52 protein-coding genes (2 of these 52 running past the window's edge) are annotated in these 56424 nt (G+C 66.6%); 31 read left to right on the top strand and 21 right to left on the bottom strand.

Annotation, left to right across the window (positions count from 1 at the left end):
• From KTC28_RS00835 to KTC28_RS00825, 3 genes are all read left to right on the top strand, one after another.
• On the top strand, positions 1-162 hold the final stretch of the coding sequence (locus KTC28_RS00835) for a TonB-dependent receptor domain-containing protein (RefSeq protein ID WP_216708902.1). It extends 3006 nt beyond the left edge of the window; only the last 162 of its 3168 coding nucleotides appear in the window; the start codon falls outside the window, past its left edge; its stop codon occupies positions 160-162.
• Between the two features lie 172 nt (positions 163-334).
• The gene (locus KTC28_RS00830) at positions 335-619 is read left to right on the top strand and encodes a hypothetical protein (protein ID WP_216708903.1); all 285 of its coding nucleotides are present in this window, start codon (positions 335-337) and stop codon (positions 617-619) included.
• Positions 620-623: 4 nt separating this feature from the next.
• Positions 624-947, top strand: a complete 324-nt coding sequence (locus KTC28_RS00825; RefSeq protein WP_216708904.1) for a hypothetical protein — start codon at positions 624-626, stop codon at positions 945-947.
• 3 nt (positions 948-950) lie between these two features.
• Here KTC28_RS00825 and clpB read toward each other — a convergent pair whose 3' ends face one another.
• Both clpB and KTC28_RS00815 read right to left on the bottom strand, forming a co-directional pair.
• Entirely contained in the window at positions 951-3527 is a 2577-nt protein-coding gene (clpB, locus tag KTC28_RS00820; RefSeq protein ID WP_216708905.1) for an ATP-dependent chaperone ClpB, read from the bottom strand.
• 255 nt (positions 3528-3782) lie between these two features.
• Positions 3783-5363 (bottom strand): cisplatin damage response ATP-dependent DNA ligase, encoded by a 1581-nt coding sequence (locus tag KTC28_RS00815; RefSeq protein WP_216708906.1) that lies wholly within the window; start codon positions 5361-5363, stop codon positions 3783-3785.
• Between the two features lie 54 nt (positions 5364-5417).
• Between KTC28_RS00815 and KTC28_RS00810 the strand changes: the two genes are divergently transcribed.
• Positions 5418-6131, top strand: coding sequence for a MerR family transcriptional regulator (locus KTC28_RS00810; RefSeq protein ID WP_216708907.1), 714 nt, complete (start codon positions 5418-5420; stop codon positions 6129-6131).
• On the opposite strand, the gene KTC28_RS00805 is transcribed toward KTC28_RS00810, so the two are convergent.
• Positions 6128-7231: a bacteriophage N4 adsorption protein A gene (locus KTC28_RS00805; RefSeq protein WP_216708908.1), complete on the bottom strand. Its 1104-nt coding sequence runs from the start codon at positions 7229-7231 to the stop codon at positions 6128-6130. The genes KTC28_RS00810 and KTC28_RS00805 overlap by 4 nt on opposite strands.
• Positions 7232-7278: 47 nt before the next feature.
• Complete coding sequence (locus KTC28_RS00800) at positions 7279-8667, bottom strand: glycosyl transferase family protein (protein ID WP_216708909.1); 1389 nt, start codon at positions 8665-8667, stop codon at positions 7279-7281.
• A 122-nt stretch (positions 8668-8789) separates the two neighbouring features.
• Here KTC28_RS00800 and thyA point away from each other — a divergent pair, with 122 nt between their 5' ends.
• The 5 genes from thyA to KTC28_RS00775 all read left to right on the top strand — a co-directional run bounded on the left by thyA (position 8790) and on the right by KTC28_RS00775 (position 14318).
• Positions 8790-9716: a thymidylate synthase gene (gene thyA / locus KTC28_RS00795; protein ID WP_216708910.1), complete on the top strand. Its 927-nt coding sequence runs from the start codon at positions 8790-8792 to the stop codon at positions 9714-9716.
• Positions 9717-9730: 14 nt separating this feature from the next.
• Complete coding sequence (locus tag KTC28_RS00790) at positions 9731-11449, top strand: DUF885 domain-containing protein (protein WP_216708911.1); 1719 nt, start codon at positions 9731-9733, stop codon at positions 11447-11449.
• On the top strand, positions 11449-11970 hold the full coding sequence (locus tag KTC28_RS00785) for a dihydrofolate reductase (protein WP_216709331.1): 522 nt from the start codon (positions 11449-11451) through the stop codon (positions 11968-11970). Before KTC28_RS00790 ends, KTC28_RS00785 begins: the two co-directional genes overlap by 1 nt.
• A gap of 41 nt (positions 11971-12011) precedes the next feature.
• On the top strand, positions 12012-13226 hold the full coding sequence (locus KTC28_RS00780; RefSeq protein WP_216708912.1) for a phospholipase A: 1215 nt from the start codon (positions 12012-12014) through the stop codon (positions 13224-13226).
• A 99-nt stretch (positions 13227-13325) separates the two neighbouring features.
• On the top strand, positions 13326-14318 hold the full coding sequence (locus KTC28_RS00775) for a bifunctional riboflavin kinase/FAD synthetase (protein WP_216708913.1): 993 nt from the start codon (positions 13326-13328) through the stop codon (positions 14316-14318).
• A 138-nt stretch (positions 14319-14456) separates the two neighbouring features.
• Here KTC28_RS00775 and KTC28_RS00770 read toward each other — a convergent pair whose 3' ends face one another.
• Complete coding sequence (locus KTC28_RS00770; protein WP_216708914.1) at positions 14457-15347, bottom strand: alpha/beta hydrolase; 891 nt, start codon at positions 15345-15347, stop codon at positions 14457-14459.
• Between the two features lie 337 nt (positions 15348-15684).
• On the opposite strand from KTC28_RS00770, the gene ileS reads away from it, so the two are divergent.
• Genes ileS through KTC28_RS00755 form a run of 3 tightly spaced genes read left to right on the top strand, consistent with a single transcriptional unit; the run spans position 15685 to position 19459 of the window.
• The gene (gene ileS, locus KTC28_RS00765; RefSeq protein ID WP_216708915.1) at positions 15685-18543 is read left to right on the top strand and encodes an isoleucine--tRNA ligase; all 2859 of its coding nucleotides are present in this window, start codon (positions 15685-15687) and stop codon (positions 18541-18543) included.
• Complete coding sequence (gene lspA / locus KTC28_RS00760) at positions 18540-19016, top strand: signal peptidase II (RefSeq protein ID WP_216708916.1); 477 nt, start codon at positions 18540-18542, stop codon at positions 19014-19016. The genes ileS and lspA overlap by 4 nt, the downstream gene beginning before the upstream one ends.
• An 11-nt stretch (positions 19017-19027) precedes the next feature.
• Positions 19028-19459 carry a DUF3035 domain-containing protein gene (locus KTC28_RS00755; protein WP_226896199.1) on the top strand — a complete coding sequence of 144 codons (432 nt, stop codon included), beginning with the start codon at positions 19028-19030 and terminating at the stop codon, positions 19457-19459.
• A gap of 23 nt (positions 19460-19482) precedes the next feature.
• Here KTC28_RS00755 and KTC28_RS00750 read toward each other — a convergent pair whose 3' ends face one another.
• The gene (locus KTC28_RS00750) at positions 19483-21036 is read right to left on the bottom strand and encodes a helicase HerA-like domain-containing protein (RefSeq protein WP_216708917.1); all 1554 of its coding nucleotides are present in this window, start codon (positions 21034-21036) and stop codon (positions 19483-19485) included.
• A gap of 94 nt (positions 21037-21130) precedes the next feature.
• Here KTC28_RS00750 and KTC28_RS00745 point away from each other — a divergent pair, with 94 nt between their 5' ends.
• Positions 21131-21541 (top strand): hypothetical protein, encoded by a 411-nt coding sequence (locus tag KTC28_RS00745; protein WP_216708918.1) that lies wholly within the window; start codon positions 21131-21133, stop codon positions 21539-21541.
• A 560-nt stretch (positions 21542-22101) separates the two neighbouring features.
• Here the strand turns inward: KTC28_RS00745 and KTC28_RS00740 are convergent.
• From KTC28_RS00740 to hflK, 3 genes are all read right to left on the bottom strand, one after another.
• The gene (locus KTC28_RS00740; protein ID WP_370647551.1) at positions 22102-23625 is read right to left on the bottom strand and encodes a Do family serine endopeptidase; all 1524 of its coding nucleotides are present in this window, start codon (positions 23623-23625) and stop codon (positions 22102-22104) included.
• A gap of 183 nt (positions 23626-23808) precedes the next feature.
• Positions 23809-24651 (bottom strand): protease modulator HflC, encoded by an 843-nt coding sequence (hflC, locus tag KTC28_RS00735; protein WP_216708920.1) that lies wholly within the window; start codon positions 24649-24651, stop codon positions 23809-23811.
• Position 24652: 1 nt separating this feature from the next.
• Positions 24653-25765: an FtsH protease activity modulator HflK gene (gene hflK / locus KTC28_RS00730; protein ID WP_216708921.1), complete on the bottom strand. Its 1113-nt coding sequence runs from the start codon at positions 25763-25765 to the stop codon at positions 24653-24655.
• A 119-nt stretch (positions 25766-25884) separates the two neighbouring features.
• Between hflK and KTC28_RS00725 the strand changes: the two genes are divergently transcribed.
• Complete coding sequence (locus tag KTC28_RS00725; protein ID WP_255602157.1) at positions 25885-26919, top strand: Mrp/NBP35 family ATP-binding protein; 1035 nt, start codon at positions 25885-25887, stop codon at positions 26917-26919.
• Positions 26920-26936: 17 nt separating this feature from the next.
• Entirely contained in the window at positions 26937-27362 is a 426-nt protein-coding gene (locus tag KTC28_RS00720) for a CoA-binding protein (RefSeq protein ID WP_216708923.1), read from the top strand.
• Positions 27363-27368: 6 nt separating this feature from the next.
• On the opposite strand, the gene KTC28_RS00715 is transcribed toward KTC28_RS00720, so the two are convergent.
• Positions 27369-27677 carry a hypothetical protein gene (locus KTC28_RS00715; RefSeq protein ID WP_216708924.1) on the bottom strand — a complete coding sequence of 103 codons (309 nt, stop codon included), beginning with the start codon at positions 27675-27677 and terminating at the stop codon, positions 27369-27371.
• A 109-nt stretch (positions 27678-27786) separates the two neighbouring features.
• Here KTC28_RS00715 and KTC28_RS00710 point away from each other — a divergent pair, with 109 nt between their 5' ends.
• The 5 genes from KTC28_RS00710 to KTC28_RS00690 all read left to right on the top strand — a co-directional run bounded on the left by KTC28_RS00710 (position 27787) and on the right by KTC28_RS00690 (position 32025).
• On the top strand, positions 27787-29250 hold the full coding sequence (locus tag KTC28_RS00710) for an aldehyde dehydrogenase family protein (RefSeq protein ID WP_216708925.1): 1464 nt from the start codon (positions 27787-27789) through the stop codon (positions 29248-29250).
• Positions 29247-30197, top strand: coding sequence for an NAD(P)-dependent oxidoreductase (locus tag KTC28_RS00705; protein ID WP_216708926.1), 951 nt, complete (start codon positions 29247-29249; stop codon positions 30195-30197). The genes KTC28_RS00710 and KTC28_RS00705 overlap by 4 nt, the downstream gene beginning before the upstream one ends.
• A gap of 255 nt (positions 30198-30452) precedes the next feature.
• Entirely contained in the window at positions 30453-30998 is a 546-nt protein-coding gene (locus KTC28_RS00700; RefSeq protein ID WP_216708927.1) for a peroxidase family protein, read from the top strand.
• A complete protein-coding gene (locus tag KTC28_RS00695; protein ID WP_216709333.1) occupies positions 30904-31614 on the top strand; it encodes a peroxidase family protein in 711 nt (236 codons plus the stop codon). The genes KTC28_RS00700 and KTC28_RS00695 overlap by 95 nt, the downstream gene beginning before the upstream one ends.
• A gap of 3 nt (positions 31615-31617) precedes the next feature.
• Positions 31618-32025, top strand: coding sequence for a peroxidase family protein (locus tag KTC28_RS00690; protein ID WP_216708928.1), 408 nt, complete (start codon positions 31618-31620; stop codon positions 32023-32025).
• Positions 32026-32042: 17 nt separating this feature from the next.
• Here the strand turns inward: KTC28_RS00690 and KTC28_RS00685 are convergent, their stop codons facing one another.
• The 3 genes from KTC28_RS00685 to KTC28_RS00675 form a co-directional block, all read right to left on the bottom strand.
• Positions 32043-33878: a DUF885 domain-containing protein gene (locus KTC28_RS00685; protein ID WP_216708929.1), complete on the bottom strand. Its 1836-nt coding sequence runs from the start codon at positions 33876-33878 to the stop codon at positions 32043-32045.
• Between the two features lie 463 nt (positions 33879-34341).
• Positions 34342-35175 carry a DUF2971 domain-containing protein gene (locus KTC28_RS00680; protein WP_216708930.1) on the bottom strand — a complete coding sequence of 278 codons (834 nt, stop codon included), beginning with the start codon at positions 35173-35175 and terminating at the stop codon, positions 34342-34344.
• Between the two features lie 229 nt (positions 35176-35404).
• Positions 35405-37669 carry an FdhF/YdeP family oxidoreductase gene (locus KTC28_RS00675; RefSeq protein WP_216708931.1) on the bottom strand — a complete coding sequence of 755 codons (2265 nt, stop codon included), beginning with the start codon at positions 37667-37669 and terminating at the stop codon, positions 35405-35407.
• Between the two features lie 72 nt (positions 37670-37741).
• On the opposite strand from KTC28_RS00675, the gene fdhD reads away from it, so the two are divergent.
• Positions 37742-38533, top strand: a complete 792-nt coding sequence (fdhD, locus tag KTC28_RS00670) for a formate dehydrogenase accessory sulfurtransferase FdhD (RefSeq protein WP_216708932.1) — start codon at positions 37742-37744, stop codon at positions 38531-38533.
• On the opposite strand, the gene KTC28_RS00665 is transcribed toward fdhD, so the two are convergent.
• Positions 38530-39720, bottom strand: a complete 1191-nt coding sequence (locus KTC28_RS00665) for a glycosyltransferase family 2 protein (protein WP_255602156.1) — start codon at positions 39718-39720, stop codon at positions 38530-38532. The two genes, fdhD and KTC28_RS00665, sit on opposite strands and share 4 nt — an antisense overlap.
• Before the next feature lie 117 nt (positions 39721-39837).
• Between KTC28_RS00665 and KTC28_RS00660 the strand changes: the two genes are divergently transcribed.
• Positions 39838-41151 carry a hypothetical protein gene (locus tag KTC28_RS00660; RefSeq protein ID WP_216708933.1) on the top strand — a complete coding sequence of 438 codons (1314 nt, stop codon included), beginning with the start codon at positions 39838-39840 and terminating at the stop codon, positions 41149-41151.
• Positions 41152-41162: 11 nt separating this feature from the next.
• Positions 41163-42464 carry a glycosyltransferase family protein gene (locus KTC28_RS00655; protein WP_216708934.1) on the top strand — a complete coding sequence of 434 codons (1302 nt, stop codon included), beginning with the start codon at positions 41163-41165 and terminating at the stop codon, positions 42462-42464.
• Between the two features lie 47 nt (positions 42465-42511).
• Here KTC28_RS00655 and ppa read toward each other — a convergent pair whose 3' ends face one another.
• Positions 42512-43060, bottom strand: coding sequence for an inorganic diphosphatase (ppa, locus tag KTC28_RS00650; protein ID WP_216708935.1), 549 nt, complete (start codon positions 43058-43060; stop codon positions 42512-42514).
• A gap of 81 nt (positions 43061-43141) precedes the next feature.
• Here ppa and KTC28_RS00645 point away from each other — a divergent pair, with 81 nt between their 5' ends.
• Entirely contained in the window at positions 43142-44323 is a 1182-nt protein-coding gene (locus tag KTC28_RS00645; RefSeq protein ID WP_216708936.1) for an acetyl-CoA C-acyltransferase, read from the top strand.
• 6 nt (positions 44324-44329) lie between these two features.
• Here KTC28_RS00645 and KTC28_RS00640 read toward each other — a convergent pair whose 3' ends face one another.
• The 5 genes from KTC28_RS00640 to KTC28_RS00620 all read right to left on the bottom strand — a co-directional run bounded on the left by KTC28_RS00640 (position 44330) and on the right by KTC28_RS00620 (position 49024).
• Positions 44330-44593, bottom strand: a complete 264-nt coding sequence (locus tag KTC28_RS00640) for a hypothetical protein (protein WP_216708937.1) — start codon at positions 44591-44593, stop codon at positions 44330-44332.
• Between the two features lie 58 nt (positions 44594-44651).
• Positions 44652-45707 (bottom strand): NF038122 family metalloprotease, encoded by a 1056-nt coding sequence (locus tag KTC28_RS22605; protein WP_216708938.1) that lies wholly within the window; start codon positions 45705-45707, stop codon positions 44652-44654.
• A 242-nt stretch (positions 45708-45949) separates the two neighbouring features.
• Complete coding sequence (locus tag KTC28_RS00630; RefSeq protein WP_216708939.1) at positions 45950-46510, bottom strand: peroxiredoxin family protein; 561 nt, start codon at positions 46508-46510, stop codon at positions 45950-45952.
• A 49-nt stretch (positions 46511-46559) separates the two neighbouring features.
• Positions 46560-47393: a S1/P1 nuclease gene (locus tag KTC28_RS00625; RefSeq protein WP_216708940.1), complete on the bottom strand. Its 834-nt coding sequence runs from the start codon at positions 47391-47393 to the stop codon at positions 46560-46562.
• Between the two features lie 32 nt (positions 47394-47425).
• A complete protein-coding gene (locus KTC28_RS00620; RefSeq protein WP_216708941.1) occupies positions 47426-49024 on the bottom strand; it encodes a phytoene desaturase family protein in 1599 nt (532 codons plus the stop codon).
• Positions 49025-49186: 162 nt separating this feature from the next.
• Between KTC28_RS00620 and leuC the strand changes: the two genes are divergently transcribed.
• The 4 genes from leuC to leuB all read left to right on the top strand — a co-directional run bounded on the left by leuC (position 49187) and on the right by leuB (position 52835).
• The gene (leuC, locus tag KTC28_RS00615; RefSeq protein ID WP_216708942.1) at positions 49187-50599 is read left to right on the top strand and encodes a 3-isopropylmalate dehydratase large subunit; all 1413 of its coding nucleotides are present in this window, start codon (positions 49187-49189) and stop codon (positions 50597-50599) included.
• Positions 50599-51195 (top strand): 3-isopropylmalate dehydratase small subunit, encoded by a 597-nt coding sequence (gene leuD, locus KTC28_RS00610; protein ID WP_216708943.1) that lies wholly within the window; start codon positions 50599-50601, stop codon positions 51193-51195. The genes leuC and leuD overlap by 1 nt, the downstream gene beginning before the upstream one ends.
• A 101-nt stretch (positions 51196-51296) precedes the next feature.
• On the top strand, positions 51297-51698 hold the full coding sequence (locus KTC28_RS00605; RefSeq protein ID WP_216708944.1) for a BLUF domain-containing protein: 402 nt from the start codon (positions 51297-51299) through the stop codon (positions 51696-51698).
• A 69-nt stretch (positions 51699-51767) separates the two neighbouring features.
• The gene (gene leuB / locus KTC28_RS00600; RefSeq protein WP_216708945.1) at positions 51768-52835 is read left to right on the top strand and encodes a 3-isopropylmalate dehydrogenase; all 1068 of its coding nucleotides are present in this window, start codon (positions 51768-51770) and stop codon (positions 52833-52835) included.
• On the opposite strand, the gene KTC28_RS00595 is transcribed toward leuB, so the two are convergent.
• Positions 52832-54205, bottom strand: a complete 1374-nt coding sequence (locus KTC28_RS00595) for a pyridoxal phosphate-dependent decarboxylase family protein (RefSeq protein ID WP_216708946.1) — start codon at positions 54203-54205, stop codon at positions 52832-52834. The two genes, leuB and KTC28_RS00595, sit on opposite strands and share 4 nt — an antisense overlap.
• Positions 54206-54328: 123 nt before the next feature.
• On the opposite strand from KTC28_RS00595, the gene KTC28_RS00590 reads away from it, so the two are divergent.
• The 3 genes from KTC28_RS00590 to KTC28_RS00580 form a co-directional block, all read left to right on the top strand.
• Positions 54329-55357, top strand: a complete 1029-nt coding sequence (locus KTC28_RS00590; RefSeq protein ID WP_216708947.1) for an aspartate-semialdehyde dehydrogenase — start codon at positions 54329-54331, stop codon at positions 55355-55357.
• 243 nt (positions 55358-55600) lie between these two features.
• On the top strand, positions 55601-56260 hold the full coding sequence (locus KTC28_RS00585; protein WP_216708948.1) for an outer membrane protein: 660 nt from the start codon (positions 55601-55603) through the stop codon (positions 56258-56260).
• A 79-nt stretch (positions 56261-56339) separates the two neighbouring features.
• A protein-coding gene (locus KTC28_RS00580) for an alpha/beta fold hydrolase (protein WP_216708949.1) crosses the window boundary here: on the top strand, positions 56340-56424 show its 5' end (the start). The gene runs 701 nt beyond the window's last position; the window shows 85 of its 786 coding nt (coding positions 1-85); the start codon lies at positions 56340-56342; its stop codon lies beyond the right edge, outside the window.

Raw genomic sequence — 56424 nt, 5'->3', positions numbered from 1 at the left:
AATCTGTCGCTGACCCTGACCGTCCAGAACATCGGCAACCGCAAGCCGCCGTCAGTCGGAACCGGGATCGGGTCGAGCACCTACAACAGCGGCAACACCTACCCGTCGACGTACGACGCGCTGGGCCGTCGTTATGCTGCGAGCGTCCGCGTCAAGTTCTAAGCGCTGGCATAAGACACACGCGAAAGGGCGGGCCTCACGGTCCGCCCTTTTTCGTTGCGGTGGCCGGCCCTTCTCATTTGGCCGGCTTGCGTCATCGGCAAAAGATTTCGCGCTCCAGTATCTTCCCGGCGAAACGATTTAGGGTATGATCGTTTCGGCAGAGGGGTTTTTGATGATCAAACTTTTGAGCGCGTTGTCGCTGATGCTCGCGGTGCCGGCAGTGGCACAGGAGGCACCGCCGGTTGCTCCCGTGGCTCCCGCAGCACCTGCCGCCCTGACTCCAGCAGAGGTGTATAAGTCGCAGGTGGTTTGCAAGACCGAGCAGGAGACCGGCTCGCTCGTGAAAAAGCACAAGACCTGCTTGACCAGGAAGCAGTGGGCGTACGTCAACGACCAGCATGAAAGCTACGCGCGGAAGATGGTCGACGATAACACCAGCCATCCGTCCGGTAACTGACCTGATGATGCGGCGGTGTTTTGCTGTCGCAGCTGCGCTCGCGTTCGCCAGCCCGGCCTTCGCGGGTGCGCCGGGTGATGCGCCGGTGCCGACCGATCCGGCGCCGCCCTTCGCCGTCAAAATCATCCCGGCGACGCTACAGCCTGTCGTGGCGCGACAGCCCTTAATCTGCCACTCGTCGATCGAAACCGGTTCGTTGATCCAGCGTCGCAAGCAGTGCCTCACCAAGTCGCAATGGCGCTATGTCGAGGATGTGCAGGACCAGCAAAACCGTCAATTGCTTGACGATCAAAGAAGCAAGCAGGGGTGCAACGGCCCCGACTGCTAACGCTTATCCCGCCGCCAAGCTGAGCTTCCCGTCCCCCTCGTCGACCGCAACCGTGCTCCCATCGGGCACGCTCCCGCGCAGGATCAGGTCGGCGAGCGGGTCCTGCAAATGCTTCTGCACCGTCCGCCGGAGCGGCCGGGCACCGTACACCGGGTCGTAGCCGACTCGCGCCAGCCAGCGCCGCGCGGCGTCGGTCAGGTCGAGGTGGATCTTGCGCTCGGTGAGCATCGACTGGACGCGGTCGACCTGGAGATCGACGATCCGGCTCATGTGTTCGATGCCGAGCCGGTTGAACAGGATGATCTCGTCGAGACGGTTGAGGAATTCGGGGCGGAAATGGGCGCGGACCATCTCCATCACCGGCTCCTCGACGTCGGCGACTTTCTGGTCGTCGCGAAGCGCCGCGATATATTGCGAGCCGAGGTTCGACGTCAGGATGATCAGCGTGTTGGTGAAGTCGACCGTCCGCCCCTGGCCGTCGGTCAGCCGCCCGTCGTCGAGCACCTGGAGCAGGACGTTGAACACGTCGGCGTGCGCCTTCTCGACCTCGTCGAACAGGATCACTTGATAGGGGCGTCGGCGGACCGCCTCAGTCAGGACGCCGCCTTCGTCATAGCCGACATAGCCCGGCGGCGCACCGATCAGGCGGCTGACCGAGTGCTTCTCCATGAATTCGCTCATGTCGAGGCGGACCATCGCGGCGGGGTCGTCGAACAGGAAGTTCGCGAGGCTCTTGGTCAGTTCGGTCTTTCCGACGCCGGTCGGCCCGAGGAACAGGAACGAGCCGAGCGGACGGTTCGGGTCCTGCAGCCCGGCGCGGGCGCGGCGAACCGCCGACGAGACCGCGTGGATCGCGTCGTCCTGCCCGATCACCGAGTGGCGCAGCGCGTCCTCCATGCCGAGCAGTTTCTCGCGCTCGCCCTCCATCATCCGGTCGACTGGGATGCCGGTCCAGCGTGATACGACCCCGGCGATGTCCTCCGAGGTGACCTCCTCCTTGAGCATCGCCGACGCGGTCACCGCCTCGGCCTCGACGAGCTGGCGCTCGAGATCGGGGACGGTGCCATACGTCAGCTCGCCGGCGCGCGCATAGTTGCCGCTGCGCTGCGCCTGCTCGACTTCGAGCCGCGCGGCGTCGAGCGCTTCCTTGATCTTGGTCGCGCTCGCCAGCTTTTCCTTGTCGGCCTGCCAGCGCGCGGTCAGCGTCGACGATTGCTCCTCGAGCCCCGCGAGTTCGGACTCGAGCGTCGTCAGCCGGTCCTTCGACGCGGCATCGGTCTCGCGCTTCAGCGCCTCGCGCTCGATCTTGAGGCGCATCGTCCGCCGGTCGAGGTTCTCGATCTCCTCGGGCTTCGATTCGACCTCCATCCGCAGCCGCGACGCCGCCTCGTCCATCAGGTCGATCGCTTTGTCGGGCAGGAAGCGGTCGGCGATGTAGCGGTTCGACAGCGTGGCGGCGGCGACGATCGCGCCGTCGGTGATGCGGACGCCGTGGTGGAGTTCGTATTTCTCCTTGAGCCCGCGCAGGATCGAGATCGTGTCGGCGACGGTCGGTTCGCCGACCACGACCGGCTGGAAGCGGCGTTCGAGCGCGGCGTCCTTCTCGATATATTTGCGATATTCGTCGAGCGTCGTCGCGCCGATGCAATGGAGTTCGCCGCGTGCCAGCGCCGGCTTGAGCAGGTTCGACGCGTCCATCGCGCCCTCGCCCTTGCCCGCGCCGACGAGCTGGTGGACCTCGTCGATGAACATCAGCACATCGGAGTTCTCGGCACGGACCTCGTCGAGCACCGCCTTCAGCCGCTCCTCGAACTCGCCGCGATACTTCGCGCCGGCGATCAGCGCGCCCATGTCGAGCGACATCAGCCTTTTGTCCTTGATCCCATCGGGGACGTCGCCGTTGGCGATGCGCAGCGCGAGGCCCTCGACGATCGCGGTCTTGCCGACGCCCGGCTCGCCGATCAGGACGGGGTTGTTCTTGGTCCGGCGGGCGAGGACCTGGATCGTCCGGCGGATTTCCTCGTCGCGGCCGATGACCGGGTCGAGCTTGCCGTCGCGCGCCGCCTGCGTCAGGTCGCGCGCATATTTCTTGAGCGCGTCGAAGCCCGCCTCGGCGTTGGCGCTGTCGGCGGTCCGGCCCTTTCGCGCGGTGTCGATCGCGGCGTTGAGGCTCGACGCGCTGACCCCGGCGGAGGCGAGTGCCTGGCCCGCGGCTGTCGTCGTCGCCAGCGCGATCGCCATCAGGATGCGCTCGACGGGGACGAACGAATCCTTCGCCTTGGTTGCGACCGCCTCGGCCGAATCAAGGATGCGGACGGTGTCGTTGTCCCACGCGAGCTGCTGCGCGCCCGCGCCCGACACCTTGGCGATCTTGGCGAGCGCGAGGTCGGTCGCCTGCACCGCGGTTTCGGGACGGCCCCCGGCGGCGCGGATCAGGTTCGCCGCAAGGCCCTCGTCGTCGTCGAGCAGCGCCTTCAACAGATGTTCGGGGGCGACGCGCTGATGCTCCTCGCGGATCGCGATCGTCTGCGCCGCCTGGAGGAAGCCCTTGGCGCGGTCGGTAAATTTTTCGATGTTCATGCCATCTCCTGTCCCGACGATATGGTGTGGTAATCGGGCAACACAAGGGACTTTCATCGCCCGCCAAGGAAAGGGGTTGTCCGACCGCTCGGGCGAAATGTACGCCCGGGGTGAGGCGAAGTGACGACTGCGTGCGGCGATGTGCGGTGTGTGTGCGCGTGGCCGGAATCGCGAAAACCCGGCCGATCCGGCGATTACCTGGCCGCCTCGATCCAAACGCCGCCATTCTCGCGGCCCGACCGGCTTAAACCCGCCTCAGGTGATCATTCGCACCAAAGTCTCGATCCGATCGGCCTCGATAGCAGGCTTGTCGGTGCGAATCCGGGCAACCCGGGGAAAGCGCATCGACACCCCCGACTTGTGCCGGGTCGACTTGTGGAGCGAGTCGAACGCGACCTCGAGGACCATCGTCTTGGCGACTTCGCGGACCGGCCCGAAGCGGGCGACGGTGTTGGTCCGGACGAACTTGTCGAGCATCGCCAGCTCGGCGTCAGTGAAGCCCGAATACGCCTTGCCGACCGGGAGCAGTTCGCCCCCTTCGGCGGGGTCGGCGGTCCAGCAGCCGAAGGTGTAGTCGCTGTAAAAGCTCGATCTTTTGCCGTGGCCGCGCTGCGCGTACATCATCACGCAGTCGGCCACCAAGGGGTCGCGCTTCCATTTGTACCACAGCCCGGTGCGGCGTCCGGCGACGTAGGGGGAGGTGCGCTGCTTGAGCATCACCCCCTCGATCGCGGCATCGCGGGCACCGTCCCTGATCCGCGCGAGATCCTCGAAATCGGTCGCCGCGATCACCGCCGACAGGTCGAATCGCGTCGGGTCGAGGCGCGGCATCAGCGCCTCGAGACGCACCCGCCGTTCGGTCCACGGCAGCGCGCGGAGGTCCTCGTCGCCGTCGAATAGGACGTCGTAAAGCCTTACGAACGCAGGGAACTCGGCCTGCGCCTTAGCGGTCGGGGCCTTGCGTCCGAGGCGTTGCTGGAGCGCATTGAAGCTCGCCGCCTCACCCCCCTGGAAGTCGCCGCGGACGAGCAGTTCGCCGTCGAGCACCGCCGGATACGCGAATGCCGCCGCGATTTCGGGAAAGCTGCCGGTGATGTCGTCCCCCGCTCGGCTGAACAGGCGGGTGACCCCTGCGACATGGACGATCTGGATGCGGATTCCGTCCCATTTCCACTCGGCGGCATAGTCCTTCAGGTCGAGCTTGAGGTCATCCAACGGGTGCGCGAGCATGAACGGGCGGAACACCGGCACCGTCCCCGGGGTCGGCTGCGCGCCGCCGGTGCCCCAGTCGAACAGCTCGGGGTAGGGCGGCTTGAGGCCGTGCCAGACCTCCTCGACCGCATCGACGTCGACCGAAAACGCCAACGCAAACGCGGTCTTGGCGAGCCGCGCCGACACCCCGATCCGCATCGCGCCGGTCGCCAGTTTTAGCAGCGCATAGCGCCCGCTGCTGTCGAGCCGGTCCATCAACTCGCGCATCGCCGCGGGGGCGTCAGCGCGGCCAAGATGCTGCAATCGCTCGACGACCTCATTGAGGCTCGGCGGAGGAGGGGGCGGCGTCAACGGGTCGGGCCACAGCAACGACGCGGTCTCGGCCATGTCGCCGACATAGTCGTAGCTCATCGCCAGCAGGACCGGATCGATCCGCTCCTCGAGCAAAGTCCGGATCAGTTTGGGCTGGACCGCCTTGAGGTCGAGCCCGCCGGTCAGTGCGGCGAGCGCCCAGCCGCGATCGGGGTCGGGGGTCGCCAGAAGATAGTCGGCAATCAGGCGCAGCTTGGCGTTGCGCGACCGCGTGTAGACGAGCCGGTCGAGAAGGGCGGCAAAAGCTTGCATCGAGGGCTTAACGTAGGGCGTGGCGCTCCGGCGGCAAGTTTGGCATGAAGCTGCATGCGTATGCGTGAACTCGAGGCGCGGAGCGGGGTCGGACGCGAGACGATCCGCTTCTATATCCGTGAAGGCCTGCTCCCCGAACCCGCCCGCGCGGCGCGCAATTCGGCGTCGTATTCGGAGGCGCACGTCACCCGGCTGGTCGCGATCAAGCGGCTGCAGGAGGAGCGCTTCCTGCCGCTCGCGGTGATCCGCGGGCTGCTCGACCGCGACGATGCCGAAGGGGGAAGCGACGCCGAACGCTGGCTCGAACCCGAAGCTTTCCCGGGGCTTGACGCGGTGCTGCGGTCGCGGATCGACCTTGATGCGCCGCGCGTGCCCGCAGCCGTCGCGCTCGCCGCCTCGGGCCTCGACGCCGAGATGATCGACGAAGCGGTGGCGAACGCAATCGTCACCGTCGACGCGGCGGGAACGATGACCGCGCGCGATGCCGCGATCCTGCGGACGCTCGGCGACCTCGACCGGATCGGCTTCAGCCGGGAGCACGGCTTCACCCCGGGCATGATCCGGATGTACCACGACTTCATCGACTATGTGACGACGCAGGAGATGCGCTTTTTCTTCGAGCACACCGCCGGGCAAGTCGACGAGCCCAAGGCTGCCGACATGGCCGAACTCGGCATCGGCGCGGTCAACGACCTGCTCGCGCTGATGCGAACACGCGCGCTGCTTGCCAAGCTCGAACGGCGGCGGCGGGTGGCGAACGACCGCTAGAAGGCGGCGGCGAGCGTCACCACCGGCCCCGAGCCGGGGGCGGCGTTCCCCGCGATGTGGAAGCGGTAGTCGGCTGACAGGCTGAGCCGCCCGGTGCGAGCCGAGACGCCGGGTCCGATGTCGAGCCGGTCGACGGTGCTGCTGTGTCCATGCTGGACGCTCGCCCAAGATCCGACTTCGGTGCCAAGCGCGATATTACGGCGGTGGATGCTAGCCCCGAGACGCGCCTGCGCGGCGGCATAAACGACCGACCCGACGGCACCGGCTTCCCCGTATGCCGAGGCATCGAGTGCTCCTACGCTCCGGCTAAGCCCTCCGGCGACCCGCAACGCCCAGTCGCCGCGCGCTGCCGGACCGACGGGCAGCAGGCGCTCGGCAGCAAGGGTAACACCGGTAAACGGGTGCCACGCGATGCCGGCCGCGGCGAGCGCGCTGCGGCCGCGGTCGTCATGCGCGATCGTCCCGCGCAACGTCAGCGCCAGCGGGCGGACGGCGAGCGGGTCGGGCGTCCACGCCAGTGCCGCGCCGCTCTGGCCACCGCCGAGGACCGGCGCTACGGCAATACTGGAACTCCCGCCCGAGCGGACGATGCTGTAGGCGCTGCCCGACCAGCCCCGTGTCAACGCATCGCGCTGCGCCCGCCATGCTGCGGACCGGGGATCGTCGCCACCAGCCAGCGCCTCGTCAAATAAGCGGGCGGCTCCGCGCCGGTCTCCCGCGGCGAGGCGGGCATAGGCCACGGTCGCCAGCTCGCTTGGAGTTGCGCCGTCGGTATCAGCAGTTGGCTGCGGCTGTTGCGGAGACCCTGATGCGGGCATGTTCGCCGACATGAGGACGACGATGTCGCCGCCCGCTCGCTCACTGCCGGCTGCAGGCCGCATCCTCTCGTTCCCGACGGATCTTGGAGAGCGATGAGGAAGCGGATGCGTCGATTCTGGCGGAGGTGCGACCGCGATCCGCTTTGCCGCCGCGGTCCATGGCGGCAGCATCCATGTCCACACGGTCGCCATGCTTGCGCCGTCTTCCGCCGCCACGACCGCCGCGTCGAAGGCGGTCTGCATCGCCGGGACGCGGTACGTCACCCACAACAACAGCAGCAACGCGCATCCGCGCAAGGCCCGCGTCGGGTGCCCCGTCGTGGTTCGCGTCACTCGGCGGGCACGGTGAACTTATGTGTTGTCTTGTCCCACGCCGGACTTTCGTGCCCAGCGCGGATGCGTGCGTAGCGCCGCAGCGCGCTCGTCGCGGCAACCGCATTGATCGCATTGCCGACGATTGTCCGGGGAACAGCGCGCAACCCCTCTCGCCAACCGTGGGTCGCAGCGGTGAATGAGGCGCGCAGACCGAGGCGCCAGCCGAGTGCGATGGTGTTCAGCCACAATAACGCGGCGAGGGGCGATTGCGCTGCGACCAAGGGGTCGAAGCGCAACGCGGCCGGGACGACCGTGCTCACCTCGGCGTCGACAAGGACCATCGCCACCGCAACGTAGCCGAAGATTGTCAGCAGCGGCGCAACGATCGACTTGCGGTCGCGCAGCAGCATGTACCGATCGGCAATGCCACCCTGCCAGCCGATCCGGTCCCAGCCGCTCAGCGCAATGCCGAGCAGCCAGCGGGTCTTTTGCTTGACTGCGGTTTCGAAGGTTGCCGGGAAATGCTCGTGGGTCGCAACCGTTCGCCCACCTGCGAAACCAGGAATGCGGACCAGCGCGCCGCGGTGCCCGAGGGCGGCGACCTTCATGCCGAGCTCGTAATCCTCGGTCATGCAGGCGGGATCGAACGGGGTGCCCGTGCCACCGGCGATCATCGCGAGGACGTCGCGGTCGATCGCGCAGGCGACGCCAGCGCTCGGCACTGCTGCGCCGAGCGCGCCGCGGACGATGATGTCCTTGCCGTGCGACTCGGCGAACTCGTCAAGGTAGTGCCCGCTTATCCAACGTGAGCCGGGATCGACCAGCGGGATGACCGGAAGTTGCACCATCGCGAGGCCGGGAATGAGATGGTCGAAGACGCGGAGTTCGTGGCGGTCGACGACGTCCTCGGCATCGTGGAAGACGATCGCCTTAAAGCGGATTGACGCCTCGGCCTCGTGGGCGATCACCGCGCGCCAGATGTGGTTGAGGCAATCGGCCTTGGTCGTGGAGCCGGGACGTGTGCAGATCACCGGCGAGATGCGATGATCGACAACCGTCCTGACTGCCGCGAGCGTCGCCGGATCGTTCGGATAGACACCGACGAACACCCGGTACTTCGGGTAATCGAGCCGTGTCGTCAGGCTGCGGAGCATCGACGCGATGACTGCGGCTTCGTCCCATGCAGGCACCATGATCGCCATCCAGCTGCTGCCGGAGGGAAGGTTGGCGGCGGGCACCGGACGCATCCGTAGAGCGCGGCGTCGCAGCCAGATCGACAGATAGATCAGGTCGATCACGCCGTCGTCGATGGTCGACGCAGCAATCCCGACGGCGGCAAGCACCAGCACCTCGCGGGTCGCGACGTGCAATGCGGCGGCAAAAAGCACGAGCCCCCCGGCCATGCGATCAGTCGGGAGGGCCGAGGTGGCCCGCCTTCATGTTATCCAGTATTCGATCCCCCACGCTCGGCGATCTGCTTCGATCGATCCTTGCATTACCGTAACGATATTCGCGATTGAGAGCCATGCCAAGCCCCCATCCCGAGCAGCAATATCTCAGCCTGATGGCCCGGGTCTGGTCCGAGGGTGACCTTCGCATCGACCGGACGGGAGTCGGGACGCGGTCACTGTTCGGCGAGACGATGCGCTTCGACCTGTCGAGTGACGCGGTGCCGCTGCTGACGACGAAACGGGTGTTCTGGAAAACGGCGGCGCGCGAGATGCTGTGGTTCCTCAGCGGCGTGACCAACATCCGGCCGCTGGTCGAGCAAGGCGTCCACATCTGGACCGATTGGCCGCTGGCGCGGCACAACCGCGAGACTGGGGTCGAGCTGTCGCGTGACGATTTCGAGGCGCGGCTGCTGGGCGACGACGGCTTTGCCGAAAACTGGGGCAACCTAGGCCCGGTGTATGGGAAGCAATGGGTCGACTGGCCGACGTTCGAGCCCGTCGGCGACGGTCGCTTCGAGCGCGGTCCCGGGATCAACCAGATTGTGGCGCTGGTCGACGGGCTGCGGCACAACCCGGCGTCACGGCGGCACATCTTCACTGGCTGGAATGTCGCCGAGCTCGACCGCATGGCGTTGCCGCCGTGCCATATGACGTATCAGTTTCATGTCGCCAACGGCCGGCTGTCGGGGATGCTGTGGCAGCGGTCTTGCGACCTCGGGTTGGGCTTCGCCTTCAACGTCTTCGCGGCGGCGCTGCTGATCCGCATGCTCGCGCAGCAGTGCGATCTCGAGCCGGGGGAACTGGTGTGGTCGGGGGGTGACTGCCACCTCTATCTCAACCACGAGGCGCTGGTGGCCGAGCAGCTCGGCCGGACGCCATCGGGTGTGCCGAAGCTGCAGCTGCTCCGGCGTCCGCCGACGATCTTCGACTATACGATCGATGATTTCGCGGTGTACGATTACGCCCCGCAACCGCATATCGCTGCGCCGGTTGCGGTCTAAAGGGGGAGTTCGCCGTGATTCGCGCATTGTTTGTCGGGCTCGCGCTTGCCGCGACGTCCGCTGCCGCCAGCTCTGCCGACGACAAACTCGCCTCGCTCGAAGCGCGTTGGCTCGACGGCGAAATGCGCTTTGCTCCCGAAAGCGCGACTGGCATCGGGGTCCACAAGTACGACAATCTGATCGGCGACCGCTCCGCTGCCGGACGCCATGCCAGCGCCACCGCCGAGCGCGGCTGGCTCGCGGAACTCGATCGGATCGATGCGAAGAAGCTGACCCGCGCGAATCAGGTCGATGCGGCGATGCTGCGCAATGCCCTGCGCTACAGCCTGTGGACCGACGCCACGCTGCAGAGCTGGGCGTGGGACCCGCAGATTTACAACGATGCCGCGGGCGGGTCGCTCTACAGCCTTGCCGCGCGCGATTTCGCACCGTGGCCGGTGCGGCTCAAGGCGGCGACATCGCGGATGAACCTGCTGCCCGGCATGCTTGCCGTCGAGCGCGAAACGCTCGTTCCCGCGCGGGTGCCGCTGATTCATGCCCAGACCGTCGCCAAGCAAAACAGCGGCATCCTCGACATCGTCAACGACATGCTCGTGCCGCATGAGGGCGAACTTGCGCCTGCCGACCGGGTCGCCTTCGACGAAGCGCGCGAGCGGTTGAAGCGGGCGGTCGCGCTCCACCAGCGCTGGCTCGATACCGTGCTCGTGCCGAACGCCAAGGGTGATTTCCGCCTCGGCGCAAAGCTGTACGACGCCAAGCTCGCCTTCGCGCTCGACTCGCCGCTGACGCGGGCCGAGATCAAGGCGCGTGCGACCAAGGCGCTGGCGGCGACGACAACCGAGATGGCGGTCCTCGCGCGCGGCGTGATCAAGGACAATGCGGCAATGTCGGATCACGACGTCATCGCCGCCGCGCTCAAGTTGACCTATGCCAAGCGGGCGCCGCGGGACGGGGTGATCGCCGAGGCGACGAAGGCGCTGGCCGAAGCGACCGCCTTCGTCCGTGCGAAAGACCTGATCACGCTGCCCGACAGTCCGGTCAAGATCATCACCATGCCCAAGTTCCAGCAGGGCGTTGCGGTGGCGTATTGCGATTCGCCGGGGCCGCTCGAGAAGAACCTCGGCACCTTCTTTGCGGTGTCGCCGATCCCCGATCAGTGGAGCGAGGCGCAGGCGACGTCGTTTCTCAGCGAATACAATGAGTACATGATCCGCGACCTCGCGGTCCATGAGGCGATGCCGGGGCATTACGTCCAGCTGGCGCACCAGAACGCCTATCCGTCGACGCTGCGCGCAGTGCTCGGGTCGGGGTCGTTCGTCGAGGGCTGGGCGGTCTATGCCGAGGGGCAGATGGCCGACGACGGCTTCATGAAAGGCGATCCGTTGTACAAGCTGACCGTGCTCAAGATGCGGCTGCGGTCGATCTCGAACGCGCTGCTCGACATCGGCATCCATACCGAGGGCATGACCGAGAAAGCCGCGATGTCGCTGATGATGGACCAGGCGTTCCAGCAAGAGCGCGAGGCCGCCGGCAAATGGACCCGCGCCCGCCTCGGCTCGACCCAGCTGCCGAGCTATTTTGTCGGCTATAGCGAGCACACCGATCTGCGTGCTGCGGCCGAGAAGCGCCCGGGCTTCGCCGTCAAGAAATACCACGACGCGGTGCTCAGCTACGGCTCGCCCCCGGCGCGCTACGTCCGCGCGTTGATGTTCAGCGAACCAATCGCGCCGTGATCCTGAGCTTGGTTGTCGCGCGCGCAGATAACGGCGTGATCGGGCGCGACGGGGGCATGCCGTGGCATATCCCCGCCGATCTCCGCCACTTCAAGCGGCTGACGGTCGGCAAGCCGGTTGTGATGGGGCGGCGAACTTTCGACTCGATCGGCAGGCCGCTGCCGGGCCGGCACAATATCGTCATGACCCGGTCGCAAGACTGGACAGCCGAGGGCGTGACGGTCGTGCCCAATCTTGCCGAAGCGGTCGCCGCCGCAGGACTCCAGCAGGGCGCGCGCCCCGACGAGATCATGATTATCGGGGGCGCGACGATCTATGCCGAGGCGCTGCCATCGGCGCGGCGCATCTACCTGACCGAAGTTCATGCCGCGCCCGACGGCGACACTGTCCTGCCGCCGTTCGATCCCGCAGTGTGGCACGAGACCGCGCGCGAGGCGTATCCAGCCGAAGGCGACCGACCGGCATATAGCTTCGTCACGCTCGAACATTTAGCAGTCATACGACCCGGTCGGATCGCCTGACCGAGCGTGCGTTGGCCATCGCACGAGGTTTTGGAGCCGCCATGCCACGAATGAAAATCTACCTCGGGGTCGGCGCGATTGCGGCGTCCGCCGCGATGCCGGCACTCGCTGCAGTCCAAACGTTGATCAGCACTGTCGGCGTCGCCGATGCGAGCGGCCGCGCGACGATCGAGCTCAACTTCCTCAACGACGGCGACGCGGTTCAGCATTTCGAGCTGCCGCCACGATTGGTGGCAGACCTTGCGGTCGGGGACCGGCATACGGCGGTGACGCTCGAGCGTGCCGGGAGTGCCACCCCGCAAACGCTCGCGGCGGGGAGTTTCGTGCGTGCGGACTATACCGCCTCGCTTCCCAACGGAGCCGACCGCGCGACGCTGTCGCTCGCCAGCGGTGCGGCCTTCGCGCTGTCGCTGCCGAAGGCGGGGAGAGCTGCGCAACTTGCCGTCTCCGAGCCGGCAGCGCCGTTGATCCCCGCGCACGACCCCTCGGCACCCGTCGTTGTCCAGCAGAGCTTCAACTCGGCGCGCGCCGACACTGGCAACGCCTTCCTCGGCAATCTATCGGCGTATCTGCCGATCTATGCGGCCTATGGACCCGGAACGAGCACCGCTGCCAAGATCCAGATCAGCTTCAAATACCAGTTGTTCGGCACCGCCGGCGCGACGGGGGCCGATCGGTCGTGGATCGACGGTTTGAACTTTGCCTATAGCCAGCGGCTCTACTGGGACCTCGGAGCGAAATCGGCACCGTTCCGCAACGTCGATTACAATCCCGAACTGATCTACATCGTCCCCGCCCCGCTTCGCCTTACCGGTGTCGCGTTCGGCGGCCGCGGCGGCGTTGCGCATGAATCGAACGGCCGCGACGGCACCGCCTCGCGCAGCACGAACTATGTCTATGTCCAGCCGATGGCGACACTGCCAATCGGCGATTACAAGCTGTCGGTCGGGCCACGGTTGTGGACCTATGTCGGCAACCTCAGCGACAATCCCGACATCGCCCACTTCCGCGGCAATACCGGGCTGTTCGCCGAGATCGGCCAAGACAACGGGCTGCGGGTCTCGACCAATACCCGGCTCAACTTCGCCAGCGGCAAGGGCGCGGTCGAGGCCGAGGTGTCGTATCCGATCAATCGCTGGATCAAGTCGCTCAACCTGTATGTCTTCGGCCAGGGTTTCAGCGGCTACGGCGAGAATTTGCTCGATTACAATCGGCACGCAAACCGGCTGCGGATCGGCGTCGGCCTCGTCCGCTAGCGTTCGGTCTCGCGCGTGATGCAGCTGACCGGGCAGAGGACCAGCGACTGCGGTGCTTGCGGGGATGACGGCCTCAATCTTGCTCGCTACAGAAACGCGATGGAGCGAATTTTCAGCGGCGCGGTGCCTCGCCATCTGCGCGGCGGCGTCGTCGCGCTCGGTAATTTCGATGGCTTCCACCGCGGCCATCAAGCGGTCGTCGGACACGCGCTCGACCGCGCGCGCGCCGAGGGGCGACCGGCGCTCGTCGCAACCTTCGACCCGCACCCGGCGGCGCTCTTCCGCCCCGACCTGCCGCCCTTCGCGCTGACGACGACACCGCAGAAGCTCGACCTGTTCGAAGCGTTCGGCATCGACGCCGCAGTGGTGATCGGCTTCGATCGCGCGCTCGCCGCACACAGCGCCGAAGCGTTCGTCGGCGACCAGCTCGCGTCGCAGATCGGCGCCGGCGTCGTCGTCAGCGGTGCGGACTTCACCTTCGGCGTGCGGCGGTCGGGGGATACCGCCGCGCTCGCCCGGATCGGTGCCGGACATGGCATCGCCGCGGACGTCGTCGCAGCGGTGGGCGACGGGGGCGGCATCGTCTCGTCGAGCCGCATCCGCGACCACCTCCGCGCCGCCGATCCGGCGGCGGCCGCCGCATTGTTGACCCGCCCGTTTACGATTCGCGGCGTCGTCGAGCACGGAGCCAAGCTCGGCCGCACCCTCGGTTTTCCGACCGCGAACCTTGCGCTCGGTGGGTATCTCCGCCCGGCGTACGGAGTCTACGCCGTCCGCGTCCGTCTCGACGACGGCAGCGTGATCGACGGCGTCGCCAACCTCGGCATCCGCCCGATGATCGAACCGCCGCTCGAGCTGCTCGAGGTCAATTTGTTCGACTGGTCGGGCGACCTGTACGGACGCACGATCGAGGTCGAGCTCCACGTCTTTCTCCGCCCCGAATGGAAACTTGACGGGCTCGACGCGCTAACCCGGCAGATCGCGGCGGATTGCGTTGCCGCGCGCGCGGCGCTGGCGTCGGTCGAGCCGACAAGAAGCGTTTCCCTGTCCGATGGATCATCGGTTCGGGCGATCGCTGGGTCACCGAGCTAATCCCGACTTCCGACGGCCGTGATCGTCCGGGATCGGCACGGTGCAATCCATACGGCACCAGCTTGTCGAGCCACGTCGAAGCATGCTTGCCAGCTGCTGGCGCGCGTCTGGACACGATTACCCGTTCCCCCGCACCGTCTATCGCGACGCGGTCTCCCTGCCGTCTACGGCCTTCACGATAAAATCAACGACGGCGGCACCGTTGGCGGTGCCGGGATCGAGGATGTCGAAGTGATCGGCGCCGGTCGGAGCAAGCAGTTCGACTTTGTCTCCGGCAGCACGTGCGGCGGTGACGTATGGCTCCATCAGGGCCCCAAGGTCGCCTTTCACAACATACTGGCGCACGCCCAACGGCAGATGGTCGGCTGGTTGCGCCAGCCGATATGCGTCGGGTTTCTCGGCCGGGGTGCCACCCATCAAGGGGATGATCGCCGGGTGGCCGCAGACCTCGTTGTCGACCCCGATGAACGGCGCGAGCGATGCCGGCCCATCGATGGCAACGACGCCAGCGAGCTTGATCGGATCGGTCCCGCCGACCGGGTCGTGAAGCTGCCGCCGCGAAGCCGCCCAGAGCGCGAGATGAGCGCCTGACGAATGTCCGACGACGATGACATTGCCGAGATCGAGCGGAAACTGGCCAGCGAGGACGCGGAGGTAATCGACGCCGGCGCCAACGTCCTCGAACGTTCCCGGCCAGCCGCCGCCCGGATTGCCGACCCGGCGGTACTCGATGCTCCACGTCGCGATCCCGCGCTTTGCCAAAGCCGCGGCGAGGGCGGCCACGTCGGATGGGTCGCCGGTGTTGGCGTCCCAGCAGCCGCCGTGGATAAGGATCGCAACCGGAAACCGGCCCTTGCCGGCGGGCAATCGCAGGTCGCCGTGCCTGAAATCGCCCGAGCCATACGGACCCGAAAAATTCGGCTTGCTGGCAAGTGCCGCGGAAGCGGCCAATGCCTTGAACGAGGTTCCATCGTCGGCACCAGCAGCGGTTGCCAACAGCAAGGCTAACGCCGTCGCGATGTACCGCATGGAAGTTCCCCTCTTTTCCCCGCAAAGACTTTAGGCGGGCGCGGTCATAAGTCTATCGCTTTGAGGACGAACATGGCTCGTGCTTGTGACCGCGACCGGTGCGCAAGCTGCCTAGGATCCTCTTTCATACGGGGCGCTACTTGCTTTAGCCTCTCCCCAGTCGCCGCTTGTTCTTTCTCAACGGTGGAGTGTTTTCTTCTCCCGCCGCAAAAGTGAAGGTCAAACTACAACGCGTTTTGGCTGACCTATTTTGCCCTTCGCCGAGGATTCGCCTCGGACACCCCGCCGCGCACGAGCAATTGCGCCGAGACACCGCGACGGTTAAACGGTCGGTCCAATGTCCGACTCCCCCGCTAGAGATTATCGCGACACGGTCTTCCTGCCGCGAACCGACTTCCCGATGAAGGCCGGCCTCAGCGCCGCCGAGCCCGCGTGGCTCGCGCGCTGGGCGGCGGAGGACGTCTATGGCCAGCTTCGCGCGCAACGCGCCGGGCAGACCCGCTTCATCCTCCACGACGGCCCGCCGTATGCCAATGGCGACATCCACATGGGCCATGCGATGAACAAGGTCCTGAAGGATCTGATCGTCCGCAGCCAGTCGATGCTCGGCAAGGACGCGCCATATATCCCCGGCTGGGACTGCCACGGCCTGCCGATCGAGTGGAAGGTCGAGGAAGCGTATCGCGCGAAGAAACTCGACAAGGATGCGGTCCTGGTTGCCGAATTTCGCGCCGAGTGCCGCGCGTATGCTAGCGGCTGGGTAGCGACGCAGCGCGGCCAGTTCGAGCGTCTCGGCGTGATGGGCGACTGGGCCGACCCGTATCTGACGATGAACTATGCAAGCGAGGCGACGATCGTTGCCGAGTTGCTCAAGTTCGCCGCGTCGGGGCAATTGTATCGCGGGGCCAAGCCGGTGATGTGGTCGCCGGTCGAAAAGACTGCGCTCGCCGAGGCCGAGGTCGAATACGCCGACATCGTCAGCACGCAGATCGACGTGGCGTTCGAGATCGTCGAGTCAGCGTTGCCCGAGCTGGTCGGCGCCTATGCGGTGATCTGGACGACGACGCCGTGGACGATCCCGGTCAACCAGGCGATCGCCTACGGTCCGACGCTCGAATACACGCTGGTCCGGGGCAAGGACGACCGCCGCTATCTCGTCGCCACGCGCCTCCTCGACGACTTCTGGACGCGGTCGGGGCTGATGCCGTCGGGGCTCGGCGCCTTGCTCGGGACCGAAGCGCCGGTGATCGTCGCAACCCTCGACGGGGCGGGGCTCGCCGGCACCATCGGCCGCCACCCGATGCACGCGCTCGGCGGTTTCTTCGCCCGTCCGCGCCCGTTTCTCGCTGGCGAGTTCGTCACCGCCGACGCCGGGACTGGGCTCGTTCACATGGCCCCCGACCACGGCGAGGACGACTTCGACCTGTGCAAGGCGAACGGCATCGACCCGGTCTTCGCGGTCGAGGGCGACGGGCGGTATCGCGCCGACTGGGGCTGGCTGCCGGGGCAGGGCAGCGTCATCAACGCCAAGTTCAACGCCCCCGACGGCCCAATCTGCACCGACCTCCACGCGGCGCATGCGCTGGTCGCAGCGAGCGCGGATTACGCGCACAGCTACCCGCATTCGTGGCGCAGCCACGCCAAGCTGATCTTCCGCGCTACCCCGCAATGGTTCATCCCGATGGACGAGCCGCAGCGCACGACGGTCGAGGCCGGCAGCAGCGGCGGTGCCGGGGGCAACTCGCCAACTCTCCGCGAAGTCGCCCTCGATGCGATCGAGCGGACCCGCTGGGTGCCCGAGCGGGCACAGAATCGTATCACCGCGATGGTCGCGGGACGTCCCGATTGGGTGATCAGCCGCCAGCGCGCATGGGGCGTGCCGATCACATTGTTCGTCGACCGGCGGACCGGCGAGTACCTGCGCGACGACGCGGTAAATGCGCGCATCGTCGCTGCCGTCGAAGCCGCTGGAGCCGATGCTTGGTGGGCGACCAACCCCGCCGAGTTCCTCGGCCCCGACCGCGACCCGGCCCACTACGAGCGGATCGACGACATCCTCGACGTCTGGTTCGACAGCGGCTCGACCCACGCCTTCGTCATCGAAGCGCGTTACGGCGAGGGCGTCCGCGCCGACTTGTACGTCGAAGGCTCCGACCAGCACCGCGGCTGGTTCCAGTCGTCGCTGCTCGAAAGCGCCGGCACGCGGGGCCGGGCACCCTATGCAGCGGTTCTGACTCATGGCTTCGCGCTCGATTCGCACGGCAAGAAGATGTCGAAGTCGCTTGGCAACACCGTCGATCCGCTCAAGATCGTCGACGCGCAGGGCGCCGACATCCTCCGCCTGTGGGTCGCGTCGACCGCCTATTTCGATGACGTCAAGATCGGCAAGGAGGTCCTTTCGGGACAGAACGACGTCTACCGAAAGCTGCGGAACACGTTTCGCTACCTGCTTGGTGCGCTCGACGGCTGGGACGAGGCTGAGCGGGTGCCGGTCGCCGATATGCCCGAGCTCGAGCGCTGGGTCCTCCACCGCGTCGCCGAGCTCGACACCGAGCTCCGACGCCATGTCGCCAATTTCGACTTCAACCCGCTGATGACCGCGCTCAACGCCTTCGCCAACCAGGACCTGTCGGCGTTCTACTTCGACGTCCGCAAGGACAGCCTGTACTGCGATGCTCCCGCCAGCCTCAAGCGGCGGGCATGCAGGACGGTGCTCGACACGCTGTTCCATGCCCTCGTCCGCTGGCTCGCGCCGGTGCTGGCGTTCACCGCCGAGGAGGTCTGGCGGACGCGCTTTCCGGACGCTGGGTCGGTGCATCTCGAGGAATGGGGTGATTATTCGGCGTGGCGCGACGACGCGCTCGGTGCGAAATGGGACCAGCTGCGCGCGCTGCGAGGGCTGGCGACGCTGGCGATCGAGCCCGAGCGCAAGGCTAAGACCTTGGGTTCCAGCCTTGAGGCCGACCTCGCCGTTCGCGCTTCGCCCGATGAAGTCGCCTTGATCGCCTCGGTCGACTTCCCCGAACTCTGCATCGTCGCGGGCGTCACCGTCGAAGTCGATCCGCATTTGACCGTTGGAGCCGCGGTGACAACATCGCGGACCAACCTGCCCAAGTGCGATCGTTGCCGCCGCTACCTGCCCGACGTTGTTCCCGAGACCGTGCTTTGCGGCCGCTGCACCGAGGTTGTGGGATGAGGCGGCTCGGCTATGCGATCGCGGTGCTGGTTTTCGTCCTCGACCAGCTCGCCAAATATTGGGTGACCGCGGTCCTCGACCTGCGCGACAGGGGCGTGGTTCCGCTTGTCCGCGGCTTCGACCTGACGTGGGTCGAGAACACCGGCGTGTCGATGGGGCTGTTCCGGGCCGATGGCGATCTCGGGCGGTGGCTGCTCGTCGGGGTGACGCTGGCGATCGCCGCCGGGGTCGCGGTGTGGATCGCCCGGGAGGCCAGCCGCCCCGACACGATCGCGCTCGGGCTGGTGCTCGGCGGGGCGCTGGGGAACATCGTCGACCGGGTCCGCTACGGCTATGTCGTCGACTTCTTCCACGCCTATTGGCACGACCATCATTTTTACGTCTTCAACGTCGCCGATGCGGCTATAACCGTCGGCGTCATATTGCTGTTGGTGCGCGCTGCGCTCGTGCCGCAGCCGGCGAAACCGGTTTAGGAGTATCATCTGTGAAGTCTTGGCCGATCATCGCCGTCACGCTGGCCGTCGCCCTCGCCGGGTGCGCGCACCACAAGAACCGGATGTCGAACCGCAATGCGCCCGACGAGTTCGCCATTAGCCGCGCCGCGCCGTTGATCGTGCCGCCCGACTTCAGCATGGCGCCGCCGAAGCCGGGTGCGCCGCGCGCTCTCGCCGACGATGCCCAGGTCAACGCCGCCGAGGCGCTGTTCGGGCCGGGGGTCAAGATCACGCCGAAGTCGCCTGCCGAGATCAACCTGCTCGAAAAGGCCGGGGCGGCGAAGGTCGATCCCAACGTCCGCTCGAACGCGGGTGACCCGAAAACCCCGACGGTCAACAAGGGCGCGTTCCTGCGCGAGCTGATGGCGGCCCCGGTCGGGACCGCCAACGCCAAGGTCGCCGAGGTCAAGGTCACCGGCTAAGCGCTATCTGATCAGCCGGCCGGCTATTTGAACAGGCCGCCAAGGATACCGCGGAGCAGCTGCCCGCCGAGCTTGCCCGCCACCTGACGGCTGATCGACGTCGCCGCCGACCGGGCCGCCGACTCAAGCATCTTCTCGCCCAATGACTTCGGCTGCGGGCGTGCCGCGACTCGCGCCTGCACCGCATTCGCGCGGGCGAGGTCGGCATCGGCCTTGGCCTGCGCCTTGGCGGCAATCGCCGCGGCCTTTTCCTGCGCCGTCTGCGCCGCCGTCGCATCGGCAGCCGCCTGGGCCGCCGCCGACTTGGCGTTGAGGATCTCGTAGGCACTCTCGCGGTCGACCAGTGTCTCGTACTTGCCCGCGACCGCCGAGGTGTCGATCATGACCTTGCGTTCTGCAGGGGTGATTGGGCCGACGCGCGAGCGGGGCGGGGCGATCATCGTCCGTTCGACGGGGGACGGCGCGCCGTCGTCGCCGAGAGTCGACACCAACGCCTCGCCGACCTTGAGCTGGGTGATGACGGTGGCGACGTCGACATTGGGATTCGACCGGAACGTCGTCGCCGCCGCCTTGACCGCCGCCTGGTCGCGCGGGGTGAAGGCGCGGAGCGCGTGCTGGACCCGGTTGCCGAGCTGGCCAGCGACGGTGTCGGGGACATCGATCGGGTTCTGGGTGATGAAATAGACCCCGCAGCCCTTCGACCGGATGAGCCGGACGACCTGTTCGATCTTGTCGAGCAGCGCCTTGGGGGCGTCGTCGAACAGCAAATGCGCCTCGTCGAAAAAGAACACGAGGGTCGGCTTTGCGGGATCGCCGACTTCGGGGAGAGTCGTGAACAACTCACTGAGAAGCCACAACAAAAACGTCGCATAGAGCTGCGGCGACTGCATCAATTTGTCGGCGGCGAGGATGTTGACCTGCCCGCGGCCATTGTCGTCGACCGCGATCATGTCGTGGATGTCGAGTGCGGGCTCGCCGAAGAAATTGCTCCCGCCCTGGCTGTCGAGCTGAAGCAACTGGCGCTGGATCGCCCCGACCGAGGCGCGGGTGACGTTGCCGTATTTCGTTGCAAGTTCCTGCGCGTTGTCGGCGCAGTGCGCGAGCATCGCCTGCAAGTCCTTGAGGTCCAACAGCGCCAACCCGTTGTCGTCGGCGTATTTGAAGCAGATCGCGAGGACGCCCTCCTGCGTGTCGTTGAGATTCATCAGCCGCGCGAGGAGCAGCGGCCCCATCTCGGTGATCGTCGTCCGCACCGGATGGCCCTGCGTCCCGAACAGGTCCCAGAACACGACCGGGTTTGCCTCGAACCTATAGTCGTCGAGGCCGACCTCCTTCGCCCGCGCGACGGTCCATGCGGCATCGGCGCTTCCGGTCATCGCCATCCCGGCGATGTCACCCTTCACATCGGCAAGGAACACCGGCACGCCGTCGCGGCTGAAGCCCTCGGCGAGCCCCTGCAGCGTCACCGTCTTGCCGGTCCCGGTCGCCCCGGCGATCAGCCCGTGGCGGTTGGCGCGGCGCAGAACAAGCCATTGCGGATGCTCCTCGCCCTTACCGATGAAGATTCCGTCGGCCATGTATGCTCCCTCTTTGGTCGACGGACCCTAGCGGTGCTTGCTGCGGCGCGAAAGCCGGGTAAGCTGCCGCCGTAACGACTTGGGGGATACGACGGTGAAGCTGTTTTTGACGACGATGGTGCTGGCCGCAGGGATGATCGCGAGCGCAGCGAACGCCGCCGGGCCGTGCGGCGCCGACACGCTGGTGGCGATGCGGACATCGGTGCTGACCGCGACAGGAACGCCCGCCGGCTTCCTCGACGCGGTCAAGGATCACAAGGCGTGGTATGCCAGCCACGGGTTCAAGAACGACAGCTTCGTTACCTCCCCGGCGATCGTCGGCATCCGCGGGGCGATGCAGCCGTCGTCGCGCAAGTACGTGACGTTCCACGTCTATGGCGGCCAGCAGGACCCCAAGCACGACGCCGCGTGGGACGCCTATGTCACGAAGTACAAGGCGAACGCGACGATCGACAGCGAGGAGCGCTTTTGCCTGCCGAAGGGGGCGAGCATCGTGGCGAAGTAGAGCGGGGGTCGGTATCGCGTCGCGCGGAAGGTTACACAAGTCCACGAAACGACCGGGTTTTCGCGGTCACGTCGCGTGGAAGGTTACACAAGTCCACTGAACGACCGGGTTTTCGCAGGCGGGTTGGGCCGTAGGTCACACAAGTCGACGCGCCCGGGTTTCCGCAGACTTCCGACGCGAAACACTGCGCTCCATGCCGTCACCCCGGCGACGGCCGGGGCCCATTGTCGTGCAAGCACCGAACTTCGCGTTGCGGGATAGTTGGACCCCGGCCTTCGCCGGGGTAACGCGAGGCACAGAAGGACTAGGCCTCTCGCGCACCGATGGAAGGTTACACAAGTCCACGGAACGACCGGGTTTTTAAAGCTGACGTCGCGCGGAAGGTTACACAAATCCACACAACGACCGGGTTTTGCGCAATTGCGCTGCCATGCGGAAACAGCTTCGCGGCGGCGATGAGCAGGATGAGCCGACGATGAGAAAGAGCGGGCGTCACCGGCACTCCGGCGACGCCCGCATCTTACTTCATCCGCTACCCTGTAGGACAGCTAAGACGACGGCTACTTGCCCTTCGGCGTTTCGAGCTTGATGCCGATGTAGCGCGGCGGGGTGGTCCCGCGCTGGACGAACATCAGCACGGTGTCGCGGCCGGCCTTGCGGGCCTCGCCGACTGCCGTCGCCGCTGCCGACGGAGTCGGGGTCGGCATCTGGTTGATCGACAGGATGACGTCGCCGCGCTGCAGGCCGTTCGACGCGGCGTCGCTGTTCGGATCGATCGCGGCGATGACCACGCCCGACACGGCGGCGCCGAGCTTGAGTTCGCTGCGGACCTGCGGGGTCAGCGGCGTCAGCGTGATGCCGAGGCTCTGGCGCGCGGCCTCGGCGCCGGGGGCCTGCGGCGGGGTCGCCGGGTTATCGCTGTCGTCGGGCGTGTCGGTCGTGCCACGGAGAACCGATTCGACCGGGCGCTGGATCACGGTCGCCTGAAGCACGATCTGCTTGCCGCCCCGGATGATACCGACCGGCACGGTGCTGCCCGGCGTCGTGTTCGCGACGATATAGCTCAGCGTGTTGTCGAAGGTGACGTCCTGCCCGGCGACCTTGACGACGACGTCGCCCTGCTTGATCCCGGCCTTGGCGGCGGGACCGGCCGGCTCGACCGAGGCGACGATCTCGCCATGATCCTTCGGCAATCCGAGCCCGGCAGCGATGCCGGCATCGACCGGCTGGATCTGAACGCCGAGATAGCCGCGCTTGACGCCCTTGCCCGCCATCAACTGCTCGATGACCGGACGTGCCTGCTCGGCGGGAATCGCGAAGCCGAGGCCGACGTTACCGCCGCTGGTCGAGAAAATCGCGGTGTTGATGCCGATGACATTGCCTTGGATGTCGAACAGCGGTCCGCCCGAATTGCCCTGGTTGATCGGGGCATCGGTCTGGAGATAGCGGTCGTATTGCCCCGACTGGATGTTGCGGTGGAGCGCCGAGATGATGCCGTGGGTGACGGTGCCGCCAAGCCCGAACGGGTTGCCGATCGCGATCGCCCAGTCACCGACGCGGACCGTCTGGCTGTTGCCGAACTTGACGTACGGCAGGTTCTTGCCGTCGATCTTGAGCAACGCGAGGTCCGACAGCGTGTCACGGCCGACAACGCGCGCCTTGTATTCGGTGCGGTCGGCGAGCGTCACGGTGATCGTCTCGACCGGCAGCTTGCCGTCGGTGCCGCCGCCCGAGATGACGTGGTTGTTGGTGACGATGTAGCCAGTCGGATCGACGAGGAAGCCCGAGCCGAGCGAGGTCGCCTCGCGCGTTACCGGCTCGCCATCGTTGCCCTGCTGCTCCTGAAATCGCTTGAACAGGTCCTCGAGGCTGTTCGGCGCGCTGCCGCCCTGGCCGCCGCGCGAGAACTTGCCGACTTCGACCTTCTGCGTCGTCGAGACGTTGACAACGGCGGGGGCGAGCCGCGCGGTGAGGTCGGCGAAGCTGCGCGGCGCATCCATCGGACCGGCGACGTTCGCGGGAACCGCATTCTGCGCGGGAGGCGCTGCGGCGGGAGGCGTGGCGATTTGCGCACCGGCGGGCATCAGCACCGCGACGGCACCGCCAACGAGAACAAGCGCGGGAATGACACTGCGAACGATACGCACGGGGCGGTTTCTCCTATGACCCGTCACGGCGGGCTAACAGCGGGATAGATGCATTTCGGCAACACGCAAGCAAAAAACAATAGGTCGAAAGATTGTTATCTGGCGTTCATTTTCGTCGCGTCACTTTTTCTGGCGTCCTTCGAATTCGCGGAGGAATTCATTGTTGGGCGACAGGATGACATTCGACGAGCCGTCCTTAAAGGTTTCACGATACGCCTGCATCGACCGGTAGAACGCGTAGAAATCCGGATCCTTGCCGAAGCTTTCGGCATAAATTCGCGCGGCGTTGGCATCGGCATCGGCGCGAACGAGCTGCGCCTGCTTGTTGCCCTGCGCGCGGATCGTCAGCGCTTCCTGGGCGCGGGCCGACCGCATCCGGGTGAACGCCGACTCGAGCGGTGCGCCTGTCGGCAGGTCGGCGCGCTTGATCCGGACGTCGAGGATTTCGGCGCCATACTGCGCCGCCTGGCGGTTCACGCTGTTGCGGATATCCTCCATCAGCGTCGTCCGTTCGGGCGACAGCAGCGCGTCGAAGCGCTGGCGGCCAAGCTCGTTGCGGAGGCGCGAGGCGAGGATGCGCGCGAGCGCTTCCTTGACGTTATCCTCGGTTCCGACGGTCTGGTACATCCGCTGCGGGTTGACGATGCGGAAGCGTGCGAAGGCATCAACCACCAGCCGCAGCTGATCGGTCGACAGCACCGTCTGCTGCGGCATGTCGAGGTCAAGAACGCGCTTGTCGATGTAGACGACGTTCTCGATGAACGGCACCTTCGCGACGAGCCCGGCATCGGTGTCGCCGAACTTCGCTTTCGGATCGTAGGCGTTGACGATCCGCTCGGGCTTGCCAAGGCGCAGGACGATAGCCTGCTTGGTCTCGGGAACGGTGTAAAGCGTCGCGCTGGCAAGGATCAGCAGCGCAAACAGCAGCACGAGCCACGTGATGGGATTGCGTGTCAGGGCCATCTTACTTCGCCTGCGCGGTGGGAGCGGGGAGGGCGGCCGGGGCAACAGTCGTACGCGCCCGGCGCTGGATCTCGGCGAGCGGCAGGTACGTCTGGAAATTGCCCGGCTCGACGACGGTCTTGTCGATCTTCGACAGCACGCTCTCCATTGTCTCGAGGTAGATGCGCTTGCGCGTCACTTCGGGCGCGAGGCGATACTGGGCGTAGACCGCGTCGAACTGCGCCGCTGACCCTTGCGCGACCGCGAGGAGCTGCTGGGCATAGCCCTTCGACTGATTGATCGCCTGTTGCGCGTCCTGCTGCGCCGCCGACACGTCCTTGAACGCCTCGTCGACCGCGGCGGGCGGATCGGCCTGCTTGATGTCGACGCCGCGAACGTCGATCCCGGCGCGGTAGCTGTCGAGCAGCTCCTGCATCCGCTCGCGGACCTGCTCGGCGATCTGCGCGCGCTGCGGACCGATCGCATTGTTGAGCGTCGTGCTGCCGACTTCGGCGCGCATCGCCGCCTCGGCGACCTCACGGATCGTCTGCTCGGGCTCGGCGAGCTCGAACAGGAACAGCTCGGGATTTTTGATCTTCCAGCGCACCGCATAAGCGATGTCGATGATGTTCTGGTCGCCGGTCAGCATCAGGTTTTCGGATGCGCCGTCGCTGCCGCCGATATCGACCGAATTGACCTGCTCGACCTTGGGCTTGATGACAACGTCGATCGGCGCGGGAAGCTTGAAGTGGAAGCCCGGCCCGGTCGTCTCGACGTAGCGGCCGAAGCGCATGACGACGCCGCGCTCCTGCGCCTGGATGCGATAGGTCGCGGTGGTGAATAGCCAGATGCCGAGGATGACCGCGGCGATCAGAAGCCACGGGATATTGCCGATCTGACGCCCGCCACCGGGGATCGACCCGCGCAACTTGTCCTGGCTGCGGCGGATGAAGTCGTCGAAGTCGCCGCGCCCGGTCGGGCCGCGCCCGGGGGTCGGGCGCCGTGGCGGGCCTTCACCCCACGGGCTCTTCGGGCCGCCGCCGTTATTGCCGCCGCCGCCGCCCGAGCCGCTTCCGCCGCTGCTGCCCCATGGGCCGCCGCCGCCCGAACTGTCGTTATTACTTGCGAGGGGCATGTAGTATCCGCCGAAAATTGCACGATCGTTGCGCACCTATATACGAAGCCCCCGCCGGGATTGCGAGATGGTCGCATCCGATCCACCACCGCGCCTATTCGACCCATGAAGGACCCGCCGTGACCGACCGCGAAGCCGTTGTTACCGCCCTCGCCGCAATTGCCGACCCGAGCGGGGGCGGCGACATCGTCGCAAGTGGTCGGGTGAGCGGGGTCGTCGTCAAAGCCGACGGCAGCGCCGGACTGGTTTTGTCGGTCGAGGCCTTGGCGCGCGACGTCGCCGAGCGGCTCAATGCCGCGGTCGAACTTGCGGTGCGCCGGGTGCCGGGAGTGACGGCGGCGCGGATCATCCTGACCGCCGAGCGCGACACCGCCCCGGCGGCGGCGGACGTCCGCACCGGCCCGGTCCCCGGCATCCGCACGATCGTCGCGATCGCGAGCGGCAAGGGCGGGGTGGGCAAGTCGACCGTCGCGGCGAACCTTGCCGTGGCGCTGGCGCGGCGCGGTCTATCGGTCGGGCTGCTCGACGCCGATATCTACGGGCCGTCGGTGCCGACGCTGCTCGGGCTGACCGGGCGCGGCAAGCTCGAGGGCAAGCGCCTCCAGCCGGCGGCGGCGCACGGTATCACCGCGCTGTCGATGGGAATGATGACCGATCCGACCAAGGCAATCATATGGCGCGGGCCGATGGCGGCGTCGGCGATGATGCAGATGGTCGAGCAGACCGACTGGGGGGTGCTCGATACGCTTGTCATCGACCTGCCCCCCGGCACCGGCGATATCCAGCTGACGATGGCGCAAAAGCTCAAGCCGACCGGCGCGGTGATCGTCTCGACTCCGCAGGACCTCGCGCTGATCGACGCGCGGCGGGCGATCGCGATGTTCGGCGAGGTCAAGGTGCCGGTGATCGGGCTGGTCGAAAACATGAGCAGCTTCGTCTGCCCGGCGTGCGGCGTGCGGACCGACATCTTCGGGCATGGCGGCGCGGCAGCGGCGGCGGAAGCAGCGGGGATCGCCTTCCTCGGCGGCATCCCGCTCGACATCGCGATCCGCACCGCGTCGGATGCGGGTCAGCCCCCGGCGGCGGGGGAGGGGGCGCTCGCCGAGGCGTTCGCGGCCTTGGCGGAACAGGTTGCCGCCGGGCTTGGTTTGTAAACGCGAAGGAACCGAACATGCTGACCACCGACGCCGCAATTCGCGACCTGCTGACCGCCGCACGGACAGTCGCACTCGTCGGCATTTCCGACCGGCCCGACCGCGCGTCGAACCAGGTGATGAAGGTGATGCAGGACCACGGCTACCGCGTCCTGCCGGTCAACCCGATGATCACCGGCGAACATGTCCACGGCGAATATATCTGGCGCGAACTGAACCAGCTCGGCGACCCGATCGACATCGTCGATATCTTCCGCAAGTCGTCCGAGGCCGGTGCTGCGGTCGATGCGGCGATCGCGGCCGGCGCGAAAGCGGTGTGGCTGCAACTCGGTGTGATCGACGAAGCAGCTGCCGCTCGCGCCGAGGCCGCCGGCCTTCAGGTCGTGATGGACCGCTGCATCAAGATCGAACTCGCCCGCCTTGGCGTCGAGCCGGTCACTTAACCGCGCTTAGCGGTCGCTCGACGCGCTCTGGCCGATCGCCTCGGCATAGCGCTGGTCGAGCACCGCGCGGCGAGTGTCGACATAGGTGCGATGGTCTTCGCTGAGCGTTCCGCCGTCGGCCGCTGCCAGCGATGAAGCTTCGTTCGCCAACGCCTTGAGGTCGGCGTGGTAAAGCCGTGCCGCCTGCAGTGGCGAAGCGCTTGCGGGATAGACGTAGCGGAAACCGCGATCTCCCTCGGGGCCGCGAACATCGGCATTCACGACAGCCGGAGCGGCAAGTATTGCCAAGGTAATAACAAGACCAAAGTGGCGCATTACTGCCTCCTTCGTAAACATCCACTCCTCTAAACGATACGGTACCGGGACAGTTCCGGTGCCGCACCCCCTGTTGATGGTTTACGCGCGGCAAGGCATTGAGGCGCGCATGATTAGCTTGCGCCCCCAATATCCACTCTACCTCGCCAATAAGGCGGTGCAGTCGAACACCGACCTGCCGGTGACCGACAAGTTCACCGGCAAGATCGCCACCCGCGTCGCGCTCGCCGACGCCGCGACGATCGACGCCGGTATCGCTGCCGCGCACGCCGCCGAAGCGCCGATGCGCGGAATGGCGGCATACGAGCGGCAGGCGGTGCTGATGCACTGCGTCAAGCGCTTCATGGAGCGCGCCGACGAACTCGCCTACGCTTTGTGCATCGAGGCGGGGAAGCCGATCCGCGATTCGCGCGGCGAGGTCGGGCGACTGGTCGACACCTTCCGCATCGCCGCCGAGGAATCGGTCCGCATCACCGGCGAGGTCCAGCCGCTCGACATTTCGGCGCGGGCAAAGGGCTATCTCGGCATCTGGAAGCGCGTGCCGATCGGCGCGTGCTCGTTCATCTCGCCGTTCAATTTTCCCTTGAACCTCGCCGCGCACAAGGTCGCCCCGGCGCTCGCGGTCGGTTGCCCATTCGTCCTCAAGCCGGCGTCGCGGACCCCGCTCGGTGCTATCATCATCGGCGAGGTGCTCGCCGAGACCGACCTGCCTCCCGGTGCCTTCTCGATCCTTCCGGCAAAGCGCGACGGCGCCGACTTATTCACCACCGACGACCGGCTCAAACTGCTGTCGTTCACCGGCTCGCCCGGGGTCGGCTGGGACCTCAAGGCGCGCGCGGGGAAGAAGAAGGTCGTCCTCGAACTCGGCGGCAACGCGGCGGTGATCGTCGACCGCGACGCCGATCTCTACGACGCCGCCGCGCGCATCGTCTTCGGAGCATTCTACCAGTCGGGCCAGTCGTGCATCGGCGTCCAGCGGATCATCGTCCACGCCGACGTCTACACCGCGTTCCGTGACAAGCTCGTCGGGCTGACGACGGCGCTCGTTGCGGGCAACCCGCTCGATGAAGACACTTTCATCGGCCCGATGATCGACGTCGTCGAGGCCGAACGCCTCGACGGCTGGATCGCCGACGCGGTGGCGCGCGGCGCGACCTTGCTGTGCGGCGGCAGGCGCGACGGCACGATGCTCGCGGCGACACTGCTCGAAGGCGTCGGGCGCGGCACCGACCTGTACCGCGAGGAGGCGTTCGGCCCGGTCGCGATGCTGTCGACGTTCACCCGTTTCGACGACGCGCTCGCCGAGGTCAATGACTCGAAGTTCGGGCTCCAGGCTGGCGTCTTCACCCGCGACCTGTTCAACATGATGAAGGCGTGGGATGTCCTCGAAGTCGGCGGCGTCGTGATCAACGACGTGCCGAGCTACCGCGTCGACAACATGCCGTACGGCGGGGTCAAGGACTCGGGGCTGGGGCGCGAAGGGGTGAGGTTTGCGATGGAAGACATGAGCGAGATCAGGAATTTGGTGATCCGGCGGCGCGAGGGCGACAGCGCCTTCGAGCCGACGACATGAGCGGCTTTCGCGTCGCTTATTACTTCCCGGCAACGACCGGCAAGCTGCTCGCAACGATCCCAGGCGTCGCCTCGGTACAGGCGATCGAGCCGGCGCAGCGCTGGAACCTGCCGACCGATGTCGACGTGATCTTCGCCCCACCCGATTTCGGCGACCTCGGTGAACACAATGCCCCACGCCCGATAGGCTGGCCGGGATCGATCAAGTTCGTCCAGATCGCTTCCTCGGGAACCGACGGGTATCCGCGCTGGATGTTCGACGGGCCGGTCGTCGCGACGTCCGCCGGGACCGCAGCCCCGCCGATCGCCGAATATGTCCTCACCGCGATGCTGATGCACGAGAAGCGCCTGCCCGCGATGTTCGCGCGGCCCGGCGACGCCCCTGTCACCCAGACCGGCATGATGGCCAACCCGCTCGGCAGCCTCGAAGGGAAGACGCTCGGCCTTCTCGGCGTTGGGCATATCGGTACCGAGGTCGCACGGCTGGCGCAGGTTTTCGGCATGAAGATCATCGCACATCGCCGGTCGACCGCCGCCGCGCCCGACCCGGCGATGACGCTAGTTTCGCTCGACGAACTGCTCGCGCGCGCCGACCATCTCGTCCTCGCCGCACCGATGACGCCCAAGACCGCCGGGGTGATCGGCGCGGCGGCGCTGGCGAAGGTCAAGCACGGCGTTCACATCGTCAACATCGCGCGCGGCGGGCTGATCGACCAGGCTGCGCTCGCCGCCGCGCTCGACCGCGGCCAGGTCGGCGGCGCGACGCTCGACGTCACCGACCCCGAGCCGCTGCCCCCCGGCGATCCGCTGTGGACCGCGCCGAACGTCCGCATCACCGACCATATTTCGTGGAGTTCGGCGGGGACGCCGCGGCGCATCTTCGCGCTGTTCGCCGACAATCTCGGGCGGTTCGCGAAAGGCGAGCGGCTGATCAACCAGCTCGACTGAATTCAGACGTCTGCGAGCGCGAGTCGCGTGGGTCGGCGGCTTGAATCCGTCAAATTTGGTGAAGAAATTGTTAATAACTGCCGGTCGCGCTCGTCCCGGCAGGCAAAGCAAGTCATTGCGATTCCTCACAGTATTTGAAGCGCCGATTTTTACGAACTTTCGTCACTATACAGTCAAGAGACAGTCTGTCAGCTTTTCCATCACACCAGTGACTTGGGTGCGGCCACTAGCGGCCGGTTTCGGGGGAGACTGTCGATGGCAAGTGCACCTATTCCGCGTCCGCATGGCGGCGTTCGCGGCGCTTATCTGTCGCGAAGCTCGGTGCTGTTCGGCGGTCCGTTCGGGCGCATGTTCCGCGCACTTCCCGCCGCCGACTACGGCCCCGACGACCAGACCAGTATCCATGCGCTGACCAAGCTCGCCGCCGGGATGCTTGCCAAGCACGAAGGCCCGTTCGACGGCCCCGATCCCGAGGAGGGCGGCATCCCCGCCGCCTATACTTATTTCGGCCAGTTCATCGACCACGACCTGACCTTCGATCCGGCGAGCAGCCTGCAAAAGCAGAACGATCCCGACGCTTTGGTCGATTACCGCACGCCGCGCTTCGACCTCGACAATCTTTACGGGCGCGGTCCCGACGACCAGCCGTATCTCTATGCCGACGGGCTGCGCTTCAATCTCGGCCGCCCGCTGACCGGCGCCGCGCATAATCCCCGGGCGCAGGACCTGCCGCGAAGCAACCCGTCGCCGACCGCGAGCAACCCGCACCCGAACAAGCGTCATCGGCGATCCGCGCAATGACGAGAACGTCATCGTCTCGCAGCTGCAGGGGCTGATGCTCCGCTTCCACAACCGGATGGCGGGGCTGATCGGCGACTTCGCCGAGACGCAGCGCGCGGTCCGCTGGCATTACCAATGGGTCGTGCTCAACGACTTCCTGCCGGCGATCATCGCCCCCGCGGTCCTCGCCGAGGTGCTGCCGCATCTCGCCGCGGGCACCGACCCGGTCACCGATCCGCCGAAGCTCAAATTCTATCACGCCCGCGACGAGGCGTTCATGCCGCTCGAATTCTCGGCAGCGGCGTACCGCTTCGGGCATTCGATGGTGCGCCCCGAATACCAGCTCAACGAGACGTTGCCGAAGTCGCATTCGATCTTCGCCGGCGATTCGAACCATCCCAACCTGCGCGGCTTCCACGAATTCCCGGCGCAATGGGCGATCGACTGGCGCTTTTTCGTCGACCTCGAGCCGATGGACTATGGCGACGCCAACAACCTGCCCGACCCGCGCAATAAAAAGCGCCTGCAGCTGGCGTACAAGATCGACACCTCGCTGGTGAATCCGCTCGGGCATCTGCCGAGCGACATCGCCGCCCACCCGCATATCCTCGCGCTGCGCAACCTCGAACGCGGCTAGCGGATGCGGCTGCCGAGCGGGCAGGCGGTTGCCCGCGCGATGGGGGTCGTGCCGCTGACCGACGCCGAGATCGTTATCGGCAAGTTCACCGGCGACACTGCCGACACCGTCGGGCCCATCACCCAGTTCGACGCTGCGTTCGCCGGCAACTGCCCGCTGTGGACCTACATCCTTGCCGAAACGGTCGAGACGACGATGACCGTCGCGACGACGCAGGGCGACCAGGCGATCAACACCCGCCAGCTCGGCGAAGTCGGCGGCCGCATTGTCGCCGAGACGATGGTCGGACTGCTGCTCACCGACTCGAGCTCGTACCTCGCCCAGGATCCGCGCTGGACCCCCGACGCGGCGCTGATGCGGAACGGCAAGTTCGGGTTGGCGGAGCTGATTGCGGCGGCGCTCAACGACTAGGGCGCAGGGGGTGCGGATCAGGTCTGCACCCCCGCGATCCACTCGTCGCCCACCCGCTGCAGGATATCGAGCGGCACTCGCCCGCAGCCGAGCACCGCGTCGTGGAACGCCTTGATGTCGAACTTCGCCCCCATCGCCGTCTTCGCCTTGGCGCGGATGCCGGTGAAGACGGTGTGCCCGAGCTTGTAGCTGCACGCTTGCCCCGGGTTGGTGCAGTACCGCTCGACCTCGCGGGTGGCGAAGCCGCGCGCCTCGCCTTCCTGCGCGACGAAATAATCGATCGCCTTCTCGCGGCTCCATTTGAGATGGTGGATGCCGGTGTCGACGACGCAGCGGTTGGCGCGGAACAGCTGGAACTTGAGGTAGCCGAGGCGTCCGAGCGGGTCGTCGTCGTACATCCCGATCTCGTCTGCGAGCTGCTCGGCGTACAGCGCCCAGCCCTCGCCGTACCCTGAGAACCCGCCCGTCTTGCGGATCAGCGGCAGCTTGTCGTTGCCGAGCGCGAGCCCGCCCTCGAACTGGTGCCCGGGCAGGCCTTCGTGGAACACCGTCGTCGACAGGCAGAACTTCGGCCATTCGGCGCTGTCGTGGAGGTTGAAATAGACCAGCCCGGGACGCGAGCCGTCGAGCGGCGGCGACTGGCTGAACGCCGACGCCGCACCCGCCTCAGTCGCGGGGGGCACGCGGCGGACCTCGAACTTATACTGCGGGATGCGGCTGAACACCGTCGGCAGCTTCGGGCGGATTTCGTCCAAGCGCTTGTTGCAATAGGCGATTTCCTCGGCCTTGCCCGCATCGGTGTTCGGGTACAGCTGCGAAGGGTCGGCATACAGCGCCGCCATCCGCTCGCCGATCGTCCCCTTGGTCATCCCCTGTTTCGCCAGCAGCCCGTCGAGCCGCGCGCTGATCTCCTTCGCCTGCGCCAGCCCGATATCGTGGACTTCCTGCGGCGAATATTTGGTCGTCGTCGTGTTGTGGAGCGCGACGGCATAGAACTCGGCACCCTGCGGGAACTGCCACACCCCGGCGTCGTGCTTCGCGTGCACCCGGAGTGCCTTCGCCTCGGCGATCTGCCGGTCGAGCGCGGGGAGCACCTTGTCGGTGTAAATCTTCGCGGCGTCGGTGGCGTAGCGATCACCGAGGCCCTTCGCCGCCGCGCGCTTCGCGATCGAGGCGACGACGAGTGCCTCGCTGGCGGGAACGCGCAGTTTTTCCATCTGCGTCAGCGTCGTGTCGAGCAGGAAATCCGGCGGCGACACCCCGACCCCGGCATCGTGCTTCATCCGCATGGTCTGGTCGTCGAGCTGGGTGGCGAACGCCGACAGCCGCGACAGATACGCGTCGGCGTCGCCCGCGGTGTCGATCCGGTGCTTGGTGTCGAGGAAGTCGGGCACCGACTGATACGCCCCGGTCTGCTGACTGACGACGTACGGCGAGGGGCCATAGCCGCCGCCGCCGAAGTCGAACGCCTGCACCGCCGCGCTCGACTCGCGGGTGTATTTGATGACGTCGTAGTTCAGCCGGTCGTCGGGGTTCAGCCGGTTGCGATCGATCATCGCGAGGCGGCGCAACTGGTCGCGCGTCGCCGCCTTGTCCGCCGCCCGCCCGGGATCCGACGCGTCGGACAGCTTACCCTTGAGATCGGCATTCGCTCCCTTGTCGAGCCCCAGCTGCGTCGCACTCTCGGGCCGCTCGCGGAGGCCTTCCTGGAAGAACGCGTCGAACAGCGTCGCGAGTTCGGGCGACGGCGCGGCGCTCGCTGCGGCCGGTGCGGCAAGCGCGCCGCCGACGGGAAGCGCGGTCGCCGCCCCCGCAGCGGCGGAGGTCAGCAGGAAGGCGCGGCGGTCGAGCATCGGTATCCCCTTGGTCGGTGGTCGCGGGTTGACGCGATTCGCGTGCCCATCTGGTGCAATCGGGTCGGAAGTTGACGAACATGACGCCACGTCGAACCAAAACACTTCCCCCGCGCGGGTGCCGTGATCGGCAGGCGCGAGGACAAGGGGCAGTTCGTGGCCATCGGGCGCGAGCCTATGCCGTTGACGATGCTGTAGGACAGCGAAAACTTCAGGGCGCTACACGAGAGTTTTGGTGAGAGGAGCGTCAGCTGCACAATTTCGATATCCGAGAAATATCTCAAGGACTTCAGTGACGAAGCGGCACTCCCGTGATGATCACTTTCGATTCTGCATTCGGGACATCGAGCTGCATTAACTCCCCGACAAAGGCGCGCTGAATAGCATAGCTGTCCTGAGAAGGTCCGATCAATATGCGGTCGATAAGCGCTGCAACCGTAGCGCCAATGAAGCCTTCATCGGGTTAATCTACGAACGGAATAGCATATGTCCTCTGAGGAACGCCGCCTAGCGACATGATTTCCGAAGGGATTCTTGCCATTTGCTGATCAGTTAACGCGCCAGTCTTACTGAGTAGCAATGGCGAATAGATTATCCTCCACTCGCGTTCTTCTCTAAATGCCGGGTGCTTAGTCGATTGCACAGCAAATCGGAAAGCGTTCATTAGTGCTTCATAGACAAACTTGCCGCCTAGAGGCTTTAGTGTCTCAATATTCTTCTCAACGGCTAGGACAACTTCTTCGAATGCCGGCTGGAAATCGTCTGGCATCGCATATGCTACCGGGCTGGTGAAGGCGCCTAGGGCATTAGTTTCGCAAAGAAATGCATCGTGGTTCATGATAAATGCCACGCCGTTTTTTGGAGCGTAAGCACGCCACATCGATAAGCGGCCAAATTTGTCCTCGTGTCCGTCTCCGTATACTTCTCCAGTTGGCTCGCCGTGCTCGCAAACCGACATCAAGTATGTTTCGCCCATCACATCATAGATTTGGGCGTTGAAATCACTCTGTAGAATTTCGGGTAGATCAGGCTGGACCGCCCGTATTGCTTCTTGCAGCCGGACCCCTAAAGGGCCGTTATACGCAGCCTGAAGGCAGTTCCATCCATGGCGAATTTCCGAAAAATCGTTCATTAGAGTGGAATTGCGAAGCAAAACTCGCTGCGAGCGCAGTATTTTCTGACCCGTCTCTGCTGACGTATAGTGCGCAAATCGACATCGGTTCGAGCGCACCCGTTCAATCTGTCGCACCGCATGTGGCAAAAAGATGCGAGCTAGAGATAAATCCTCGTCGGTCATCAAATTGCACAAGTGGGCATAGCTGACTTACGATAGATGAAATTCATTCGACTTTGTAGAGCCGCCAGGCGGAAATTACCATAACGCAGTCTAGTGGCTCCGCGCATTCACAGCAGGACGTCGCTGATCAAGTTTCGATTATCGGTCCACTGTGCTTGCTCACCCGCACCAGCGCAGAGTTAGCTTCTGCGCGACGCTCTGGTGGACATGATGATACAACTGAGCGTGTTTACTCCCGCTCGATCCGCACCGGCACCGATTTCGCCGCCAGCACGAAGCTCTGCTCGGCATGGTGCGCGAGCGGGATCAACACGTTCGCCTCAGGGTAATACGTCCCGATGCACCCCGTGGGGAGCGAGTAGGGCGTAACCCGCAGGCCGCCCAGCCGCCGCTCGACGCCGTCGCCGTACTCGGTGCGGAGGCCGACGATGTCGCCTTCGTTCAGCCCGTGGACCGCCATGTCGGCGGGGGAGATGAACAGCACGTCGCGGGTGCCTTTGACGCCGCGGAAGCGGTCGTAATAGCCGTAGACTGTGGTGTTGAACTGGTCGTTCGAGCGGAGCGTGATCAACCGCATCAGCCCCGGCGCGTCGGCAAAACCGGCGGCGTCGAGCATCTTCGGGACGGCGAACTCGGCCTTGCCGCTGGCGGTTTCGAAGTGCTGGTCGCGCGCCTTGTTGCCCTTGTAGAAGCCGCCGGGGGTGAACAGCTTCGCGTTGAAATCGGCGAAGAAATGCGGGTAGGTCTCGGCGATCGCGTCGCGGACTTTGCTATAGTCGCCGACCCATTCGGCCCACGGCAGCTTGGGGTTCGGCGTCAGCGTCGCCTCGGCGATCCCGGCGACGATCGCGGCTTCGGACAGCAGGTGCGGCGACGCCGGTTCGCGCTCGCCGACCGAGCCGTGGATGCAGCTCGTCGAATCCTCGACCGACACCGACTGCGGCCCGGTCGCCTGGACGTCCTTCTCGGTCCGCCCGAGGCACGGCAGGATGTAGCTGACCTCGCCGGGGACGAGGTGCCCGCGGTTGAGCTTGGTCGCGATATGGACCGTCAGCCGCTGCTTGCGCCACGCCGGCTCGACCTGCCCGCTGTCGGGGACGGCGCGGAGGAAGTTGCCGCCGAGCCCGATGAACGCCTTGACCGAGCCGTCGACGACGCCCTCGCACGCCTCGACGGTGTTGAGCCCCTTCATCCGCGGGGGTTCGAAGCCGAACTGCGTCTTGAGCTTGTCGAGGGGCACGAGCTCGGGCTTCTCGCTGATGCCGACGGTACGCTGGCCTTGGACGTTGCTGTGACCGCGGACCGGGCAGACGCCCGCGCCCTCGCGGCCGATGTTGCCGCGCAACAACAGCAGGTTGACGATCATCTCGACATTCTCGATGCCGTGGACGTGCTGGGTCAGCCCCATGCCGTAGATGCCGATGACACGCTTGGCGCTGGCATAGACTTCGGCGGCGGCGCGGATGTCGTCGGCGGGGAGGCCCGATGCCGCCTCGATTGATTCCCATGTCGTTGCGCGCGCGGCGGCGGCGAAGTCGTCGAAGCCGTGGCAATGCTCGGCGATGAATTCGTGGTCGAGGACATCGCCGGTGCGGTCGTCGGCCTCGATCGTGTATTTGCACATGCCCATCAGCACGGCGATGTCGCCGCCGGCGCGAACTTGATGATATTGCGCCGAAATCCGCGTCTCGCCGCGCGTCGCCATCTCGAATGGGTTCTGCGGGTCGGTGAAGCGTTCGAGGCCGCGCTCGACGAGCGGGTTGAAGGTGACGACCGTGCAACCGCGTTTGACCGCGCTGCGCAGCGGATGGAGCAGGCGCGGCGCGTTCGACCCGACGTTCTGGCCGAAGAAGAAGATCGCGTCGCAATGCTCGAAATCCTCGAGCTTGGTCGTGCCGACCGGCACCCCGATCCGCGTCTTCAACGCGACCGACGTCGTCTCGTGGCACATGTTCGAACTGTCGGGGAGGTTGTTGTTGCCGTACATCCGCGCGAGCAGGCCGTACATATACGACGTCTCGAGGCTGGCGCGGCCGCTCGCGTAGAACACCACCGACTGCGGATCGAGCATGTTGAGCTCGGCCCCGATCTCGGCGAAGGCGGTCGCCCAGGGGATCGGCAGATAGCGGTCGCTCGCGGCGTGATAGCGCAGCGGCTCGGTCAGGCGGCCCTGTTGTTCGAGGTCGTAGTCGCGCCAGCCGAGCAGGTCGGCAACCTTGTGCCCGGTGAAGAACTTGCCGTCGGCGCGGTGGCTGGTCAGCTCCCACGCGGTCGCCTTGGCGCCGTTCTCGCAGAATTCGGCGGGGTGGGCGTTCGCCGGTTTGGCCCAGGCGCACGAGACGCAGGCGAAGCCGTCGGTCTTGTTCTGGCGGAGCAACTCACGCGAAACATTGACGACATTGCCTTCGCGGGGGAGGATTTCAGCGACCGAGCGCAGCGATCCCCAGCCGCCGGCGGGACCGGCGTAGGGGGTGAAGTCGGGCTTGCTGGTCATTCATGGTCCGATCGGAAGGCTGGACGTGCAACGCGGTCAGACTATGCCGGTTCGATGGACAATGGGCAAAGCATGGCGGCAGACGCGGTGTCGCGGGTGCAGTGGCGCGACGGGGCGCGGGGCGACGGAATGCGGACACTCGCCGCCGAGTGCCCGGTCGCGATCGTCGTCAACGGCTCGACGCTGGCGGTGATGCTCGCGACCCCTGCCGACCTCGCCGACTTCGCCACCGGCTTCCTCGTCACCGAGGGCATCGTCGACACGGCGGCAGGAGAGGTCGAGATCGTCGCGCACGCCAGCGGGATCGAGGCGCGGCTGTGGCTCGACGACGAGCGCGCTGCGCGGCTCGCCGACCGGCGGCGGGCGATGACCGGGCCGACCGGGTGCGGACTGTGCGGGATCGAGAGCCTCGATGCGGCGTCGCGTGCGCCGCGGCGGGTGAGCGGCGCGGGACCACGCCCGACGCCCGCCGAGATCGTCGCGGCGATGACGGGGCTGAGCGCCGCGCAGCCACTGGGGCAAGCGACGCGTGCGGTCCACGGCGCGGCGCTGTGGCGGCGGGGCGCGCCGCTGCTCGTGCGCGAGGACGTCGGGCGGCACAATGCGCTCGACAAGCTTGCCGGGGCGGTGATCCGCGCGGGGACCGGGTCGAGTGAGGCGATGTTGCTGCTGACGAGCCGGGTTTCGCTCGAGATGGTCCAGAAGGCGGCGATGCTGGGCGTGACGATCGTCGTCGCGGTATCGGCTCCGACGCGCCTCGCGGTCGAAATGGCGGAGGCGGCGGGGCTAACGCTCGTCGCGGTCGCGCGTGCCGACGGGTTCGAGGTGTTCAGCCACCCCGACCGGATCGCGTGGGACGGCTAGTCGCTCGTCAGCAGCGCGGTAAAGAACCCTGTGACCAGCGCCTGAACACCGAGCGCGCAGAGCAGGACCGAGGGGATCGCGAGGCGCATCGTGCCTTCGACGTTCATGTCGCGGAACCCGGTCCCGGCCCAGCCGCCGAGTGCGACTGCAGCGATGACGATGCCCGCGAGGAGCATGATCGCGCCCGCAACGCACGTCCGGTCGATCGAGAACCATGTGCGCGCGAGCTCGATCCGCGGCGACGTCGGCCACAACCGCTCGCGTACCCCGAACAGCCGCGCGACGACGGCGAAGCTCATCAACTGCGCGCCGATGATGACGCCAGCGGCGGCGAACAACAGGGTGTGAACGCCGAGCGTGACGCTGCCGAGGCGCAGGCTGCCGGGCAGCAGCGCGATCAGCAGGACGAGCCCGATCCCGGCGAGCGCCGCGCCGGGGTAGAAGAACAGCCACTTCGGCGCGAAGGTCAGCAGGAACTTGAGGTGCCGCCAGCCGTCGCGCCAGCTGCGCAGGTGCGGCGGCCGCGAGCGGCCGTCGGGCGACAGCGTCGTCGGCACCTCGGCCATGCGGATGTGCGCGAGCGTCGCCTTGACGACCATCTCGGAGGCAAACTCCATGCCCGTCGTGCGCAGCCCGAGCGCCATGATGCTGTCGCGGCGGAACGCGCGCAGGCCGCAGTGGAAGTCGCCGATCGGCGCGTCGTAGAACAGGCGCCCGGCAAAGCTCAGCACCGGGTTGCCGAGGTAGCGGTGGAGCGGCGGCATCGCGCCGGGCTTGATCCCGCCCTGGAAGCGGTTGCCCATGACGAGCTCATAGCCCTCGCGGAGCTTGAGCACGAACGGCATCAGCCCCTCGAAATCATAACTGTCGTCCGAATCGCCCATCGCGACAAAGCGCCCGTGGCTGGCGATGATGCCCGCCTGCAGGGCTGCGCCGTATCCCCGCGCCGGCACGTCGACGACGCGTGCGCCCAAACTCCGCGCAATGTCCTGGCTGCCGTCGGTCGAGCCGTTGTCGGCGATGACGACCTCGCCCGCGACGCCGCTCGTCGCCAAAAACCGGTTCGCCTTCTCGATGCAGATCGCGAGCGTCTCGGCCTCGTTGAGGCACGGCATCACGATCGATAGCTCGATGTCGTTCGCGGCAACCGCTTGCGGCCGCGTCTCGACCATGATGTCGCTTGCCACTGCGTCTCTCCACCGCACCCCGGCGATCCGGTGCCACAGGCGATGCTGCAATGCAATAAAGGGTGCGCGCGGCAACAAGGCGTGGCAAGTGTGGCTGTCCGTTACGACAGGGAACGCATGCTGAACCGGCTCGACCGAATCGTTGCGCGCCCTGAGGTCGAACGGCGACTGGTGGCGATCATCATCGCCCTCGGCTTCGTCGCGCGCCTCGTCTGGCTGTTGCTCGATCCCGCGACCCGGATGGGACCGCATCGATCGGAGATGTGGCATGTCGCGGCGACCTTTGCCGAGACCGGCGTACTCGGCGACGCGTACCGGCCCGGCAGCGGCCCGAGCAGCCATGTCGGGCCGTTCAACCCGATCGTCGGCGGGCTGGTCTATCGCGTGCTGGGCGTCGGGACACCGGCGGCGGAGATGGCGCTCGCGGTGATCGCCGGCGTGATCATCGCCGCGTTGTTCTGGTTTTTGTACCGCGTCGCCGCCCGCCTCGGCGTGGCCCCGGTGCCCCGGCTCGTGGCGCTGGCGTTCCTCGCGCTCGTCCCGCTCAATTTCTATGTCGAAGCCGTCGACTTCCGCATCCGCGAGGGCGGCCTCGCCGCGATGCTCGGCGCGGGGTTGCTGCTATGGACGCTGCACCTCGATGCGCGTGGTCCTTTGACACTGCGCGTGGTCGCCGGATTCGGGCTTGCCGCGGCGTTCGCGTTCCTGATCAATCCCGGAATCGCGCTCGGGGCCTATGCCGGGCTTGGCCTCGTCGCGTTGCGGCACCTGCGCTGGCAACGCTGGCTTCCTGCTGCGGCGCTGCTCGCCGTCGGCTTCGTCGTCGTCAACGGGCCGTGGATCGCGCGCAATGCCATCGTCTACGACCGCTTCATGCCGTCGCGCGGCAATTTCGGGATGGAGCTCGATACTGCCTACCACGCCGCTGCGGTCGATCCGGTCGATCCGCGCGCGGTCTTCGTCGCCCGATCAGAGGAAATCCATCCGTTCTTCAGCGATGCCGCTTATGCGCGGTTCAAGACCTTTCCCGACGACGCGACGTATTTCGCCATGCTCGGCGTCGAGGCGAAGCAGTGGATCGCGGCGCATAAGGACGAGGCGGCTGGGATCACACTCCGCCATCTGCGCGAACTCTATTTTCCGCCGCTCTGGCTGTTCGATCAATACGGGATCGGCAAGAACAACCTGCTCGTCAAGCTGGCGATCGTCTGGGCGACGACCGGGCTCGCGCTCGCCGCGATCGTCATCGGCTTACGTGAACAGCCGCGGCACTTCGTCGTTGTCTTATTAACAATAATTTTCCCAACCTTAATCTATATTATTGTACAGCCGACGTTGCGGTACCGGTACGCCTTTACTGAGCTGCTGACTTTCCTTGCGGCGGGGCTGCTGTGGCGGCTGATCGGCGGGAGGACCACTATCCAACGTTGAGGAGCGTCCCGGTGAGCGAAGACAGGTGGGTGCGCAGCCGCGAAGCGCTCATCGTCATCGGTCTGATTCTTGCCGGAATTGCCCTGCGGATGTGGTGGATCAGCCTGATCCCGCGGACATCGGAGACGTGGCACGTTGCCGTGTCGCTGGCGACGACCGGGCATTTTGCCGACACGTTTCGACCGGGGAGCGGCCCGACCGCGCATGTCGCGCCGGTCATGCCGCTGCTCATTGCCGGGGTATACCGGATCTTCGGCATCTCGACGCCCGCGGCCGAGTGGGTGCTGTCGCTGATCTCGGCGGGGCTGATCGGCGTCTCGATCGGCTTCGCCTACCTCCTGATGCGTGCGCTGGGGATGTCGTTGCGTCCGCGTATCGCGGCGGTCGCGCTGGTGTCGCTGTTGCCGATCCAGTTTTCCATGGAGATGCGCGAGCTCAAGGTTTGGGAGGCCCCGCTCGCTGTCGCCGGAATCACCGGGCTGCTGGCGCTGGTCGTCCGCCTCGACACGCGCGGCATCGGCGGGGCGGCCGGCCTGGTGCCCGCGCTCGGCATTGCCGCGTTTCTCATGCTGCTCTCGCCGCCGGCGGGGCTTGCGGGGTTCGTCGTCATCGCGATTTTCGTGATCCGGCGCATCGCCTTCAAGCAATGGCCTGCCGTCGTGGCGCTGACCCTGCTCGTCACCGCGTGTTTCATCGCGCCATGGGCGCTGCACAACCGCGCGGCGCTGGGCCGGCCAATCCTGACGCGGAGCGATCCGGGACTCGAACTGGCGGTCGGGCTCAACGACACGATGCTCCACGCGACCGACGAGCGCGCCGCGATGACCGCCCGCCTCCGCGATATCCATCCGATCAGGCCGAAGGGTTATGACGCGATGAAGGCAGCCGGTGGCGAGGTCGCCTATAATGCCGTGCTCGGCAAGCAGACGATGGCGTGGATCACTGGGCATCCCGAAGGCACCGCAATCCTGCTGGCGCGCCATGTGAGGGAATATTTCCTCCCGCCGGAGTGGTTCTTCAACCCGTTCGGAACGGTCAACTCGCGCTCTGCGGCGCTGCGCGGCGCCTATCTCGCGGTCGCGGTATGGCTCGCGCTGTGCGGGCTGCCGATGCAGATCGCGCGCAACCGGCGGTACGTCTATCTGCTCGCGGCGTTGGCGATCCTCGTTTTGCCGTATCTGCTGGTGCAGCCGATCCTGCGCTACCGCTATCTGATCTATACGCTGAGCGTTTTCCTCGCGGTCGATGTCGTCGCGACGCTGTGGGCGCTATACAGAAAGCCGAAAGAGACCGGCGAAGCCGCGCCGCAATAGGCGATGATCTGACCCGTCGCCTGCGCAGGCGACGGGTCAGGGGCGGCTTAGACGGCTGACTTAACGCCGGCTTCCTCCGCCCGTGCAATTGCCTCGTTGAGCAGTGCGACGGCGCCGTCGGCATCCTTCCACTCGCCGATCGTCACCCACTTGCCCTTTTCGAGGTCTTTGTAATGCTCGAAGAAGTGCGCGATCTGCTCCATCAGTGTCGGGGGCAGGTCGTGCGGGCTCTTGATGTTGGCGTAGAACGGGTGGAGCGCATCGACCGGGACCGCGATCAATTTCTCGTCGCCGCCGCCTTCGTCTTCCATGACCAGCGCGCCGATCGGACGGACGCGGCAGACCGCTCCGGGCACGAGCGGGGTCTGTCCGACGACGAGAACGTCGATCGGGTCGCCGTCGGCCGACAGCGTGTGCGGGATGAAGCCGTAATTGCCCGGGTAGAACATCGCGGTGTGGAGAAAGCGGTCGACGAACAGCGCGCCGCTCGCCTTGTCCATTTCGTACTTCACCGGCTCGCCGCCCATCGGCACTTCGATGATCGCGTTGATGTCGTACGGCGGCGCGCGGCCGGTCGGGATCTTTGAGATATCCACGGGTGTTCCCTGGCTGAGTGATTGACGCGCCGCCATAGCGTGCCGACATGACGCTTGTCACCGTCCAGTGGAATTTGCCGCATGACCGATCCCGTTGTTATTCTATCCTATGCCCGCACGCCGATGGGCGGGTTCCAGGGGGCGTTGAGCGGGGTCAGTGCGACCGTGCTTGGCAGCACCGCGGTCCGTGCGGCAGTCGAGCGCTCGGGTGTCGATGGCGCGGCGGTCGACCAGATCATCATGGGCTGCGTCCTCCCCGCCGGGCTCGGCCAGGCGCCGGCACGGCAGGCGGCGATTGGCGCGGGGCTCCCGCTCGGGGTCACAGCGACGACGGTCAACAAGATGTGCGGCAGCGGCATGCAGGCGACGATCATGGCGCACGACGCGCTCGCCAGCGGCTCGGCCGACATCGTCGTCGCGGGTGGCATGGAGAGCATGTCGAATGCGCCGTACCTGCTGACTAAGCACCGCGCGGGAGCGCGGATCGGCCACGACGCGATCAAGGACTCGATGTACCTCGACGGGCTCGAGGACGCCTATGATCCCGGCAAGCTGATGGGATCGTTCGCCGAGGACAGCGCCCGCGATTATCAGTTCACCCGCGTTGAGCAGGACGACTACGCCCTCGAATCGCTTCGCCGCGCCACTGCCGCGATCGACTCCGGAGCGTTTGCCGGCGAGATCGTCGCGGTCGTCGTGCCGTCGCGCGCCGGCCCTGTGACGGTCGACACCGACGAGCAGCCCGGCAAGGCGCAACCGGCGAAGATTCCCGCGCTCAAGCCCGCCTTTGCCAAGGACGGGACGATCACAGCGGCGAACGCCTCATCGATCTCCGACGGCGCGGCGGCGCTGGTTCTGACCCGCGAGAGCGTCGCGCTCGCCCACGGCCTGACCCCGGTCGCACGGCTCGTCGCCCACGCCGCGCACGCGCACGAACCCGGCAAGTTCACCACCGCCCCCGTCCCCGCGGTGCAGAGGGTTCTGGATAAGGCGGGCTGGAGCGTCGCCGACGTCGACCTGTTCGAGGTCAACGAGGCGTTTGCCGTCGTCGCAATGATCGCGATGCGCGACCTCGGTATTCCGCGCGACAGGCTCAACGTCCACGGCGGCGCGACCGCGCTCGGCCACCCGATCGGCGCAAGCGGCGCGCGGATCATCGCGACGCTGATCGCGGCGTTGCAGCGGACCGGCGGGCGCAAGGGCGTCGCCGCGCTGTGCATCGGCGGCGGCGAGGCGACGGCGGTGGCGGTCGAACTGGCCTGACGCGGCTCAGGTCTGCGGGAAGGTGTACTGCGCCTTGTCGCCGTCGGGTGCGCAATGGTGCTTCGCCAGCAGTTTGTCGCGGTAGGCCAGCCGGTCGTTGACCGTCGCCGCCGGGTCGAGCCGCGCATAATCATCCATGTAGCGCGTGATCGCAGTCAGCCGCGCCGTGTCGTCGGCGAGCTTTTCGGGGCAGACGAATGTCCGGTCGAGGCTGCGCTGCTGCGGCAGCGTCAGCGCGACAAGAACGAGTGCGGTCGATACCGTCAGCATTGATCTTCCCCGTTTTCGCGAAAAGACGCCGCCGGTCCGAGGACCGGCGGCGACAAGGTCAGGCCGTAACTGCCGTGGCTACGCGGCGACGCATCGCGGCACCGACAAAGCCGAAGCCGGCGATCAACAGCGCCCACGTCGACGGTTCGGGAACGGTGTTGAGATAGTTCTGCAGGATCTGCGAGCTCTTCATCTGGTAATTGGGATTGGCCAGAATATTCGTCGTCAGGTTCCAGCCCATCGCGTCGAAGATCGCAAGGTCCTGGCTGGTAACGATGCCTTCCTGGCACAGGCCGCCGGTCGGATCGAGGATGCCGACCTGCGGTTCCAGCAGTACGGTGCAATGGACGCCGTCATGGATTCGCGCACCTTCACGCCAATGCGACGTCTGATAGCCGTCCGGCCCGGCCGAGAAACCGGCATTGCCTTCGAACTCGGTCGCGCCGCCGTCGATCGAGAAGTACGGCTTGCCGCCCCACGTGTTGTTCCAGGCGCCGTCCTTGTAGCGGAACATATCGATGTTGGTCGGACGCGAGTTGAGCGTGGTGTTGGTGCCGACCGCGCTGGTGAAGCCGAGCGCGTGACCCATCTCGTGGACCGCGACGGCGACGAAGTCCGACGACACCGTGGCGAAGCCATTGCGCGTATCGAAATCGAACGGCCGCGCGCTGTTGAACTTGATCGTCGCGTCGATCGTGGTGGGCAACCCGGTGTAAAGGCCGAGCGCCTTCTCGACGGTGTTGTTGAGGACGACGGTCGTGCTCGAGAAATTCGGCAGGTTCGCGACGACACTGGCATCGAGCGCGGTGGTCGCGTCGGCGGTCAGCGCGGTCTTCCAAGCGGCAGTCGTCTTGCTGCTCGATGCGCTCGACGTCGAACCGAGCGTGGTCGACGCGAACCCGATCGACGTGAAGCCGACGTTGAAGGTCAGCGTGACGTTGTCGCTGAACATCGACTCCCAGTAATTCGCGGCGGCGCGAAAGCCAGTGTAGGCTGCGGTGCCGTCTTCGACGCCGCCGGTATTGATCAGATTGATCGTCAAGGCGGACGCGCTCGTCGCCGCCAGGCTGCCGAGAATGGCAGCCGCAAGCAGAGTTTGTCGGTGTATCTTCATGTTCAGTGACCCCTGTTTAGCCGCGGGTTGCCCGTGATCCGCGACTGTCACGACACTGAAATGAAACGTTATACCGTACAATCGAAAGGTGGTTTCGCCTTAATAACCTTAATTTATGTGTTATATTAGCAACATAGTAATACCGAATGGCGACTATTGCGACCTATCGTCGCATGAGCGGGTGGTAGAGCTAGGCGGGGTAGTCAGCCCGTAAGGACGGCAGGTGACCGAGCGGGTCGACCCTATTTGACCGTGTCGACAGCGGCGAGAACCGCTTCGACCGATGGGCGAATTTTGTAGCCGTCCTCAGCAAGCTTGGCGCGGATCACGCCCTTGGTGTCGATGACGAAGATCGCCGGGCGCGGCACGCCGAAGGCGAAGCTATCGGGGGCGTATTGCGGGTCGCGCAGCTTCCACGCGTCGATCGTCTTCGATCCCGGGTCGGACAAAAGGGTGAAGCCGATGTCCTGCTTCGCGGCGAAGCCGGTCAGCGTGTCGGGCGCGTCGTAGCTGATCGCGACGAGCGTGTAGCCGCGTTGCGCGAGCGGTGCGGCGGCGGCCTTGAACTCGATCAACTGGTGCTGGCAATACGGGCACCACTTCGCCGAGCGGAAAAACATTAGGACGGTGCCACGCTTGCCGCGGACCGACGCGAGCGACTCCGGCTTACCCGCGGAATCGACGACCGTTGCTGCAAGCGACGGCGCCATGGCTCCAACCGCAGGGCCGATGTCGATGCCAGCGATTGCCGGCATCGCGGCGAGGACGGCAACGATCGCGGTGATCGGCGTGAGCAGGCGCATGGGTAACCCTCCGGTGGACCGGAGTTCTTCGTGCTCGACTGCGTGCGGGTTACAGTTGCGCCGGATGCCGGGCGAAGACCCAGTCGAGATACGCCGCCAGCCGAACCCCGCCTTGTTCGAGGCGGAGGTCGCGGGTCGGGGTCCACGCATAGATATAGTCGAAGCCGAGCTTGATCGGCTCGCCCGGTTTCCCGGCGTCGGGCTTTCCGGCGTCCGACTTGGGCGCTTCAGGATAGATGCGGTCGCGGATCGCGGCGGACTCGCCGATCCATGTCAGCGGGTTCGGATCGCGCCATTTCGCGCGATCGGCGCGGGTGATGCGCGCGTTCAGCCAGTTGGCCATCTCGGTGTACGACAGCTGCTCCTGGTCGATCAGCCGCGAATCCCACACCGCGTGGAGGTTGGTCGGCTCGCGCTGGAAGATGACCTTGACGTCGTTGCCGCCCTTGTCGGTGCCGTTGCCCGCGTGGAGCGGCTGGTGGAGGTCGCCGACGATGTGAATGATGAAGCGCAGCGCGAGCTGCCGGTCGGCGAGCGGCGCGTTGCGGTCGCGGACCGTTGCGGCGAAGCGCTTGAGCGCGGTGACGGCGTCGCCTTCGGGAGGTGCCCCGACCTCGGCATAGGTCTTGCCGGCGGGAACGGTGACATAATGCAACGGCCCCGCCTCCTTCTGCCAGAAGGCGTCGGGGTTCGAGCGTTCGAAGTCGGGCCACGCCGACGCTTCGGCGATGCTCTCGGTGCCGAGGATCGCACGGACGCCGTTGCGCGCGCGATGGCTGATCATCCGCTCGGCGATCGCGCCGATGACACGGTGCCCGGTCTTGCCCCACGCGAATGCGGGCGTGGGGAGAAGGGCGATGGCAGCGGCAAGCAAGATACGCATGCCGCTTCCGTTGCACCCGCGCTGTTGCAGTTTCAAGACGGCCAGCGCGCGCGCCACCAGCGCCGGTCGGCGAGGATCTCGTGCGCGGCATTGTGCCCCGGGGCGCCGGTGACGCCGCCGCCGGGGTGGCTGCCCGCGCCGCACAGGTACAGCCCGCGGACCGGCGCGCGGTAGCTCGCGTTGCCGAGGACCGGGCGCGCCGACCAGAGTTGGTCCATCCCCATGCTGCCATGGAAGATGTCACCGCCGGTCAGCCCGAACTTGCGCTCGAGGTCGGGCGGCGACAGCGCGGTCGACGCGATGATGCTGGCGCGGAAGTTCGGCGCGGCCTTGGTCACGGTGTCGATGATCGAGTCGGCGGCGGCGGCGCGCTCGTCGTCCCAGCTCCGGCCATCGGGCAGGACCGGGGCGAACTGCTGTGCGAACAGGCTGGCGACGTGCATCCCCGGCGGCGCGAGTCCCGGATCGACCGTCGACGGGATCGTCATCTCGACGATCGGTTCGCGCGACCAGCCGTGCGCCCGGGCGTCGGTGAAGGCGCGGTCCATATAGTCGAGGCTCGGCGCGATGATGATGCCGCTGCGGTGGTGCTCGCCGGGGCCGGGGAGCGTGGTGAAGTCGGGCAGTTCGCGCAGCGCGACGTTCATCCGGAAGCTGCCCGAGCCGTAGCGCGTTCCGGCGATGCGGCGGCGGAAGGCGGGGGTCAGGTCGGCAGGGTCGACGAGCTTTTCGAACAGCAGTTTCGGGGTGACGTTGGCGACGACGATCTTCGCCGCGATCTCCTCGCCCGACACCAGGCGGACCCCGGTCGCACGGCCGCCGCTCGTCAGCACCCGCGCGACCGGAGCGTCGAGGACGATCTCGACCCCGGCGTCCGTGCACGCCGCGGCCATCGCCTGGGTGATCGCCCCCATCCCGCCGACCGCGTGGCCCCACGCGCCCTTGACGCCGTTGACCTCGCCGAAGACGTGGTGAAGCAGGACGTACGCCGACCCCGGCGTGTCGGGGCTGGCGTAGTTGCCGACGACCGCATCGAAGCCGAAGGCCGCTTTGACCGGGGCGCTCTCGAACCAGCCGTCGAGGAATTGCCGCGCACTCTGGGTAAACAGTGCGAGGACATCGCGCTGCGCCTCGATCCCCAGCCGCGCCGCCCCGCGCCCTTGTGCTGCCATTGCCAACAGCGCGCGCAAGCCGCCGCCCGCGTTCGGCGGGGTGGTCAGCGCGAGGTGGCGGAGGACGTCGGCGACGGCTTCGAGCGCGGCGTAGTAAGCGGGGAGGGCGGCGGCGTCGGCGGCGGAGAAGCGCGCGAACTCGGCCTGCGTCCGCGCCAGCCCGCCGCCGACCTTGAGATGGTTGCTGCCGGGCAACGGCAGGAAGTTCGCAAGGTCGCGCGAAACCACGCGGTAGCCGTGCGCCGGCAGGTCCATGTCGGCGACGATCTTCGGGCGGAGCAGGCTGACGGTGTAGCTCGCGACCGAATTGCGGAAGCCGGGGGCGAACTCCTCGGTCACCGCCGCGCCGCCGACGACCCCGCGCGCCTCGACGACGCGCACCTTCATCCCAGCGCGGGCGAGGTAGAAAGCGGCGACGAGGCCGTTGTGGCCGCCGCCGATGATGACTGCATCGAGCATCACACGCTCCTACACAATACTGTCATCCCCGCGAAAGCGGGGACCCATAGTCACGACCGGCGGTGACCTTGGGTCCTCGCTTTCGCGGGGATGACAGGTTGATTGAAGCGATGACGGCGCGTGGAGTTGACCCTAACGCCGCACCTTCGTACCCCATCGCCGATGACAACCCCCCGCACCCTGTATGCCAAGATCTGGGACGACCATGTCGTCGAACAGCGCGACGACGGCACCGCGCTGATCTGGATCGACCGCCATCTGATCCACGAGGTGACGACCCCGCAGGCATTCGAGGGACTCCGGCTTGCCGGGCGCGCGGTCCATCGCCCCGACCTGACGCTCGCGGTGCCCGATCATAATGTCCCGACCAACCACCGGTTCGAGCCGATCGTCGACCCGCAGTCGGCGTTGCAGGTCGAAACGCTGACCGCCAATTGCGCCGAGTTCGGGGTCGAGCTGATCGAATTGAACGCCGCCGCGCAGGGCATCGTCCACGTCATCGGGCCCGAGCAGGGGTTCACCTTGCCCGGCACGACCCTCGTCTGCGGCGACAGCCACACCGCGACGCATGGCGCGCTCGGGGCATTGGCATTCGGCATCGGCACGAGCGAGGTCGAGCACGTCTTCGCCACCCAGACGCTCCTGCTCAAGCAGTCGAGCTCGATGGAGGTCCGCGTCACCGGAACGCTCGGCTTCTCGATTTCGGCGAAGGACGTCGCGCTGGCGATCGTCGGCGCGCTCGGCACTGCCGGGGGGACCGGGTCGGTCATCGAATATACCGGCGAGGTCATCGACGCGCTGAGCATCGAGGGCCGGATGACGGTGTGCAACATGGCGATCGAGGCGGGTGCGCGCGCCGGGCTCGTCGCCCCCGACGCCAAGGTGTTCGAGTATCTGCGCGGCCGCCCGCGGTCGCCGACCGGAGCCGCGTGGGACGCCGCCGTCGCGTATTGGCGGACGCTGCCGAGTGATCGCGGCGCCGCCTACGACCGCGTCGTCGTCATCGACGGCGAAGCGATCGCGCCGCTGGTAACGTGGGGGACGAGCCCCGAGGACGTCGTCGCGATCACCGGGGTCGTCCCGTCACCCGACAGCTTCGCCGACGCCGGCAAGCGCCTCGCCGCGGCGAAGTCGCTCGATTACATGGGCCTCGCGGCGGGGACACGGCTCGAGGATGTCGTCGTCGAGAATATCTTCATCGGCAGCTGCACCAACAGCCGGATCGAGGACCTTCGCGCCGCCGCCGCGGTCGCAAAGGGGCGTCACGTCGCCAGCGGCATCCGCCAGGCGCTCGTCGTGCCGGGGTCGGGGCTGGTCAAGCTTCAGGCCGAAGCCGAGGGGCTCGACCGCATCTTCATCGAGGCGGGGTTCGACTGGCGCGCGCCCGGCTGCTCGATGTGCCTCGGCATGAACCCCGACAAGGTCCCGGCGGGTGAGCGCTGCGCCTCGACGAGCAACCGCAACTTCGTCGGCCGCCAGGGTCCCGGCGCACGGACGCATCTGTTGTCGCCCGCGATGGCGGCGGCGGCGGCGGTCACCGGCCATCTCACCGACGTCCGCGAGTTGATGGGCTGATGCAACCGTTCCACACCGTCACCGGTATCGCCGTCCCGTTCGGCGCGGAGAATGTCGACACCGACGTCATCATCCCGTCGCGCTTTCTCAAGACCGTGACGCGGTCGGGGCTCGGCGCGGGGGCGTTCGACGTCATCCGCAGCGACCCCGGCAACATCTTCGACTCGGCCCGCAACACGGGCGCGCCGATCCTGATCGCGGGCGACAACTTCGGCTGCGGGTCGAGCCGCGAACACGCGCCATGGGCGCTCGCCGACATGGGCTTCCGCGTCGTCATCGCACCGAGCTTCGCCGATATCTTCAGCGGCAATTCGTACAAGAACGGACTGGTGCTGGTCGAACTGCCGCAGGAGCAGATCGACCGGCTGATGGTCGTCGCCGCCGATGCCGACATCACCGTCGACCTCGAAAACCAGGTCGTCACGACCGGCTATCAGGACCGCTTCACCTTCGCCGTCGACCCGTTCCGCAAGGCCGCCCTGCTGTCGGGGCAGGACGAGATCGGCCTGACGCTGACGATGGCCCCGGCGATCGCGCGCTACGAGGCGCGGCTGGCGAGCGAGCGCCCGTGGCTCGCGGGGGCAGCAACGCGTTAACAGATCGACAAGTCCTCAAAATCCTATTCTGAATAATTTTCATTACGTGTAAGTAACATATGTAGTTGACTTGCGAACGACGCTGATGGAGTCATCATGGCATGATTCAGCTCGCCTATCGCAGTACCAGCATCGTCGACGACGGCTCGTCGACTTTTTTCATTACGCTCGCCGAAATCGTCGAGAAATCGCTGATTAACAACGCAAAGCGGAAGATTACCGGCGTCCTGGCCTTTAATTCCGGGCGATTCGTGCAAATCCTGGAGGGCGCCGCGAGCGACGTCGATCCGATGCTTGCCACAATCACGACCGATCGGCGCCACTCCGGCATCCATATCATGTCGCGTCAGTCGGTCGGCGCGCGGTCGTTCGGGGCGTGGTCGATGGCATTCGTCGGGGGCGGCACCAGCGCTGGGACGATCATGAACCTGCTCGCCGAATGCGATCCGTCGTCGGACGCGTATCGCACGGCGATCGGGGGCCTCGCGAAATGTATCGGCTAAGGCGCAATTAAGTCCGGACGGCGCGCGTCCGGCTTGGCGAAGCGCCGTCGCCTCGGCTACGGGGGCACGATGACCAAGACCCTGCTCCTCCTCCCCGGCGACGGGATCGGCCCCGAAGTCACCGCGCAGGCCGCGCGCGTCGTCGACCGGCTCAACACGCATCACGGCCTCGACGTGACGACGGCGACTGCGCGCTTCGGCGGCGCGGCGATCGATGCCGACGGCGTGCCGCTGACCGCAGAGACGCTCGCGCAGGCAAAGGCGTCCGACGCGGTGCTGATGGGCGCGGTCGGCGGGCCGCAATGGGCAAAGCAGGCGTACGACAAGCGTCCCGAGGCAGGGCTGCTGGCACTGCGCGCGGGGATGAACGTCTTCGCCAACCTGCGCCCGGCGAAATGTTTCGCCGCGCTCGCCGACGCGTCGAGCCTCAAGCGCGAGATCGTCGACGGGCTCGACATCCTGTTCGTCCGCGAACTCACCGGCGGGGTCTATTTCGGCGAGCCGCGCGGGATCGAGGATCTCGGCAATGGCGAGCGCCGCGGCGTCAACACCCACGTCTATACGTCGTCTGAAATCCGCCGCGTCGCACGGGTCGCCTTCGACCTCGCCAAGCACCGGAGTCGCCGGGTCGCTTCGGCCGAAAAGGCGAACGTGATGGAAGCGGGGCTGTTGTGGCGTGAGGAGGTGCAGGCGCTCCGCGACGCCGACTATCCGCACATCGACCTGACGCATATCCTCGCCGACAACGCCGCGATGCAGCTGGTCAAGGCGCCGAAGCAGTTCGACATCATTCTCACCGACAATCTGTTCGGCGATATCCTGTCCGACGCGGCGGCGATGCTGACGGGATCGCTCGGCATGCTGCCATCGGCGGCGCTGGGCGAGGCGGGGACGCCGGGGCTGTACGAGCCGATCCACGGCAGCGCGCCCGACATTGCCGGGCAGGGGGTGGCGAACCCGTGTGCGTCGATCCTCAGCCTCGCGATGGGGCTGCGCTACTCGCTCGGGCGGCCCGATCTCGCCGACGCGGTCGAAGCGGCGGTCGCAGCGGCGCTCGATGGCGGTGCGCGGACGCGCGACATCGGCGGGACGCTGGCAACCGCCGCGATGGCCGACGCGGTCCTCGCGCACCTCTAGTCGAGCGCCGCCGCGACCGCGGCAATCGCGCGTGCGATATCGGCGTCGGTCGTTCGCCAGTTAATCACGCAGATCCGCATCGCGCGCTGGCCGCGCCACGTCGTCGCCCCGAACATCGCCTCGCCGCTCGCGTTGATCCGGGCGATGACGGCATCGGTCGCGTCGCCGAACGAGATCAGCGCCTGATTGAGCCCGGGGCCGCCGATCAGCCGCGCGCCGGGGAGCGCGGCGATGCCGTGCGCCAGCGTCGCGGCATGCGCGCAGCAGCGGTCGACGAGCGCTGTGATGCCGTCGCGCCCCAACTCACGCAGCGCCGCATAGACGACGAAACCGCGTGCCCGGCGGCTCCATTCGGGGTTCCAGTCGACCGCCTCGCGTGCATCGCCGCCGACCGGCATGTAGCTCGCCGATACCGTCATCGCGGCGCGGTGCGCGGGGGCGTCGGCAACGACGGCGATTCCGCAGTCGTACGGGATGTTGAGCCATTTGTGCGCGTCGGTCGCCCAGCTGTCGGCGCGTTCGACCCCGTCGACGACCGCGCGGTGCCGTGGCGACGCCTTCGCCCACAAGCCGAACGCGCCGTCGACATGGACCCACGCGCCGGCCGCCTTGGCGCGTGGGATCAGCGTGGCGAAGTCGTCGCACGACCCGATGTTGAGGTCGGCGGCATTGAGCGCGACGATCACCGGGCGGTCGCCCGCGGCGGCGAGAGCGGCGTCGAATGCGGTCAGCAGGATCCGCCCGTCGTCGCCGGTTGCGACAGGCAAGAGCGCCTTCGTGCCGATCCCGAGCAGCCGCAGCGCGCGATCGATCGACAAATGCCGCTGGTCGTTCGCGATCACCATGATCGGCGGCCCCCCGGCGAGACCGTCGGCCTCGACGTCCCAGCCGCGGCCGGCGAGCAGCCGGTGGCGCGCCGCCGCAAGGCAGGTCGCATGCGCCATCTGGCAACCGCTGGTCAGCGCGAACGACGCCGCTGCCGGTAGGCCCAGCACGTCCTTGAGCCAATTCCCAGCGATCTCCTCGACCGCCGACGCGGCCGGGCTGCACGCTGTCAGGCCGGCATTCTGGTCCCATGTCGCGGCAAGCCAGTCGGCGGCGAGCGCCGAGGGGAGGGTGCCGCCGATGACCCAGGCGAAAAACCGACCGCCAGCGCTGCCGGTAATCCCGCCCTCGACGGCGGCAACAAGGTCCGTGATCACCTCGTCCGCAGCGGTTCCGGTATCGCCCAGCCCGATGTCGAGCCGGGCGCGGAGGTCGGCGAGGCTCACCGTTGCCGCGACGGGAGCGGCATCGAGTCCGGTGACATACGCCTTGGCCGCGGTGGCGGCAGCGTCGAGCGCGCGGATCGTCATCGTCTGATCGGTCATCAAAGTCTCCCCCGGAGGCGTATCGCACGGCTGGGCGCTGCGGTCTGGCGCTTTCCGGTTTCCGCGCTCGACTTGCCGATCTGCCTGCGCGTCGCTAAGTCGCGCACCCACAGGAGAACACGAATGGCCTACAACGTCGCCGTCGTCGGCGCGACCGGGAGCGTCGGGCGCGAGATGCTCAACATCCTTGCCGAGCGGCAGTTTCCGATCAAGGAAATCGCTGCGCTCGCGAGCGGGCGCAGCCAGGGCGACATCATCGATTTCGGCGAGGACGGGCGCACGCTCAAGGTGCAGAACCTCGAGCATTTCGACTTCTCCGGCTATGACATCGCGCTGTTCGCGGCAGGGTCGGGCCCGGCGGCGCAATACGCCCCGATCGCCGCCGCCGCCGGGTGCGTGGTCATCGACAATTCGTCGCTGTTCCGCATGGAGCGCGACGTCCCGCTGATCGTGCCCGAGGTCAACCCGACCGCGATCGACGGCTACACCAAGCGCAATATCATCGCGAACCCGAACTGTTCGACTGCACAGATGGTCGTCGCGCTCCAGCCGCTCCACGAGGCGGCGACGATCAAGCGCGTCGTCGTCGCGACCTACCAGTCGGTTTCGGGCGCGGGCAAGGCGGGGATGGACGAGCTGTTCGAACAGACCCGCGCGGTCTTCGTCGGCGACCCCAAGACGCATTCGAAGTTCACCAAGCAGATCGCCTTCAACGTCATCCCGCACATCGACGTCTTCATGCCCGACGGCCAGACCAAGGAAGAATGGAAGATGGTCGCCGAAACCGCGAAGATCATGGGGCAGGACATCAAGGTCGCCGCGACGTGCGTCCGCGTGCCGGTCTTTGTCGGTCACTCCGAAGCGATCTCGATCGAGTTCGAGCGGCCGTTGTCGGCGGCACAGGCGCAGGCGATCCTGCGCGAGGCCCCCGGCGTCATGCTCGTCGATAAGCGCGAAGACGGCGGCTACATCACCCCGCTCGAATGCGTCGGCGAATATGCGACCTACGTCAGCCGCGTCCGCAAGGATCCGACCGTCGAATACGGCCTGCAGCTGTGGTGCGTCGCGGATAATCTCCGCAAGGGTGCGGCGCTCAACGCGGTCCAGATCGCCGAGCTGCTCGGGCGGCGGCACCTGAAAAAGGCGGCTTAGACCCGTCCCGCAGCGTTCGTTTCGCCCGTTCGGGCCCGGGGCAAGGCAGCCGCTTGTCGCCGCTTGACGATTCCGCCCGCTTGAATCGCGGGCGGAATGACAATCCCGCCAAGGGTTTGGCTCCTTTTATTGCGTAAGACGTTTTGGTGACGGCTTCGCTAATCGGCTGCAATTGCGCCGTGCGAGGCTGCTCCGGGTACCGGCGCGTTTTCACCGGTAATTAGCTTAAGAGGTTCCCTCCTTATGATGAAATTCATTTTCGCCGCATCTGCGGCGTTGGCCGCTGCGTCGGCATCGGCCCAGGTCGGTTCGGTCGTCAGCGAGCCGACGCAGGCGTTCAACGGGCCGTACATCGGTATCCAGGGCGGCTGGCAGCAGGATGAGCAGCGGCTCGGGCTCGCGACCGCCGACGGCTCGTTCTACCGCGCGCGCGACCGGACGTCGGGTTTCGCCTATGGCGGACAGATCGGCTACGACTACCGTCTGAGCCCGCACTTCGTCCTCGGTGTCGAGGCGAGCGCGACCGGGCGGACCGGCGATGGCCGGTCGTACGACGGCTATAACAACATCTACGATCTGCGCGTCGGACGGACCTTCAACGGAACCGGCCGCCTTGGTTATCTCGTCAATCCCGGCGGGCTGGTCTACGTCCGCGGCGGCTATTCGAACGCGCGCTTCGACACCGGAAACGGCACCGGATACGATGTCGAGAACCGTGACGGCTACACCGTCGGCGTCGGCTACGAGCAGGCGATCGCCCGCGCGGTGACGGCCCGGGTCGAGTATAACTACTCGGAATACGGCACGCGCAACCTGTACGACGCCTCGTTCGCCAACGAGGGCAACGTCACCAGCAATTACCGCCGCAACGCTGTGACGGCAGGGCTGAACTTCCACTTCTAGTCGACCACGCCGGGGCAGGGAGATCCTGCCCCGGCACGCTTCGATTGCCGGTGTCCAAGCCGGAGCGTATCGAACGCGCATGAGCAATGACCCGACCAAGACCGCCGTGCCGGCGCAGACCTTTGCTTCGTTCGACGGGCAGGCGATCGTATGGCGCGAGGTCG

This window comes from Polymorphobacter megasporae, from assembly GCF_018982885.2.
Classification (GTDB): Bacteria; Pseudomonadota; Alphaproteobacteria; order Sphingomonadales; family Sphingomonadaceae; genus Polymorphobacter_B; species Polymorphobacter_B megasporae.
The sequence above is the reverse complement of the archived record's forward strand: the minus strand, read 5'-3'. Positions and strand labels throughout refer to the sequence as shown.

Excerpts from the sequence above, each read along its gene's own strand:
- KTC28_RS00590 (WP_216708947.1), top strand. The coding sequence starts at position 54,329 with ATGGCCTACAACGTCGCCGTCGTCGGCGCGACCGGGAGCGTCGGGCGC.
- KTC28_RS00700 (WP_216708927.1), top strand. The coding sequence starts at position 30,453 with ATGGCAAGTGCACCTATTCCGCGTCCGCATGGCGGCGTTCGCGGCGCT.
- KTC28_RS00810 (WP_216708907.1), top strand. The coding sequence starts at position 5,418 with ATGCGTATGCGTGAACTCGAGGCGCGGAGCGGGGTCGGACGCGAGACG.
- KTC28_RS00815 (WP_216708906.1), bottom strand. The coding sequence starts at position 5,363 with ATGCAAGCTTTTGCCGCCCTTCTCGACCGGCTCGTCTACACGCGGTCG.
- KTC28_RS00800 (WP_216708909.1), bottom strand. The coding sequence starts at position 8,667 with ATGGCCGGGGGGCTCGTGCTTTTTGCCGCCGCATTGCACGTCGCGACC.
- lspA (WP_216708916.1), top strand. The coding sequence starts at position 18,540 with ATGAGGCGGCTCGGCTATGCGATCGCGGTGCTGGTTTTCGTCCTCGAC.
- leuD (WP_216708943.1), top strand. The coding sequence starts at position 50,599 with ATGCAACCGTTCCACACCGTCACCGGTATCGCCGTCCCGTTCGGCGCG.
- KTC28_RS00585 (WP_216708948.1), top strand. The coding sequence starts at position 55,601 with ATGATGAAATTCATTTTCGCCGCATCTGCGGCGTTGGCCGCTGCGTCG.
- hflK (WP_216708921.1), bottom strand. The coding sequence starts at position 25,765 with ATGCCCCTCGCAAGTAATAACGACAGTTCGGGCGGCGGCGGCCCATGG.
- KTC28_RS00740 (WP_370647551.1), bottom strand. The coding sequence starts at position 23,625 with ATGCCCGCCGGTGCGCAAATCGCCACGCCTCCCGCCGCAGCGCCTCCC.
- hflC (WP_216708920.1), bottom strand. The coding sequence starts at position 24,651 with ATGGCCCTGACACGCAATCCCATCACGTGGCTCGTGCTGCTGTTTGCG.
- thyA (WP_216708910.1), top strand. The coding sequence starts at position 8,790 with ATGCCAAGCCCCCATCCCGAGCAGCAATATCTCAGCCTGATGGCCCGG.
- KTC28_RS00625 (WP_216708940.1), bottom strand. The coding sequence starts at position 47,393 with ATGCGTATCTTGCTTGCCGCTGCCATCGCCCTTCTCCCCACGCCCGCA.
- KTC28_RS00595 (WP_216708946.1), bottom strand. The coding sequence starts at position 54,205 with ATGACCGATCAGACGATGACGATCCGCGCGCTCGACGCTGCCGCCACC.
- KTC28_RS22605 (WP_216708938.1), bottom strand. The coding sequence starts at position 45,707 with ATGAAGATACACCGACAAACTCTGCTTGCGGCTGCCATTCTCGGCAGC.
- KTC28_RS00715 (WP_216708924.1), bottom strand. The coding sequence starts at position 27,677 with ATGCGCCACTTTGGTCTTGTTATTACCTTGGCAATACTTGCCGCTCCG.
- KTC28_RS00675 (WP_216708931.1), bottom strand. The coding sequence starts at position 37,669 with ATGACCAGCAAGCCCGACTTCACCCCCTACGCCGGTCCCGCCGGCGGC.
- KTC28_RS00750 (WP_216708917.1), bottom strand. The coding sequence starts at position 21,036 with ATGGCCGACGGAATCTTCATCGGTAAGGGCGAGGAGCATCCGCAATGG.
- KTC28_RS00775 (WP_216708913.1), top strand. The coding sequence starts at position 13,326 with ATGGAGCGAATTTTCAGCGGCGCGGTGCCTCGCCATCTGCGCGGCGGC.
- KTC28_RS00770 (WP_216708914.1), bottom strand. The coding sequence starts at position 15,347 with ATGCGGTACATCGCGACGGCGTTAGCCTTGCTGTTGGCAACCGCTGCT.
- KTC28_RS00660 (WP_216708933.1), top strand. The coding sequence starts at position 39,838 with ATGCTGAACCGGCTCGACCGAATCGTTGCGCGCCCTGAGGTCGAACGG.
- KTC28_RS00720 (WP_216708923.1), top strand. The coding sequence starts at position 26,937 with ATGCTGACCACCGACGCCGCAATTCGCGACCTGCTGACCGCCGCACGG.
- KTC28_RS00620 (WP_216708941.1), bottom strand. The coding sequence starts at position 49,024 with ATGCTCGATGCAGTCATCATCGGCGGCGGCCACAACGGCCTCGTCGCC.
- KTC28_RS00685 (WP_216708929.1), bottom strand. The coding sequence starts at position 33,878 with ATGCTCGACCGCCGCGCCTTCCTGCTGACCTCCGCCGCTGCGGGGGCG.
- KTC28_RS00690 (WP_216708928.1), top strand. The coding sequence starts at position 31,618 with ATGCGGCTGCCGAGCGGGCAGGCGGTTGCCCGCGCGATGGGGGTCGTG.
- KTC28_RS00780 (WP_216708912.1), top strand. The coding sequence starts at position 12,012 with ATGCCACGAATGAAAATCTACCTCGGGGTCGGCGCGATTGCGGCGTCC.
- KTC28_RS00680 (WP_216708930.1), bottom strand. The coding sequence starts at position 35,175 with ATGACCGACGAGGATTTATCTCTAGCTCGCATCTTTTTGCCACATGCG.
- KTC28_RS00825 (WP_216708904.1), top strand. The coding sequence starts at position 624 with ATGATGCGGCGGTGTTTTGCTGTCGCAGCTGCGCTCGCGTTCGCCAGC.
- KTC28_RS00645 (WP_216708936.1), top strand. The coding sequence starts at position 43,142 with ATGACCGATCCCGTTGTTATTCTATCCTATGCCCGCACGCCGATGGGC.
- KTC28_RS00605 (WP_216708944.1), top strand. The coding sequence starts at position 51,297 with ATGATTCAGCTCGCCTATCGCAGTACCAGCATCGTCGACGACGGCTCG.
- KTC28_RS00640 (WP_216708937.1), bottom strand. The coding sequence starts at position 44,593 with ATGCTGACGGTATCGACCGCACTCGTTCTTGTCGCGCTGACGCTGCCG.
- fdhD (WP_216708932.1), top strand. The coding sequence starts at position 37,742 with ATGGCGGCAGACGCGGTGTCGCGGGTGCAGTGGCGCGACGGGGCGCGG.
- clpB (WP_216708905.1), bottom strand. The coding sequence starts at position 3,527 with ATGAACATCGAAAAATTTACCGACCGCGCCAAGGGCTTCCTCCAGGCG.
- KTC28_RS00710 (WP_216708925.1), top strand. The coding sequence starts at position 27,787 with ATGATTAGCTTGCGCCCCCAATATCCACTCTACCTCGCCAATAAGGCG.
- KTC28_RS00630 (WP_216708939.1), bottom strand. The coding sequence starts at position 46,510 with ATGCGCCTGCTCACGCCGATCACCGCGATCGTTGCCGTCCTCGCCGCG.
- leuC (WP_216708942.1), top strand. The coding sequence starts at position 49,187 with ATGACAACCCCCCGCACCCTGTATGCCAAGATCTGGGACGACCATGTC.
- KTC28_RS00705 (WP_216708926.1), top strand. The coding sequence starts at position 29,247 with ATGAGCGGCTTTCGCGTCGCTTATTACTTCCCGGCAACGACCGGCAAG.
- ileS (WP_216708915.1), top strand. The coding sequence starts at position 15,685 with ATGTCCGACTCCCCCGCTAGAGATTATCGCGACACGGTCTTCCTGCCG.
- KTC28_RS00830 (WP_216708903.1), top strand. The coding sequence starts at position 335 with ATGATCAAACTTTTGAGCGCGTTGTCGCTGATGCTCGCGGTGCCGGCA.
- leuB (WP_216708945.1), top strand. The coding sequence starts at position 51,768 with ATGACCAAGACCCTGCTCCTCCTCCCCGGCGACGGGATCGGCCCCGAA.